This window comes from Mycobacterium sp. SP-6446, assembly GCF_001954045.1.
GTDB lineage: Bacteria > Actinomycetota > Actinomycetes > Mycobacteriales > Mycobacteriaceae > Mycobacterium.
In genome coordinates, this window is the sequence record NZ_MBEM01000232.1 from 1 (window position 1) to 57,003 (window position 57,003).

Annotated in this window: 55 protein-coding genes and 4 pseudogenes (1 of these 59 only partly in view); 32 read left to right on the top strand and 27 right to left on the bottom strand. The window is 65.3% G+C overall.

From position 1 onward, the window contains the following. From A5736_RS20485 to efeB, 4 genes are all read left to right on the top strand, one after another. A partial coding sequence (locus A5736_RS20485) for a DUF3097 family protein (protein WP_139333471.1) occupies window positions 1-375 on the top strand: 375 nt, incomplete at its 5' end. An 88-nt stretch (window positions 376-463) separates the two neighbouring features. Next, entirely contained in the window at window positions 464-2,074 is a 1,611-nt protein-coding gene (gene efeU / locus A5736_RS20490; RefSeq protein WP_076248262.1) for an iron uptake transporter permease EfeU, read from the top strand. A 43-nt stretch (window positions 2,075-2,117) separates the two neighbouring features. Further along, on the top strand, window positions 2,118-3,293 hold the full coding sequence (efeO, locus tag A5736_RS20495; RefSeq protein ID WP_175611350.1) for an iron uptake system protein EfeO: 1,176 nt from the start codon (window positions 2,118-2,120) through the stop codon (window positions 3,291-3,293). A 2-nt stretch (window positions 3,294-3,295) separates the two neighbouring features. Then, entirely contained in the window at window positions 3,296-4,615 is a 1,320-nt protein-coding gene (gene efeB, locus A5736_RS20500; RefSeq protein WP_076248264.1) for an iron uptake transporter deferrochelatase/peroxidase subunit, read from the top strand. A 7-nt stretch (window positions 4,616-4,622) separates the two neighbouring features. Here efeB and A5736_RS20505 read toward each other — a convergent pair whose 3' ends face one another. Continuing rightward, entirely contained in the window at window positions 4,623-5,732 is a 1,110-nt protein-coding gene (locus A5736_RS20505; protein ID WP_076128091.1) for a M42 family metallopeptidase, read from the bottom strand. Window positions 5,733-5,862: 130 nt separating this feature from the next. Here A5736_RS20505 and A5736_RS20510 point away from each other — a divergent pair, with 130 nt between their 5' ends. Beyond that, window positions 5,863-6,747 carry a universal stress protein gene (locus A5736_RS20510; protein WP_076128093.1) on the top strand — a complete coding sequence of 295 codons (885 nt, stop codon included), beginning with the start codon at window positions 5,863-5,865 and terminating at the stop codon, window positions 6,745-6,747. On the opposite strand, the gene A5736_RS20515 is transcribed toward A5736_RS20510, so the two are convergent. The 3 genes from A5736_RS20515 to A5736_RS20525 are packed head-to-tail and all read right to left on the bottom strand — an operon-like array spanning window position 6,689 to window position 10,310. After that, window positions 6,689-8,251 carry a bifunctional 3-(3-hydroxy-phenyl)propionate/3-hydroxycinnamic acid hydroxylase gene (locus A5736_RS20515; protein ID WP_076128095.1) on the bottom strand — a complete coding sequence of 521 codons (1,563 nt, stop codon included), beginning with the start codon at window positions 8,249-8,251 and terminating at the stop codon, window positions 6,689-6,691. The genes A5736_RS20510 and A5736_RS20515 overlap by 59 nt on opposite strands. Continuing rightward, complete coding sequence (locus A5736_RS20520) at window positions 8,248-9,186, bottom strand: fumarylacetoacetate hydrolase family protein (protein ID WP_076128096.1); 939 nt, start codon at window positions 9,184-9,186, stop codon at window positions 8,248-8,250. Before A5736_RS20520 ends, A5736_RS20515 begins: the two co-directional genes overlap by 4 nt. After that, window positions 9,183-10,310, bottom strand: coding sequence for a VOC family protein (locus tag A5736_RS20525; RefSeq protein WP_369805161.1), 1,128 nt, complete (start codon window positions 10,308-10,310; stop codon window positions 9,183-9,185). The genes A5736_RS20520 and A5736_RS20525 overlap by 4 nt, the downstream gene beginning before the upstream one ends. A 97-nt stretch (window positions 10,311-10,407) precedes the next feature. Here A5736_RS20525 and A5736_RS20530 point away from each other — a divergent pair, with 97 nt between their 5' ends. Further along, a complete protein-coding gene (locus tag A5736_RS20530) occupies window positions 10,408-11,061 on the top strand; it encodes a TetR/AcrR family transcriptional regulator (protein WP_076128101.1) in 654 nt (217 codons plus the stop codon). Here A5736_RS20530 and A5736_RS20535 read toward each other — a convergent pair. Further along, a complete protein-coding gene (locus A5736_RS20535) occupies window positions 11,058-12,377 on the bottom strand; it encodes an acyltransferase (RefSeq protein ID WP_076128103.1) in 1,320 nt (439 codons plus the stop codon). The genes A5736_RS20530 and A5736_RS20535 overlap by 4 nt on opposite strands. 65 nt (window positions 12,378-12,442) lie before the next feature. On the opposite strand from A5736_RS20535, the gene A5736_RS20540 reads away from it, so the two are divergent. The 8 genes and pseudogenes from A5736_RS20540 to fdxA all read left to right on the top strand — a co-directional run bounded on the left by A5736_RS20540 (window position 12,443) and on the right by fdxA (window position 18,866). Beyond that, entirely contained in the window at window positions 12,443-13,414 is a 972-nt protein-coding gene (locus tag A5736_RS20540) for an aldo/keto reductase (protein ID WP_076128105.1), read from the top strand. Continuing rightward, window positions 13,414-13,541, top strand: a pseudogene (locus tag A5736_RS26920) (NAD-dependent epimerase/dehydratase family protein); the annotation flags it as partial. The gene A5736_RS20540 and the pseudogene A5736_RS26920, both read left to right, overlap by 1 nt. Window positions 13,542-13,760: 219 nt before the next feature. Further along, window positions 13,761-14,126, top strand: coding sequence for a DUF1801 domain-containing protein (locus A5736_RS20545; RefSeq protein ID WP_076128107.1), 366 nt, complete (start codon window positions 13,761-13,763; stop codon window positions 14,124-14,126). A 71-nt stretch (window positions 14,127-14,197) separates the two neighbouring features. Further along, window positions 14,198-15,427 carry an acyl-CoA dehydrogenase family protein gene (locus tag A5736_RS20550; RefSeq protein WP_076128109.1) on the top strand — a complete coding sequence of 410 codons (1,230 nt, stop codon included), beginning with the start codon at window positions 14,198-14,200 and terminating at the stop codon, window positions 15,425-15,427. Between the two features lie 14 nt (window positions 15,428-15,441). Next, on the top strand, window positions 15,442-16,308 hold the full coding sequence (locus tag A5736_RS20555) for a hypothetical protein (RefSeq protein WP_076248266.1): 867 nt from the start codon (window positions 15,442-15,444) through the stop codon (window positions 16,306-16,308). A 27-nt stretch (window positions 16,309-16,335) separates the two neighbouring features. Continuing rightward, the gene (locus A5736_RS20560) at window positions 16,336-17,517 is read left to right on the top strand and encodes a cation:proton antiporter (RefSeq protein WP_076128112.1); all 1,182 of its coding nucleotides are present in this window, start codon (window positions 16,336-16,338) and stop codon (window positions 17,515-17,517) included. A 48-nt stretch (window positions 17,518-17,565) separates the two neighbouring features. Beyond that, the gene (locus A5736_RS20565) at window positions 17,566-18,474 is read left to right on the top strand and encodes a universal stress protein (RefSeq protein WP_076248268.1); all 909 of its coding nucleotides are present in this window, start codon (window positions 17,566-17,568) and stop codon (window positions 18,472-18,474) included. A 50-nt stretch (window positions 18,475-18,524) separates the two neighbouring features. Further along, complete coding sequence (gene fdxA / locus A5736_RS20570) at window positions 18,525-18,866, top strand: ferredoxin (RefSeq protein ID WP_076248347.1); 342 nt, start codon at window positions 18,525-18,527, stop codon at window positions 18,864-18,866. On the opposite strand, the gene A5736_RS20575 is transcribed toward fdxA, so the two are convergent. Further along, window positions 18,863-20,329: a multicopper oxidase family protein gene (locus A5736_RS20575; RefSeq protein WP_217695768.1), complete on the bottom strand. Its 1,467-nt coding sequence runs from the start codon at window positions 20,327-20,329 to the stop codon at window positions 18,863-18,865. The two genes, fdxA and A5736_RS20575, sit on opposite strands and share 4 nt — an antisense overlap. 108 nt (window positions 20,330-20,437) lie before the next feature. Between A5736_RS20575 and A5736_RS20580 the strand changes: the two genes are divergently transcribed. Further along, a complete protein-coding gene (locus A5736_RS20580) occupies window positions 20,438-21,220 on the top strand; it encodes an SDR family oxidoreductase (protein ID WP_076248269.1) in 783 nt (260 codons plus the stop codon). Between the two features lie 6 nt (window positions 21,221-21,226). Here A5736_RS20580 and A5736_RS20585 read toward each other — a convergent pair whose 3' ends face one another. The 6 genes from A5736_RS20585 to A5736_RS20610 form a co-directional block, all read right to left on the bottom strand. Beyond that, entirely contained in the window at window positions 21,227-24,136 is a 2,910-nt protein-coding gene (locus A5736_RS20585) for an RND family transporter (protein ID WP_076248271.1), read from the bottom strand. Beyond that, window positions 24,133-24,549: an MmpS family transport accessory protein gene (locus A5736_RS20590; RefSeq protein ID WP_076058738.1), complete on the bottom strand. Its 417-nt coding sequence runs from the start codon at window positions 24,547-24,549 to the stop codon at window positions 24,133-24,135. Before A5736_RS20590 ends, A5736_RS20585 begins: the two co-directional genes overlap by 4 nt. A gap of 265 nt (window positions 24,550-24,814) precedes the next feature. Continuing rightward, window positions 24,815-25,423, bottom strand: a complete 609-nt coding sequence (locus A5736_RS20595; RefSeq protein WP_076128120.1) for a TetR/AcrR family transcriptional regulator — start codon at window positions 25,421-25,423, stop codon at window positions 24,815-24,817. 146 nt (window positions 25,424-25,569) lie between these two features. Next, the gene (locus A5736_RS20600) at window positions 25,570-26,511 is read right to left on the bottom strand and encodes an alpha/beta hydrolase (protein ID WP_076248273.1); all 942 of its coding nucleotides are present in this window, start codon (window positions 26,509-26,511) and stop codon (window positions 25,570-25,572) included. A gap of 89 nt (window positions 26,512-26,600) precedes the next feature. Continuing rightward, the gene (locus A5736_RS20605) at window positions 26,601-27,200 is read right to left on the bottom strand and encodes a methylated-DNA--[protein]-cysteine S-methyltransferase (RefSeq protein WP_076248275.1); all 600 of its coding nucleotides are present in this window, start codon (window positions 27,198-27,200) and stop codon (window positions 26,601-26,603) included. Then, window positions 27,197-27,703, bottom strand: coding sequence for an RNA polymerase sigma factor (locus A5736_RS20610; RefSeq protein WP_076248277.1), 507 nt, complete (start codon window positions 27,701-27,703; stop codon window positions 27,197-27,199). The genes A5736_RS20605 and A5736_RS20610 overlap by 4 nt, the downstream gene beginning before the upstream one ends. A 135-nt stretch (window positions 27,704-27,838) precedes the next feature. Between A5736_RS20610 and A5736_RS20615 the strand changes: the two genes are divergently transcribed. The 7 genes from A5736_RS20615 (at window position 27,839) to A5736_RS20645 (ending at window position 35,905) form a co-directional block, all read left to right on the top strand. Continuing rightward, window positions 27,839-28,513: a S9 family peptidase gene (locus tag A5736_RS20615; protein ID WP_076248350.1), complete on the top strand. Its 675-nt coding sequence runs from the start codon at window positions 27,839-27,841 to the stop codon at window positions 28,511-28,513. 52 nt (window positions 28,514-28,565) lie between these two features. Continuing rightward, complete coding sequence (locus A5736_RS20620) at window positions 28,566-29,078, top strand: methylated-DNA--[protein]-cysteine S-methyltransferase (protein WP_076128129.1); 513 nt, start codon at window positions 28,566-28,568, stop codon at window positions 29,076-29,078. Then, window positions 29,078-29,791 (top strand): 2OG-Fe(II) oxygenase, encoded by a 714-nt coding sequence (locus tag A5736_RS20625; protein ID WP_076128131.1) that lies wholly within the window; start codon window positions 29,078-29,080, stop codon window positions 29,789-29,791. Before A5736_RS20620 ends, A5736_RS20625 begins: the two co-directional genes overlap by 1 nt. A 31-nt stretch (window positions 29,792-29,822) precedes the next feature. Beyond that, entirely contained in the window at window positions 29,823-30,488 is a 666-nt protein-coding gene (locus A5736_RS20630) for a nitroreductase family protein (RefSeq protein WP_076248351.1), read from the top strand. A gap of 48 nt (window positions 30,489-30,536) precedes the next feature. Beyond that, the gene (locus tag A5736_RS20635; protein ID WP_076248352.1) at window positions 30,537-32,342 is read left to right on the top strand and encodes an N-acetylglutaminylglutamine amidotransferase; all 1,806 of its coding nucleotides are present in this window, start codon (window positions 30,537-30,539) and stop codon (window positions 32,340-32,342) included. Further along, entirely contained in the window at window positions 32,339-34,132 is a 1,794-nt protein-coding gene (ngg, locus tag A5736_RS20640) for an N-acetylglutaminylglutamine synthetase (RefSeq protein ID WP_076248278.1), read from the top strand. The genes A5736_RS20635 and ngg overlap by 4 nt, the downstream gene beginning before the upstream one ends. A 132-nt stretch (window positions 34,133-34,264) precedes the next feature. Beyond that, window positions 34,265-35,905, top strand: a complete 1,641-nt coding sequence (locus tag A5736_RS20645; protein ID WP_076248280.1) for a PPE family protein — start codon at window positions 34,265-34,267, stop codon at window positions 35,903-35,905. A gap of 262 nt (window positions 35,906-36,167) precedes the next feature. Here A5736_RS20645 and A5736_RS20650 read toward each other — a convergent pair whose 3' ends face one another. Continuing rightward, window positions 36,168-38,060 (bottom strand): alpha/beta hydrolase, encoded by a 1,893-nt coding sequence (locus A5736_RS20650; protein ID WP_076248282.1) that lies wholly within the window; start codon window positions 38,058-38,060, stop codon window positions 36,168-36,170. A 4-nt stretch (window positions 38,061-38,064) separates the two neighbouring features. Beyond that, a complete protein-coding gene (locus tag A5736_RS20655) occupies window positions 38,065-38,385 on the bottom strand; it encodes a DUF2563 family protein (RefSeq protein ID WP_175611348.1) in 321 nt (106 codons plus the stop codon). A 651-nt stretch (window positions 38,386-39,036) separates the two neighbouring features. Between A5736_RS20655 and A5736_RS20660 the strand changes: the two are divergent. Continuing rightward, window positions 39,037-39,507, top strand: a pseudogene (locus A5736_RS20660) (lipase family protein); the annotation flags it as partial. Between the two features lie 50 nt (window positions 39,508-39,557). Here A5736_RS20660 and A5736_RS20665 read toward each other — a convergent pair. Beyond that, on the bottom strand, window positions 39,558-41,225 hold the full coding sequence (locus tag A5736_RS20665) for a PE-PPE domain-containing protein (protein ID WP_254848419.1): 1,668 nt from the start codon (window positions 41,223-41,225) through the stop codon (window positions 39,558-39,560). A gap of 747 nt (window positions 41,226-41,972) precedes the next feature. Between A5736_RS20665 and A5736_RS26925 the strand changes: the two genes are divergently transcribed. Then, the gene (locus A5736_RS26925; RefSeq protein WP_254848420.1) at window positions 41,973-42,170 is read left to right on the top strand and encodes a hypothetical protein; all 198 of its coding nucleotides are present in this window, start codon (window positions 41,973-41,975) and stop codon (window positions 42,168-42,170) included. Window positions 42,171-42,538: 368 nt separating this feature from the next. Here A5736_RS26925 and A5736_RS20675 read toward each other — a convergent pair whose 3' ends face one another. The 4 genes from A5736_RS20675 to A5736_RS26475 all read right to left on the bottom strand — a co-directional run bounded on the left by A5736_RS20675 (window position 42,539) and on the right by A5736_RS26475 (window position 44,314). Beyond that, the gene (locus A5736_RS20675) at window positions 42,539-42,961 is read right to left on the bottom strand and encodes an SRPBCC family protein (RefSeq protein WP_076248287.1); all 423 of its coding nucleotides are present in this window, start codon (window positions 42,959-42,961) and stop codon (window positions 42,539-42,541) included. 364 nt (window positions 42,962-43,325) lie between these two features. Next, window positions 43,326-43,490: a hypothetical protein gene (locus A5736_RS26930; RefSeq protein ID WP_254848421.1), complete on the bottom strand. Its 165-nt coding sequence runs from the start codon at window positions 43,488-43,490 to the stop codon at window positions 43,326-43,328. A 287-nt stretch (window positions 43,491-43,777) separates the two neighbouring features. Beyond that, complete coding sequence (locus tag A5736_RS20680; RefSeq protein WP_076248288.1) at window positions 43,778-44,023, bottom strand: hypothetical protein; 246 nt, start codon at window positions 44,021-44,023, stop codon at window positions 43,778-43,780. A gap of 117 nt (window positions 44,024-44,140) precedes the next feature. Further along, window positions 44,141-44,314 (bottom strand): hypothetical protein, encoded by a 174-nt coding sequence (locus tag A5736_RS26475; RefSeq protein WP_175611349.1) that lies wholly within the window; start codon window positions 44,312-44,314, stop codon window positions 44,141-44,143. Window positions 44,315-44,413: 99 nt separating this feature from the next. Between A5736_RS26475 and A5736_RS20685 the strand changes: the two genes are divergently transcribed. Then, window positions 44,414-45,241, top strand: a complete 828-nt coding sequence (locus A5736_RS20685) for a DUF1906 domain-containing protein (protein WP_076248289.1) — start codon at window positions 44,414-44,416, stop codon at window positions 45,239-45,241. A gap of 29 nt (window positions 45,242-45,270) precedes the next feature. Here A5736_RS20685 and A5736_RS20690 read toward each other — a convergent pair whose 3' ends face one another. After that, window positions 45,271-45,876 carry an LGFP repeat-containing protein gene (locus tag A5736_RS20690; protein WP_076248291.1) on the bottom strand — a complete coding sequence of 202 codons (606 nt, stop codon included), beginning with the start codon at window positions 45,874-45,876 and terminating at the stop codon, window positions 45,271-45,273. A gap of 247 nt (window positions 45,877-46,123) precedes the next feature. On the opposite strand from A5736_RS20690, the gene A5736_RS20695 reads away from it, so the two are divergent. From A5736_RS20695 to A5736_RS27290, 3 genes and pseudogenes are all read left to right on the top strand, one after another. Continuing rightward, entirely contained in the window at window positions 46,124-46,579 is a 456-nt protein-coding gene (locus A5736_RS20695) for a DUF1942 domain-containing protein (RefSeq protein ID WP_076128149.1), read from the top strand. Between the two features lie 119 nt (window positions 46,580-46,698). Further along, window positions 46,699-47,217 (top strand): annotated as a pseudogene (locus A5736_RS27285) (peroxiredoxin); the annotation flags it as partial. Between the two features lie 126 nt (window positions 47,218-47,343). Beyond that, window positions 47,344-47,685 (top strand): annotated as a pseudogene (locus A5736_RS27290) (DUF742 domain-containing protein); the annotation flags it as partial. 17 nt (window positions 47,686-47,702) lie between these two features. Here A5736_RS27290 and A5736_RS25700 read toward each other — a convergent pair. The 4 genes from A5736_RS25700 to A5736_RS27295 all read right to left on the bottom strand — a co-directional run bounded on the left by A5736_RS25700 (window position 47,703) and on the right by A5736_RS27295 (window position 51,795). Then, window positions 47,703-49,688, bottom strand: a complete 1,986-nt coding sequence (locus A5736_RS25700) for a serine/threonine-protein kinase (protein WP_139333474.1) — start codon at window positions 49,686-49,688, stop codon at window positions 47,703-47,705. Window positions 49,689-49,782: 94 nt separating this feature from the next. Next, window positions 49,783-50,454 carry a zeta toxin family protein gene (locus tag A5736_RS20725; protein ID WP_076248295.1) on the bottom strand — a complete coding sequence of 224 codons (672 nt, stop codon included), beginning with the start codon at window positions 50,452-50,454 and terminating at the stop codon, window positions 49,783-49,785. Between the two features lie 13 nt (window positions 50,455-50,467). Continuing rightward, the gene (locus tag A5736_RS20730; RefSeq protein ID WP_076128156.1) at window positions 50,468-50,851 is read right to left on the bottom strand and encodes a type II toxin-antitoxin system Phd/YefM family antitoxin; all 384 of its coding nucleotides are present in this window, start codon (window positions 50,849-50,851) and stop codon (window positions 50,468-50,470) included. 686 nt (window positions 50,852-51,537) lie between these two features. After that, entirely contained in the window at window positions 51,538-51,795 is a 258-nt protein-coding gene (locus A5736_RS27295) for a hypothetical protein (protein WP_369805162.1), read from the bottom strand. A 223-nt stretch (window positions 51,796-52,018) separates the two neighbouring features. Between A5736_RS27295 and A5736_RS20740 the strand changes: the two genes are divergently transcribed. Next, window positions 52,019-52,465, top strand: a complete 447-nt coding sequence (locus A5736_RS20740) for a nuclear transport factor 2 family protein (RefSeq protein ID WP_076248299.1) — start codon at window positions 52,019-52,021, stop codon at window positions 52,463-52,465. Window positions 52,466-52,592: 127 nt separating this feature from the next. After that, entirely contained in the window at window positions 52,593-53,447 is an 855-nt protein-coding gene (locus A5736_RS20745) for an alpha/beta fold hydrolase (protein ID WP_076248300.1), read from the top strand. Between the two features lie 13 nt (window positions 53,448-53,460). Here the strand turns inward: A5736_RS20745 and A5736_RS20750 are convergent, their stop codons facing one another. Next, window positions 53,461-53,946 carry a nuclear transport factor 2 family protein gene (locus A5736_RS20750; protein ID WP_371328399.1) on the bottom strand — a complete coding sequence of 162 codons (486 nt, stop codon included), beginning with the start codon at window positions 53,944-53,946 and terminating at the stop codon, window positions 53,461-53,463. 24 nt (window positions 53,947-53,970) lie between these two features. Next, the gene (locus A5736_RS20755; protein ID WP_076128162.1) at window positions 53,971-54,774 is read right to left on the bottom strand and encodes a PPOX class F420-dependent oxidoreductase; all 804 of its coding nucleotides are present in this window, start codon (window positions 54,772-54,774) and stop codon (window positions 53,971-53,973) included. Between the two features lie 152 nt (window positions 54,775-54,926). Here A5736_RS20755 and A5736_RS20760 point away from each other — a divergent pair, with 152 nt between their 5' ends. Both A5736_RS20760 and A5736_RS20765 read left to right on the top strand, forming a co-directional pair. Next, window positions 54,927-55,613 carry a DUF899 family protein gene (locus A5736_RS20760; protein ID WP_076248302.1) on the top strand — a complete coding sequence of 229 codons (687 nt, stop codon included), beginning with the start codon at window positions 54,927-54,929 and terminating at the stop codon, window positions 55,611-55,613. A 9-nt stretch (window positions 55,614-55,622) separates the two neighbouring features. After that, the gene (locus A5736_RS20765) at window positions 55,623-56,099 is read left to right on the top strand and encodes an SRPBCC family protein (protein WP_076248304.1); all 477 of its coding nucleotides are present in this window, start codon (window positions 55,623-55,625) and stop codon (window positions 56,097-56,099) included. A gap of 5 nt (window positions 56,100-56,104) precedes the next feature. Here A5736_RS20765 and A5736_RS20770 read toward each other — a convergent pair whose 3' ends face one another. Beyond that, window positions 56,105-57,003, bottom strand: the 3' portion of a protein-coding gene (locus A5736_RS20770) for an NAD(P)/FAD-dependent oxidoreductase (RefSeq protein ID WP_076248306.1). The gene runs 406 nt beyond the window's last position; the window shows 899 of its 1,305 coding nt (coding positions 407-1,305); the start codon falls outside the window, past its right edge; the stop codon is at window positions 56,105-56,107.

Sequence of the window (57,003 nt, forward strand, 5' to 3'; positions counted from 1 at the left end):
GGCCGGGCGGGGCGGCTGGGCGTGCTCGTCGACCACCTCGTGGCGGGCTCGAAGGAGGCCCGCATCGCCGACGCGGTGCGGCGCGGGCCGGGCGGCCCGCACACGCTGGTCGTCGGGCACCCCTACGTCGACATATGGCAGGCGGTAAAGCCGCAGCGGCTCGCCCTGCAGGCGTGGCCGACGGTGCCGCGGCACGTCGAGTGGAAACACGGCGCCTGTGCGGCGCTCGGCTTGCCCCATGCCAGCCAGGCGGACATAGCCAACGCCTGGCGACGCATCCGTTCGCGGGTGCGGGACTGGAACGACCTGGAGCCGGCGTTGATCAGCCGCGTCGAAGAACTCATCGACTTCGTGACGCAGCCTGTCGGCCCGTAAAAGCCAGGTAAACCCCCCGCTTAACGACCGGCCGTTAGTTAGGCTACGCTAACTTGGAGCTCCCGATGGCGGGACAGGAACCGGGTGAATGCAGGGGATATACGGGGTTTTCATAGGCACGTTCCTCATCGGCCTGCGCGAAGGTCTGGAGGCGACGCTCATCGTGAGCATCGTTGGCGCCTTCCTCAAGCGCAACGGTCAGTCGACGCGCCCGATGTTCATCGGTGTCGGCCTGGCCGTGGCGATCAGCGTCGCGGTTGGCGTCGGCTTGGATCTGGTTTCGGCGACCCTGCCGCAGGCGCAACAAGAAATGATGGAGACGGTCATCAACGCCATCGCGGTGGTGTTCGTGACCTCGATGATCATCTGGATGAACCGCAATGCCCCGCGGCTCAAGGGCGAACTCGAGCGGGAGGCCCGTCAGGCGCTCAACCGGGGCGGCGCGCTGGCGCTGGTGGTCATGGCCTTTCTCGCCGTGCTCAAGGAGGGCTTCGAGACGTCGGTGTTCCTGCTGGCGGCCGCCGAGACGTCGCACGGCAACCGGTGGTTCTCCGTGCTGGGCGGCGCAGCCGGGATCGCGGTATCGATCGCGCTCGGCGTCGGCCTGTACTTCGGTGGTTTGAAACTCAATCTCGGCCGGTTCTTCCGTGTCACCGGGGTGTTTTTGGTGCTGATCGCCGCCGGATTGGTGATGGGGGGCCTGCGCACCGCGCACGAGGCCGGCTGGGTGACCATCGGCCAGCAACAGGTGTTCGACTTCTCGGCCTGGATGCCCAGCCAATCCATGCTGGGTGCGCTGATCACCGGGGTGTTCGGGCTGCCGCCCGATCCCCGGCTGATCGAGGTGCTCGGCTGGCTGCTCTATGCGGTCCCGGTGCTCGTCGTGTTCCTGTGGCCGGCCCGGCTCGCCGCCGCGCCCCGAATCCGGCGTCGCCTGCTGGCCGCCGCCGCCGCGGCCCTGCTCATCGCCGCGGCGCTGCTGGCGATCGCGATGCCCGCGGGGGGCTCCGCCGCCGGATCGCGGACCCGCGCCGTCACCGACCGTCTCGGTCACACCGCGAGCGTGTCGCTGCTGTCCAAACCCGACGGCCGTTCGCTGGCAATCACGGGCCAGGAACATCCCCGCAGCGTCGAACTCGCCGCGGCAGGCGTCCAAACCGTGGGCGGGGTCACGGTGCAGGCGTGGCAGGCGACGGTTCCCGCCGACCCCGGCCCCAGCCCCCCGACGGTCACACTGGAAGAGTTGTCGAGCCTGACCGGCGGGCGGCTGCCCGTGGGTGTGACACTGGCCCGTACCCCAGGCCCCTTCCGTGCGCAGTGGGCCGCCAGCACCGTGTATACGGTTCTGGCCCAAGGTGATTCGGTCGTTAGCGCCCAAGCGGCCAGCAATCGCACCGCCGTGCTCACCGGCGGCGGGCTCGCCGGCCCGAAGACCGTCAGCGTCGGCGCGCTGCCCACCGATTGGTCCACCGCCGGCGCCGAAGACCAGGCGATGGCGGCGCGCATCTCGGCCGCCGCGCGTGAGCGCGACGAGCGGCAACTCTGGAAAGTCTGGCTTCCGCTGGTGCTGGGCGCATTCGCGGTGGCGTGCGCGCTGGGCGCAATAGTTTCGGGACGCAGTGACCGCGCCGGAACCGAAGGGGAGAGGAGATCCATCGATGGTGAATCACACCGTCCGGGCACGGTGCCGGTCTCGTGAATTCTTGCTGACCGCACCGGCTTTGCTCGCCCTCGCGGCCTCGCTGTTCTTCGCGACCGCGTGTGGCCACTCGAGCGGCAGCTCGAGCCCCGCGAAACCGGGGCAACCTGGCGGCAAGAACGCGGTCAAGGTGACGATGGCCAACAATGGCGGCAAGGACGGCTGTGCGCTGGACACCACCAGCGTGCCCGCCGGGCCGGTCACCTTCACGGTGGTCAACACCGGCGCGCCGGGGATCACCGAAATGGAGTTACTCAGGGACCAGCGCATCGTGGGCGAAAAGGAAAACCTCGCTCCCGGCCTGGATCCGGTGTCGTTCACCATCACGCTGGACGGCGGCTCCTATCAGCTGTATTGCCCCGGCGCCAGCGCCGAATATCAAACCCTGACGGTGACGGGCCAAGCGCCGGCGACACCGACGGGGACGGTGGCAACCATCCTCAGCCAGGGCACCAAGGACTACGCCGCCTACATCGTCAGCCAGATCGGTCAACTCGGCGACGGCGTGAAGGCACTCGACGCCGCAGTGCAATCGGGCAACGTCGATGCCGCGAAAGCGGCGTACGCCAAGGCGCGACTGTTCTGGGAGCGATCGGAAGCCAGCGTGGAGGGCTTCGTCCTGCCGGGCTTTGCCGTCGGCGACAACGCCGGCAACCTCGACTATCTGATCGACATGCGTGAGTCGACCCCGGTCGACGCCAAAGTCGGATGGAAGGGCTTCCACGCCATCGAACGCGACCTGTGGCAGGGCGGCGCGATCACCCCGGGCACAAAGGCGTTCAGCACCGAATTGGTCGGCAACGTAAGCAAATTGAACACGACGGTCGCCACGCTCCAATACAAGCCCGAGGATTTGGCCAACGGCGCCAGCGACCTCATCGAAGAGGTGCAGAACACCAAGATCACCGGCGAGGAGGAGGCCTTCAGCCACATCGACCTGGTCGATTTCTCGGGCAACGTCGAAGGCGCTCAACAGGCCTACGCGTCGCTGCGGCCGGGTCTGGAGAAGATCGACGCCAATCTGGTCAACCAGATCGATCAGCAGTTCCAGGCGGTGCGCAACGTCTTGGACGGCTATCGCGACCCGTCCGCGTTGGGCGGCTATAGCACGTACACACCGGCGCTGCGGGCTGGCGACGCAACCAAACTCACCGCGGTGACCCAGCCGCTGCACCAGAGCTTGTCCACCGTCGCCCAAAAAGTCGTCTCGGCGGGCTGACCATGGCGGACGACGAGCAAGCCGAATCCGCCTCCGCGGCGGGCAGTGACGTGGAGTCGCCGGTGGACAACAGCGGCGTATCGCGCCGGCGGATGCTGGGCGGCGCCATGTTGGCCGGGCTCACCGGCACCGCGGTCGGCGCTGTCGGCGGCGGGTTCGCCGGCTACGCGACCGCGGCCACGCAGCGCGACGACGACAACGACACCGTCGACCTACGCCGCAGCTATCCCTTCTACGGCCAGGCTCACCAAGGCGGAATCGCCACGCTCCCACAGCGTTACGCGGTGTTCATGTCCTTCTCATTGGCCGACAGCGCCAGCCGTCGAGATCTGCAAAGCCTGCTGGCGCGCTGGTCGGCCGCCGCGGCGGTCCTGCAGCAGGGCAATCCCGTCGGCACCGTGCAGCCCCAGGTCGAGGTGCAGCCGCCCACCGACACCGGGGAGGCGTTCGGGCTCAGCCCGGCCAGCCTCACCGTCACCGTCGGCTTGGGGCCGTCCCTGTTCGGGGAACGCTTCGGGCTGGCCACGCGGCGTCCCGCCGTGTTCACCGACCTGCCCCCGCTCAACGGCGACAACCTGGATCCCCGCCTGCATGGGGGCGACCTGTCAGTGCAAGCCTGCGCCGACGACCCGCAGGTCTGCTACCACGCCGTGCGCAACCTCGCCCGCCTCGGGCGCAACATCGTGTCGCCGTTCTGGGCGGTGCTGGGGTTCGGACGAGCCTCGGCCGGCCCCGGCCAGCACACGCCGCGAAACCTGTTGGGATTCAAGGACGGTACTCGCAACATTACCACCCAGGCGGAGTACGACCGGTTCGTCTGGGTGGACAACAGCGACCAGGCCTGGATGAACGGGGGAACGTATCAGGTCGTCCGCAAAATCCGGATGCTGATGGAGACCTGGGACGTCGACCGCGTCGGTAATCAGCAGAAGATCTTCGGCCGTACCAAGGAGGAGGGCGCGCCGCTCAGCGGCAAGACCGAGTTCGACACGCCGAATTTCAGCGCCAAGGGCGCCGACGGCGATCCGCTCATCGACCCGCGGTCGCACATCGGTCTGGCCGCCCGGGAAAACAACGACGGCATCATGATCCGCCGGCGGTCCTACAACTACACCGACGGCCTCGACGCCAACGGCCAACTCAACGCCGGTTTGTTGTTCGTCTCCTATCAGAACGATCCACAGCATTTCATCCGGCTACAGAACCGTCTCGGGGCCAACGACCTTCTCAACGAGTACATCCGCCACATCGGCTCGGCGATCTTCGCGGTGCCACCGGCGCCCGCCGAAGGGCACTACATCGCCCAAAGCCTGTTCAGCTGAACAACATTCACGGCTGCAGCAGGAAGTCGACGACGATCGCAGCCATGTCGCCGATGGCATCGCGCCGCACGACTTCGAAACCGTGAGTGCTCAGCGTGGGCAGGCACAGCAGCCCCGCTCGCGGTGTCAGCCCGTTGGCCTTCGCGTGGGAGGCGTCCGATTCGAATGCGCCCAGCGCGGCCGCCTGGGGCTCCAGTTCCCGGTCGGCGGCGATCCTCATCAGCCGGTCGGCAACGTCCTTGTCGTAAACACACAAGGCATCGCTGTATCCGACGATCGGACCGCCGGCGACGCTCGTCCCGTACTCCTGCTCGGTAGGCCCGACCTCGAGGGCGAGTGTGAGGGTGCCGGGCAGTGACGCGCTGGCGTAGGAGCCGCCCACGCCACCGATCTCCTCGTTGGTGGTGAACACGAGATAGGCGTCGTGGGCGGGTCGTTGGCTGCGATCGCGCAGCAGGCGGGCGGCGTGCAGCAGGGCGGTGACCGCGGCGCGGTCGTCGAGGAAGTAGCAACCGACGTAGTCCCCGATCTCGACCAGCGTCCTCTTGCTTCGCTCCACGCACACGCGGGTGCCGGCGTGCACCCCCGCGGCATCCAGCTCATCGGGACTGCGCCCGGTGAAGATGTACACGTGCTGCCAGTCGAGTGCCTTGTCGCCTTGATCGGGTTTGGTCTCCCAGATCCGCGGGCTCTCCTTCGTGGTGTGCTCGGACCCGAGCGTCAGCACCGCGGTGAACGTCTCGTGGTCGCCGAGCACGGCGACCGGGCCAAGCCCGAAGTTGCCGGGATACATCGTCCCCAATTGCGTCACGTGCAGCGTGCCGTCGGACTCGATGCGCTTGACGATCATGGACAACTCGTCCATGTGCGCCATGACCCGCGTCGCGGTGCCCGGCCCCGCCGTCGTGGCGGTCCGGTGTGCCGCGCCTTCGGGGAGGCCCTCGGTGGCGGCGAGGTAGCCGACCAGGTTGCCGGCGTCATCGGTCCACATGTCGTCGACGACGGGGCGGAGTTCGCGGGCGCACACCTCGCGCACCGCGTCTTCCTGCCCGCACGGCCCGTAGGTCCACAACAGCTCCTGCAACAGGCCGTCGGTGGACTGCTCGCGGTGTTCCATCCGGTTCCCCTCGTGTCACTGGCAACGGTATCGGCCACGGAAGCCCTTTGTCCCCGTCGTTGAGGACTAAAGCCTCACGCCCGGCACCTACTTCGGTCTATAGCGTCGCTCGTGACGAGAGGAGCACGAAATGTCCGCACCCGTGAAACCGCGCGGCATCGTCGTCGCGGTCGACGGTTCACCCGCATCGAACGCCGCCGCGTGCTGGGCGGCCCGTGACGCCGCGCTAAGGAATGTTTCCCTGACGTTGGTGCATGCGGTGGTGACGCCCACCGTGAGCTGGCCGCCGGTTCCATACCCCGAGTCGTTGGCCGTGGGGCTGGAGGACGAGGGCAAAAGGGCCGTCATGCACGCGGCCAAAATCGCCGAAGATTCGATGCCCGCGGACCGCAAGGTCACGATCAACCGGGAGTTGGTGTATTCGGCCCCGGTGCCCGCGCTGATCAAGATGTCGGATGAGGCGGAGATGGTCGTCGTGGGCAATTCCGGGCGCGGATTGCTGGCCCGCGGCGTGCTCGGATCGGTCAGTTCGGCCGTGGTTCGCCACGCGAATTGTCCCGTCGCGGTTATCCGCGACGAAGATCAGTTGATGCCTGACCCCCAGCACGCCCCCGTGCTGGTGGGCATCGACGGCTCGCCGGCCTCGGAACTCGCGACGGCGATCGCGTTCGACGAGGCGTCTCGCCGGGGCGTCGACCTGATGGCCCTGCAGGCATGGAGCGACGTTGCCGTGTTGGACGTCGCCGGAATGGATTGGGCGAGCGTGGAAGCCGAGGCGGAACGCAGCCTCGCCGAAAACCTGGCCGGTTGGCAGGAACGCTATCCCGACGTGGCGGTGCACCGGCTGGTGGTGCGTGACCGGCCGGCGCGACAACTCGTTGAGAAGTCGGAATCCGCTCAGCTTGTGGTCGTGGGTAGCCACGGCCGCGGCGGATTGGCCGGCATGCTGGGCTCGGTCAGCAACGCAGTCCTGCATTCGGTTCGGAGGCCCTTGATCGTCGCCCGACCGTCGTGAGCGTCCATGCGCACAGCGCGGCAACGTCACGCCCGGCGCGCATGACCGTTCGGTCGGGACGGACGATGGCCGCGGTGGCATGCCCACGCCGCAGCCACGTCGCGAGCACGCCGCCGGGTTGAGCGATCACCACCGCGACCCCGCGTTGCCGCAGCGACGCTGCTACCTGATCGCCCGGCGGAGCGGACGCGATCATGCCAAAACCGGCACCAACGGCGTCGTCGAGCCGATGACCATCGGGCAGAACGGGATTCGGGCACAGCGTGCCGGCCAGCTCGCCCGGCCGGCGAGCCTTGCGCACCAGGGCGGATGAGTGCAATGCCGGCGTGGTGGAGTCGACGACCTTCTCGCGCAGACCCGGGACTAGCCGCAGCCGGGGTAACACCATGCGACGCACCAGGTTGCCCAGCCGCCCGCCGCCGGTCATCGATCGACCGACGGTGAGCGCCAGCCGAATCATGGCCCGGGCGTGCGGTTTACGCTCCTGTTCGTAGCTGTCCAGGACGTCCGCCGCGAGCGTGCCGTTTACGACCCCGGCGATCTTCCAAGCGAGGTTCATGGCATCTCGCAACCCCGCGCCCATGCCCTGGCCGATGAATGGGGGAGTGAGGTGTGCCGCGTCGCCCAGGATGAAGATGTTGCCGCGGCGCCACCGATCGGCAATTTGGGCGCGGAAGGTGTACTCGGTGATGCGCAGCAGGGTCAGGTCGCCGTCGTCGACGTCGGCGGTCCAGGGCGCGATCAGTGGCCGCAACGTCTTCACGGTGTCGAAGTCCTCAGCGCTTTCGCCGGATAGCAACTGGAACTCCCAGCGGTACCGCGCCGTCCCGATGCGCATGTATGTTCCCGCGCGAACCGGGTCGCAGACTTGATGCACGCCCTCCCACTGGTGCAGGTCGGCCGCGGCGGCGACGTCGGCGACGAGCCAGCGCTGTTCGAACTTCAAATCGCGCACGACCGAGCCGATCTGGGCCCGCACCATGCTGTTGGCGCCGTCGCAGCCCAGCAGATACGCGGCGTCGACGTGGTGAACCTGGCCATCGGAGCGGTCGGCGAACGTGACCCGCACGTACTTTCCGTTGTCCGTCACTTCGGTCACTTCGGTGTCGCCGCGCAATTGCGCGTTCGGAAACCGCTCGAGGTTTGCCCGCAGCAGGGCCTCCAACTCGGGCTGGTCGAACATGTTGGCCTGCGGGAAGCCGTTGCGGCTACGCGACGTGTCGCGGTTGAACTCGGCGAGCACCCTGAATCGATTGTCCAGCAATCGCAGCCCCAGCGTGGGCCGTGAAATCGCCGCGAACTCGTCAGCAATCCCCAAACGGGCTATGACTCGGTAGATTTCGTCGTCCAGGTGCACGGCGCGGGGTTGCGGGTATACGCCAGGCCAGCGGTCCAGGACGAGGCATTCCACGCCGTATTGCGCCAGCAGCGTGGCGGCGGTGACGCCGGTCGGCCCGGCGCCGACGATGACAACCGGAACGTGCCGAACGGCCTTGTCGGTCACGCGAATCGAACAGCGCTGCGCTGCGTCCCGAGGTCGATCGCCCCGTCATCGGTGGACACGGACGCCTCCACGATGTCGCCGTGCCCCAGATATTTCGGGTTGCCGGCCTGACGTTTGAAAAATGCCTTCCACTTGATCGCGGGCGGCAACAAGTTTCCGATGATCTCCACCGGCTTGGGCGGGGCACTCAGCGCGGTGCCGACTGGCGTGCCGGTGAGGATGAGGTCGCCGGCGGCGAGCTCCTGAAATTGGGTGAGCGACTGCAGCGCCTGCAGTGGTCGATACAGCATGTCCCCGTCGACGAGGGCGTTCTGCCGCTCCTCGCCGCTGACGCTCAGGCGCAGCCGCAGCTCGCCGAACCGGTTGAGCTCGTCGGCGGTCAGTAGCACCAACTCCGGCCCGACCGGGGTGAACGTCGGATAGGACTTGGCTTCGTAGAACTGCGTCTGCGGAAGCTGAATGTCGCGGGCGGAAACGTCGTTGGTCACAACCAGTCCGGCGATGAATTCGGCGAGGTTGGCCTCGGAAATAGTTGTGCCGACCGGGATTGCGCGCCCGATCACCAGCCCGATCTCCACCTCGTAGTCGAGCAGCTTCACGTGTGCTGGTTTCACGATGTCGTCGAACGGCCCGTTGATCGACGCCGATGCCTTGCGAAAGAAGGTCAGCGGAACCGTCGCCGGGTCCATGCCCGCATCCTTGACATGCGACGCAAAGTTGGTCATCTGGGCCACAACTCGGCAGGGCCTGGTCACCGGCGAGATCAGCTTGAGGCTGTCGACGGCGACTGTGTCCGCGCTGGCGGCGGCCGCATCGATCGCGGCGCGGTCGGCCAGCAGCTGCGCGGTCGTGGTCGCGGCGGTGTCGATTTTCACCGCGCCGTTCGGCGTTTTGCGCCACCACGCGTCGGCGGTGTGCAGGACGGCGACGGTCATGAGGTGGGTACTTTCAGGAGGCCAAAGAGGCGATTGACGTCGAACTCGTTGCTGTCGCGAAGCGCGGAGAACATCGAAACCAGTTCGTGGCGAGCCGATTTGATCCCGGTCCCGAGGAAATCTCGGCTCACTGGCGGGCCCCACTGGGCCAATCCGGACGCGGTGAAGGGCGCCCACCCCGGTTCGAGGGTGTTGTCGAACATGTCGCCGTCGGCGAAGTGCTCGACCAGGAAGCCGTCGGGATCGCGCCAGTAGTCGAAGATCTGGCTCCCCTGGATGTGCCTGCCGATGCCCCAGGACCGGAAATAGCCGCGCTCCCTGAGGTATTCGCCGCCGGCCGCCAGGGCGTCGAGGTCGCTGACTTGGTAGGCCGAGTGCACGTAGCGGTTGGCCGGACCCAGCGCAAGCGCCAGCGTGTGGTGATCGGCCGGTATGGAACCCCGGTCGCAGCGGATGAAGCTCATGGCCGGCCCGCGTCCGCGTTGGCCGGGGAAGAACAGGAAGTCGCTAACGATCATGCCGAGGTTGTCCAGATACCAGTTCAACGTCTGGAGGTACTTGGTCGACTGCACCACCAGATGACCCAGGCGCTGCACCCGAGCGGGAACCCGCGGGGGGCGTTGACCGGCGTTGGTGCGCTGCACGTCGTGCCCGAAGTTGAACACGTGCGGCGGCTGGCCGACGAGCTCCGGTAGTTCGTGCATGCCTGCGACGACCCGCACGGGCATGCCGCTGGGATCGATGAGGTCGACGGACACCCCGCCGATGCTTTCCGGCAGCGGCCGCGCGGGGGCGCCGGATTTGTCGGCCAGCCGCAGCACGTCGGCCTCGTCGAGGGCCCGAAACGCCGCGCCGGTGAATCGCGTCCGCTGCCCACGGCGCACGACCACACACGGTGCGCCCGCATCGGTGCCGCGCAGCTGAACCTCGTCAGGACCGGCGTGTACGGAGTGAAAGCCGAAGGCCCGCGCGAACGCCTCGGCGCGCGTCAGGTCGGGCTTCTCGAATTCCAGCCACGCAATGTCGGCGATTTTGATCACCGGGTTGCGCGAGCGGCCGGGGTGTTCGCCGGGTAGTGCGCCCTGCTCACTGTGCAGGTCCCGGTGGGCGCCTTGCGTCTGCATCATTGACCATCCTTTAACTGACGAAATCGTCACATACGAGTCAATGTTCAGTCAAGACTTCTGACGAAATCCTCAAAAGTGATGCATACTTCTACCCATGAGCGCGATGCCCGACGATTCCGAGTCGCCCAATCGCCTGGAGCGGCGTAAGCAACGCACCAGGGCGGCGCTGGTCAAGGCCGCGCAGCGGTTCATCGCCGAAGGGCGGGTCAACGTGCCGGTCTTGGAGATCACCCAGGCCGCCGACGTCGGCATGGGTTCCTTCTACAACCACTTCGACAGCAAGGAGCAGCTGTTCGACGCCGCAGTCGCCGACGTACTCGACGCACATGGGGCGATGCTGGACCGGCTCACCGCGTCGATCGACGACCCCGCCGAAACATTCGCCGCCAGCTTCCGGCTGACCGGGCGGCTCTTCCGTCAGCGCCCTCAGGAGAGCGAGATCTTGTTGGCCAGCGTGCCGGCACTGTTGTCGTCTGATCGCGGCCTGGCGCCGCGGGCATTACGCGACATCAAAGCCGGCGTCGACGCGGGCAGGTTCCACATCGACGATCCCGAACTGGCCCTCGCCATGGCCGGCGGCGCACTGCTCGGACTTGGAAAACTGTTGCGTGACGACCCGGAACGTGACGACGCACGTGCCGCCGACACGGTTACCGAAAATGTGCTGCGCCTCTTCGGGTTGAGCGCCAAGGAGGCGCGCGCCGTGTGCCAACGCCCGCTGCCCGAGGACACGTTCGCCGAGGCCTAGCGAGCGGAATCCACCGACTGCAGTCCGACTTTCGCGGGTCGAAGCGCGACCAGGGTGACCCCGACGGCGAAGATCAGCGCGGTCACCCACGGCAGGTGCCCATCGGGGGCGAAACCCTGCGCCGCGACGAACGCCAGGCCATATGCGGCCATGGCGGCACCGGCCAGCATGATCGGTTCGCCGCCTCGATCCGGAAGCGGTATCCCGAATGTCGGGAGCGGGGCGGCGAAAAGCCGCCGTCCCCACCACAGCAGCACCAGCTCGACGGCGGTCACCAGGCCGAGGATGACCACCCATTCCAACCGGGCGAGCCACCAGTCGGCCGTTCCTTCGGGCGGCTGCGGCAACAGTCCGGTCGGATAGCCGACGACCGCGACGATCACGACGGGGATCATGTGCCACAGGTACAGCGCCATCACATTGTTGTTGGCTATCGACAGCACGCGGCGGACAGGGCCGGCGCGCAACGCCCGATTGAGCACGGGCGCAAGGGCCATTGCCACGCCCGTCTGCGCGCAGCCGAACGCGAGCAGCGCCACGGTGGGCGGCGTCGTATTGTCGATGGTCTGCCCGGGAACGCCGATCATGCTCACCGGATAAAGTTTCAGCAAAATCAGCAGGGCGAGCGCGACCGCCGACCCGGCTCCGAGCGCCGCGGCTCCGCGAGTGCTCAATTGCCGGGCGTGCCAACTGATTCCAAGTTGGTACAGCGCTCCCCAAGCCAACAGGTAGTTGAGCCAGCCGACGTACGGTATGTGACCGCCGATCGATATGGCGTCCACCGCCGCGATTCCCACCGCGAGTGCCGCCGGTACCCGAAGACCCCAACGGCGTTGTGCCGCAATGGCAATCGGCGTCAGCGAGACCACTATCACGTACACAGCGAGGAACCACAAATGCATGGCCACCGCCCAGCCCGCGTATTCCAGCACGGAGCCCGCGACGTGGTTGGCGTCCGCGACCACGACGATCGCCGACACCAGCGCGGCATAGATCGCCGTCGGCCCCAGAACCCGGGCCAGCCGGTGCCTAAGCCAGATCGGACGGGGCATACCGTCGGAGTCGTGGCGATGCGCCCAGGACACCGCGCCGGCGTAGCCGGCCGCCAGGAAGAACGTCGGGACCGCCTGGAACGGCCAGGTCAGCCACTGCGTCCAGGGCATGTCGACGAGTGGGTTCTGCCGGCCGAACTGCCCGTCGTGGTAGGTCACCGATCCGGCCAGCCAGTGCCCGAGCACAATCAGGACGACGCCGGAGACCCGGTAGAAATCCACCGCCAGGTTGCGGGTGGGTCGCGCGGTGTTTGCGTGGTCCATCAGATCGCGGGAAGCTCGACGCGGTGCACAGCGCCACGGTACCCGGCCGAATGACAGGAGAATGTGTGGAACAGGCTCAGCTCGGCGACTTGCGGGTCGGCCGTATCGGGTTGGGTGCGATGGGCATGTCCGCCGCCTATTCGATCGGGGGCTTTGACGACGCCGAGTCCATCCGGACGATTCACCGCGCCATCGATCTCGGCGTCACACTGATCGACACCGCCGAGGTCTACGGCCCTTACGTCAACGAGGAACTCGTCGCACGCGGGCTGTCGGGCAGGCGAGATCAAGTTGTGCTGGCCACCAAGTTCGGCCTGATCTCGCACACCGGCCGCGACGGCCTGGACAGCAGCCCCGCCAATATCCGCATCGCCGTGGATGGTTCCCTGCAACGGCTGGGGACCGACCACATCGACCTGTACTACCAACACCGCCTCGATCGCGGCACCCCGATCGAAGACACGATCGGTGCGTTGGCCGAGCTGGTGACCGCCGGAAAGATCCGGTACATCGGGCTTTCCGAAGTCGGCGTGAACACCATCCGCCGCGCGCACGCCGTGCATCCCCTGACCGCCGTGCAATCCGAATATTCGCTGTGGACCCGCGACCCCGAAGAGGGAGTGCTCGACGTCCTGCGCGAACTGGGCATCGGATTCGTCGCGTACTCGCCGCTGGGCCGCGGCTTCCTCACCGGCGCGATCCGCTCCACCGAGGAGCTGCCCGACAGCGACTACCGCAAGACCAACCCCCGATTCTTCGACGAGAATTTCCAGCACAACCTCAACAGCGCCGACGAGTTGCGCGATATCAGCGCCGACGTCGGCGCCACTCCGGCTCAGGTCGCATTGGCCTGGCTGCTCGCGAAAGGCCCCGACATCGTGCCGATTCCGGGGACCAAACGGGTGGCACGTCTCGAGGAGAACGCCGCCGCGGACACGGTCGAGCTCGCCCCCGACCAGCTGGCCAGGCTCGATCGACTAACACCGGCCGTCGGCGGTCACCACGCCGAGGCGCAGATGGGCTGGATCGACCGCTAGTGGGTGGCGACAAGAAGCTGGTGATCGGCGCCAGCGGTTTCTGGGGTCGCATGTCACTCGGCAGCTTGTCACCGCCGGCGCGGACGCGCGAGTCATGTTGCGCCGCACCAGCTCTACCAAAGGCATCGCCGGATGCGGCCGCCGCATTTTTCGCTTCGCGACTAACATGTCCCCACGGGTATCGATGCGCGGGGGACCGACAATGTGCCCGCCTTCACAGCGACAACTCCATCGGTGATGCAGGTTGTCGCTGTGAGGTGGGCACGACAAATGGTGGCGCCCCGGGGAAACCAGTGTGGTAGGCGTGGTAGAGGTTTGGTGACCGGCATCAGAAAGGCATGGCAATATGGCGGACTCTCCCTCCAAACTGATCGACGCCAGAATCGAGGAACTCGGTGACTGGCGGGGTGAAACCCTCGCCCACATCAGAAAATTGATCAAGCAGGCCGATCCCGACGTCGTCGAGGAGTGGAAGTGGCGCGGCGTCCCGGTTTGGTATCACGACGGGATGATCTGCACCGGTGAGACGTACAAGAACGTCGTGAAGATGACCTTCGCCAAGGGCGCCTCGCTGCCGGATCCCGCGGGCCTCTTCAACTCCAGCCTCGACGGCAACACCCGGCGCGCGATCGACTTCCATGAGGGCGACAAGGTCGACGACAAGGCGTTGACGGCACTGATCCGTGCCGCGGTAGACCTGAACACGGCGTAGCCGGCCTGTACAGCCCTGCACCCGTGCTGTACAGTCGCTCAGCACCAATGCTCGATTGAGAGGCCACGCCGCTGACTTCCGAGTCCGTCGAAGAATTTCGGAGCCGGGCCAGGACCTGGCTGGCCGAGAACATGCCGCGCCTCGACCCGGGCGAGGCGGCGCTTCTCGAGCGTGACGCAGAGAAATCCTGGCGGCGAGCCCGGGAGCTGCAAAAGACCTTGTACGACGGGGGATTCGCCGGAATCTGTTTCCCCCGGGAGTATGGCGGGCTCGGACTGAGCTACCAGTACAAGAAGGCATTCGACGCCGAGTCACTGGCGTACGAGATCCCGATCCTGCTTAACGTGCCGTCGTTCGCCATTTGCTGCGCGACGATCCTCGACATGGGAAGCGAGGAACAGAAGCTCGCCCACATCCCAGCGGCGCTGCGAGGCGACGAGGTTCTCGTGCAGTTGCTATCGGAACCTAGCGGCGGCTCGGACCTGGCGGGCGTGATCACCCGCGCCGAGCGGCGCGACGGTAGATGGATCATCAACGGCGCCAAGACCTGGAGCACCTGGGCATTCGCCGCCGACTACGGCCTGTGCCTGGCCCGTACCGATTGGGACGTACCCAAGCACGACGGGCTGACGATGTTCCTGGTGCCGCTTAAACATCCCGGGATAACCATCAACCGCATCCGCCAGGTCAACGGATCGGTGGAATTCTGCGAGGAGTTTCTCGACGACGTCGACGTCGGCGACGACGCCGTCGTCGGGGAGCCGGGCAAAGGATGGGAGGTGGCGTCGCGCCAGCTTTACCACGAGCGCAGAACCATGGGCGACGGTTCGGAGTACACCACCGGGCCGGGAATCGCTGAGGCCGAAGATGTTTCGATCGACCTGATGTCGTTGGTCGACAGGACCAATCAGGGCGACAGCGAACGCGTCAAGGAGATGGTCGGCCGGGCCCTTGTCCACCGGGCTGTGCACGGTCAGCTCAGTGAGCACGTTTTCCACGCCGTGGCCGATGGATCCCTGCCCGCGGCCGCCGGGTCGATCATCAGGCTCTACATGGCCGAGGTTCACAATGTCGAGACCGACACCGCCCACTCGGTCGCGGGTTCGTCGGGCGCGGTCGAGGACGAGGCTCAGCTGCTCGACGTCGGCACGCGCTACCTGGGCCGTCAGATCGCCAGCATCGGCGGCGGCACCACCGAGATGGCGCGCAACGTGATCGGCGAGCGGGTCTTGAACTTTCCGCGCGAGTACGCAGCCGATCGCGGTGTCCCGTTCAAACAGGTGCGGCGGAGCAAAGCTTAGGAAGGCAAGCGACTGTGAGCGACCAACTTCGCGACATCCGAGAGTTGACCAACGACACCGATGCATACCGCGACGAGCTGTACCGCCGCTGGACCGGCCTGCTCAGCTACCGCTACATCGGGCGCAACCACTCGTCGATGAACGTGGGTGAGACCGATGACACCGTGACCATCCGCCGCGACATGCGCAACGATGCCGGTGGAATCATGGTTGCGCCGCTTGCCATTTCGTCACCGGAGGGGTGCCAGACCGACATGGTCGCGGTGCCCAACCCGGTCATCGCGTCGGTACAGATCATCGATCCCGGTTACGACGTGACGAGAATCGAGATCGTCGGCTCCGGCATCGTGCATCAGGGCCGGACCATGGGCTACGGGCGCTGCAAGATCGTCGACGCCGACAACCCAGACCGGGTGATCGCGTTCAACGAGGGACAGGGAGCGATCATCGGCGTACCGCCCGAAGGCCTGGACAAGATGGATGTCTCGGGCACCGAGCTGGTCGTCGAGGACTCGCCCGACCTACCGCCGCTGTGGCAAGCCTTCGGCGCCAGCAAGCGCGACGACGGTCACTGGGTGCTGCCCGCGCTCAGTGCCGAGCTCGCCTCACCGGACGCCGCCCTGCACATCGGGCCCCAGCACGTCGTCCTCGAGACCGCGGCGACCGACCTCGCCGCGGACATCGCCGGAACACGCAAGGTTCAGGTAATCAGCTGGCACGTCATGTTCATGTCACGCGGCAAGGTCGGCCCGTTCCGGGTGCAGGGCACCGCGCACGTCGGGGGACCGGGACGCATCGGCGTGCGCATGCTTCTGCACGACGAAGGAAACGCCGACAAGGCCATTACCTCCGCCGCGGCAGTCTTCGACATCGTGAACTGACCCAGCGGGGCGCGGTAGTGTCCCAGCATGCACGGGTTCGGCTTCGCCACGCTGGCGTTGTTGACCGCCGTGGGCTTTGCCGGTCCACTGCTGGCGTCACTGTCGCACTTGCGAATTCCGGTCGTCATCGGTGAGCTGATCGCGGGCCTCGTCTTGGGCAAGACCGGTTTCGGCGTCCTTAATGCCGCCAACCCGACGTTTCAGTTGTTCGCGAATATCGGCTTCGCTCTGGTGATGTTCGTCGTGGGCACCCATGTTCCGATCCGCGACCCCGACATGCGCCCGGCGGTGCCGCGGGCGCTGGCGCGGGCGGCTCTCGTCGGTGCGGTTGCCGCAGCGCTCGGCGTGGGGATAGCGGCCGTGTTCGGCACCGGTCACGCGGCGCTCTATGCGGTTCTGATGGCTTCGTCGTCAGCGGCGCTCGCCTTGCCGGTGATCGACTCGCTGCGGTTGCGGGGGCCCCACGTGCTGTCCGTGACTGTGCAGATCGCGATCGCGGATGCCGCGTGTATCGTGTTGCTGCCCTTGGTGATCGACGTCCGTCGAGCGCCAACGGCGGCGCTGGGTGGACTCGCCATCGCGGGGTGTGCGGTGCTGCTCTTTGTGCTGCTGCGCGCGGTCGACCGCCGGGGCTGGCGCACGCGCATGCACGACTATTCCGAGAAATCTCGGTTCGCGCTGGAATTGCGGACCAACCTGATCCTGCTGTTCGCGTTGGCGGCGCTGGCCGCCGGCACCCATGTGTCGATCATGCTCGCAGGTTTCGCGTTGGGGTTGGTGATCGCCTCGGTCGGCGAGCCGCATCGACTGGCGCGTCAGCTTTTCGGCATCACCGAGGGTTTCTTCAGCCCGCTGTTCTTCGTTTGGCTGGGCGCCTCGTTGCAGGTGCGCGAGCTGGGCGCGCACCCGAAACTGATCTTGCTGGGCGTAGGTCTCGGGTTGGGGGCCGTGATCGCGCACTGCGCCGGAAGGCTGCTCGGCCAGCCGGTGACACTCGCGGTGATGTCGGCGGCGCAGCTCGGCGTACCGGTGGCCGCGGCAACCATCGGTACGGAGGAACACCTCCTCGTCGCCGGGGAAGCGTCGGCATTGATGTTCGGTGCGCTGCTGACGATCGCCTCCACCTCGATCGCGGGTGCGTTGGCGGCACGCCGCCAGAGCGAGCAGCGGGGCCTAAAGACCCTTCCGAAAAGCGCAGAGCAGGCATAACGTCATGTCCTGAATAGGCCGATCGGAATCGGCCTCGAGGAGTGCGAAATGTCGGAGGGCACAGCAAAGCACGGAATCTTGGTCTGCGTCGACGGATCTGCGGCCTCGCACGCCGCCACGGCTTGGGCCACCCGCGAGGCCATCCTCCGCCAGTTGCCGATCACGGTCATGCACGTTGTCCCTCCCGTGGTCGTCGGATGGCCCGTCGGACAAATGTATGCGGACATGACCGAGTGGCAGCAGGAAAACGGCCAGCATGTCATCGATGAGGCCCGCAAAACGTTGAGCGCGAACGCCCGAGGGGCTGCGGCGCCCCAGATCCACACGCAGATCGTGTATTCCAGTGTCCTACCCGCGCTGATCGATGCTTCGACGGATGCCTCGATGATCGTCGTCGGCAGCCAGGGCATGGGCGCGCTGGGCCGCCTGCTGCTGGGCTCGGTCACTGCCGGTCTGATTCATCATGCCCGTTGCCCGGTCGCGGTCATCCACACCGATGACGGTGCGGTTCCCGATTCGAATGCACCCGTGCTACTGGGTGTCGACGGGTCGCCCGCTTCGGAAGCGGCGACTGCGTTGGCCTTTGACGAGGCCTCCCGACGGGGTGTCGAGCTGGTCGCGCTGCATGCGTGGAGCGACGTCGGGGTGTTTCCGATGCTCGGGATGGACTGGCGCGACAGCGAAGCGAAGGGGCAGGAGGTGCTCGCCGAACGTCTCGCGGGCTGGCAAGAACGATATCCGGACGTGAGCGTGAAGCGATTGCTCTTCTGCGACAAGCCTTCCCGGTGGTTGCTTCAGGAGTCCGAGAACGCTCAGCTGGTGGTGGTGGGTAGCCACGGCCGCGGCGGGTTCCGGGGCATGCTGCTGGGCTCGGTAAGTTCCGCGGTCGCCCAATCGGCAAGAGTTCCGGTGATTGTCGTCCGCGACAATGCGAGGGCCTTTAGTCCCTTACATTGATGCTGTTCGGCAGGCGCAAGCCCCGCCGCTGTTGGCCTAGCATTCTGTTCATGACCTACGTGATCGGCAAAGCGTGCGTCGATGAGATGGACAAATCCTGTGTTCAGGAATGCCCCGTCGACTGCATCTACGAGGGCGCGCGAACGATGTACATCAACCCCGACGAGTGCGTCGACTGCGGCGCCTGCAAACCGGTATGTCGCGTGGGAGCGATCTACTGGGAGGGCGATCTGCCCGATGACGAGCGGCAGCACCTGGAGGACAATGCCGCGTTTTTCACCGAACCGCTCGCCGGCCGGGACGGCCCATTGGGTTCCCCGGACGGCGCAACCAAGGTGGGGCCGACGGGCGTTGACACGCCGTTGATCGCCGCCATGCCGAAGATGCGCTAAACCGCGTGCAGGAGCGCCATAAACCCAAAGTCCATGTGCAGCTGTTGGTGGCAGTGCAGCAAGGACAGGCCGGGCTGGTTGGCGGTGAAGTCGATATCGATGCCTTGATAGCCGCCAACCATGGCGACGTCTTTGTGCAGCCCTGCGGTGGTCGTCCCGGCGGTGTTGGTGATTTCGAAGGTGTGCCGGTGCAGGTGGATGGGGTGCACGTCGTCGGTGCCGTTGCGTAGCCGCAGCCGGTATCGTGCACCGAGCTTAAGCTCGAATTGCGGTGTGCCCGTGCGCATATCGAACGGTGCGCCATTGAGTGTCCACACGTTGAATCCGTCGCGGTCCGCGTTGCGTTTGCCGATCAGCAGCTCGATCGTGTGGTCGGGTGGGGCCGCCGTCGCATCGGGCTGGGTGAAGAGCCGATAGTCCCATGTGAACGGAGCCGGCGGCACCCATTGGGGGTCGCCGGTGCTGCCCGCGTATTCGACGACGGTGCCCATGCCGTTGCCGCGGTCGTCGTCGGACAGGTCACCAAGCACCCATTTTCCAGGGTTGCTCATGGTCACAATTGCCGAGACCCGTTCCGCTGCGCCGAGCCACAGTACCGGAACCGCAACCGATTTGGGGACGGGGTTGCCGTCGAGGGCCACGACGTTGAACGTATGCCCGGGCAGCGCGAGGCTGCGGTTTTCGGTGGCGCTGGCGTTGAGCACATGCAGCAGCACTCGTTGGCCCTGCGTGACTCTGATCGGTTCGCCGTGGCCGAGCATGCGGCCATTGATCGCGAACGCGCGATAGCCAACTTCGAATCCATGCGGTTTTCCGGACGCCAGGGACGCGGCCATCTGCGCCTCGCCCTTGTCGCGCAGCTCTGGGATCGGCTGGCCGGCCAGAAAATTGGTGGCCATGTCGCCGCCCCTGCTGAAGGCGGGCTCGAACTCCTTGAGGGTGAGAAATAGTTCTTGGTCGTAGGCGCCGGGATTGTGTTTCGGTTCGATGTAGACCGGCCCGACCAAGCCGTTGTACTGGCCCAGGCTTAGGTCCGCTCCGGGGACGAGGTGGGTGTGGTAGAAGCGGAACCCCGACGGTCCCGGAGTGAAGGACAGCCGGCGCATCCCGTGCGCCGGGATGTAGGGGGTGCCTTCCTCGGCGGAGCCGTCGACGTCGACGGGCAGTGTCTGGCCATGCCAGTGCAGTTGTTCGGGAGTGTCGCTGTCGTTGTGGACGTCGACCACGACGGCCCTACCTTCGGTCAGCCGGACCAGCGGTCCGGGAAACTGGCCGTTGTAGAGGGTGGTTGACACCACCCGATCGGGCGCCAGCTCCACCAGACCCTGTCCGATGCGAAGCGTGTAGTCGGCCGCTGCGGGTGGGCCCTGCCGGCCGCACCCTGCCGCCGCGGTCGCCGAACCGGTGGCCGCAAGCACCGCCGCGGCCGCGCCGCGCTTCAGGAAGCCGCGCCGGTCCAGCACAGCTCAAACGGTAGCGCATCGCGGCCGCCCGGCGCCCACGACGGGACCCTGGTCATACACCAATACGCATATGTATGGTGCGAGTACCGACACGACAGGAGAATCGAAGTGGCAGAACGGTTGGCGGGCAAGGTCGCACTCGTCAGCGGCGGTGCGCGGGGGATGGGCGCCTCGCACGTGCGGGCGATGACGGCCGAGGGCGCCAGGGTGGTGTTCGGCGACATCCTGGACGACGAGGGCAAGGCCGTCGCGGCGGAACTCGGTGACGCTGTCCGCTATGTGCACCTCGACGTCACCAAGCCCGAGCAATGGGAGGCGGCGGTGGACACCGCCATCAGCGAATTCGGCGGTATCGACGTGCTGGTGAACAACGCGGGCATCCTCAACGTCGGCACCTTCGAGGACTACGAGCTGTCCGAGTGGCAAAAGATCCTCGACGTGAACCTGACCGGGGTGTTTCTCGGCATCCGCGCGGTGGTGAAACCGATGAAGGAAGCGGGCCGAGGATCGATCATCAACATCTCTTCGATCGAAGGAATGGCCGGCACCATGGCCTGCCACGGTTACACGGCGAGCAAGTTCGGTGTCCGTGGACTCACGAAGTCCGCGGCAATGGAATTGGGGCTCAACGGCATCCGGGTCAACTCGATTCACCCCGGGCTGATCAAGACACCGATGACGCAATGGGTTCCCGACGACATCTTCCAAACCGCGTTGGGCCGCGCGGCGGACCCCGCGGAGGTCTCCAACCTCGTCGTCTATCTGGCCAGTGACGAATCCAGCTATTCGACCGGATCGGAGTTCGTCGTCGACGGAGGCACCATGGCCGGCCTGGGCCACAAGGACTTCTCCGCGGTCGACGTGGCCGAACAACCCGAGTGGGTCACCTAGCCCCGGTCACGCGTGGGTCAGGGATTCTTCGGCTTTCTTGGCCGGGGCGGGCCAGGGCGACGGGACCGGGCGCTGGCGAACTCGTTGCGGCCACCAGAACCACTTGCCCAGCAGTGCGGCAATGGACGGCGTCATCAATGACCGGACGATCAGTGTGTCGAAGAGCAGGCCAAGGCCGATGGTGGTGCCGACCTGTCCGATAACCGTGAGCTCGCTGACCGCCATGGTCATCATCGTGAAGGCGAACACCAACCCCGCGGAGGTGACGACCGAGCCGGTGCCGCCCATTGATCGGATGATGCCGGTGTTCAGCCCGGCGTGGATCTCCTCCTTGAACCGCGCCACCAATAGCAGGTTGTAGTCGGCGCCCACGGCGAGCAGGATGATGACCGACATCGCGAGCACCATCCAGTGCAGCTCAATGCCAATGAGGTGTTGCCAGATCAGCACCGACAGCCCGAACGACGCGCCCAGCGAGAGCAGGACGGTGCCCACGATGACCGCCGACGCCACCACGCCTCGCGTGATGATAAGCATGATGATGAAAATCAGGCACAGCGAGGCGATTCCAGCGATCAACAGGTCGTAGGTGTTGCCGTCACTGAGGTCCTGGTACATCGACGCGGTGCCGGCGAGGTAGATCTTCGAGCCCTCCAACGGGGTGCCCTTGAGCGCCTCGTAGGCGGCCTTCTTGATGGCACCGATGTGCGAAATGCCTTCCTGCGACATCGGATCGCCGTCATGGCTGATGATGAACCGAACGGCATGGCCGTCGGGGGAGAGGAAGTTCTTCATGCCCTTCTTGAACTCGGCATTGTTGAACGTCTCCGGCGGCAGATAGAACGAATCGTCGTTCTTTGACGCATCGAAAGCCTTGCCCATGGCGTTGGAGTTCTTCTGGGCCTCGTTCTGCTGATCTTGCAGACCCTTCTGGGTCGAATACATGGTCAGCATCGTGGTTTTCATGGCCTTCATGTTGTCGATCATCGAGGGCATCAGCGCCACCATCTGCGGCATCAGCGTGTCGAGGTGATCCATCACGGGCAGCAGGCTCTGGATGTCGTCGGTCATCGTGTCGATACCGTCGAGGGCGTCGAAAACCGAACGCAGCGACCAGCATACCGGGATGTCGTAGCAATGCTTTTCCCAGTAGAAGTAGCTACGGATGGGCCGGAAGAAGTCCTCGAAATCGGCCATCTTGTTCCGTAAGTCTTCGATGTCGATGGTCATGTCGTGCATCTTTTGCACCATTACATGCATATCGTTGGACATCTGCACGGTGATGCTCTGCATCTTGACCATGCTGTCGATGGTCGACTGCATCATGTCGGCCTGGCGGAGCATGTCGGCCATCTGGTCTGCCTGATACTTCTGGTTCATCTGCTGGGTGACGCCCTGCATGCTGATCTGGAACGGGATCGACGTGTGCTCGATCGGCGTGCCCTGCGGCCGTGTAATGGCTTGCACGCGGCCGATTCCCGGCACCCGGAAGACCGACTTGGCAATCTTGTCGATGACCAGAAAGTCCGCCGAGTTGCGCAGATCGTGATCGCTTTCGATCATCAGCACCTCGGGATTCATCCGCGCCTGCGAGAAGTGCCGATCCGCCGCCGCATATCCCTCGTTGGCGGGTAGATCGGTGGGCAGATAGGTGCGGTCGTTGTAGTTGGTCCGGTACCCGGGCAGGGTCAACAGGCCGACGAGCGCCACTCCGATCGTCGTCACCAGGATTGGTCCGGGCCAGCGGACGACGAGCGCGCCGACCTTGCGCCAGCCGCGAATCCGTTGCGTTCTGCGGGGTTCCAACGTCTTGCCGAACCGGGTTGCCACCGAGATGACCGCCGGGCCCAGCGTCAACGCCGCCGCCACCACGACGACCATGCCGATGGCCAACGGGACGCCCAGCGTCTGGAAATAGGGCAGGTTCGTGAAGTGCAGGCAGAACGTCGCTCCGGCGATGGTCAACCCCGAGCCCAGCACGACATGTGCCGTACCGCCGAACATGTTGTAGTAGGCGTCTTCTCGCGATTCGCCGAGTGAGCGAGCCTCCTGATATCGGCCTATCAGAAAGATCGCGTAGTCGGTGGCCGCAGCGATCGCCAAGGTGACCAACAGGTTGGTGGCGAACGTCGAGAGTCCGATGATCTTGAAGTAACCGAGGAAAGCGACCATTCCGCGCGCGGCTGAGAGCTCGAGCACCACCATCACCAGCGTGAGCAGCACCGTGACGATCGACCGATAGACCAACAGCAGCATCGCGATGATCACCGTGAACGTGGCAGCGGTGATGACTTGCAGGCTGCGGTCGCCGGCCACGTGCTGATCCGCCGACAGCGCCGCAGGCCCGGTGACGTAGGCCTTGACCCCGTGGGGCGGGGGGACGCTCTTGACGATGTCTTGCACGGCCTCGACCGATTCGTTGGCCAAGGCTTCGCCCTGGTTACCGGCGAGGTAGACCTGAACGTAGGCGGCCTTGCCGTCGTTGCTCTGGGCACCGGCGCCGGTCAGCGGATCGCTCCACATATCTTGAACGTGCTCAACGTGTTTCGTGTCGGCGTCGAGCTTTTTGACGATCTGGTCGTAATAAGTGTGGGCGTCGGCGCCCAGTGGCTGTTGGCCCTCCAGGACGATCATCACCGAGCTGTTGGACTTGTACTCGTTGAACACCGCGCCCATACGCTTGGTCGCGACGACGGACTGGGCGTCGTCGGGAGCCATCGACACCGAGCGCATTTTGCCGACCTCGTCGAGTTGCGGCACGGCCACGTTGAGCACACCGATGAGAGCGATCCAGCCCAGGATGATGGGTATGCCGAACTTTCGGATGATCCGCGGGATCGACGGCCGCGCTTTGTGTTTCGCGACGGGGATGACATCGGTGCGGGCGTCGGCCGTGTCTTCAGTGGTTGTGCTCATGCGGATTTCACCAAGCAGAAGGTCAGGGCGTGAACGCCGTTAACTGTTTTCTCGTCCTTGACTTCGTCGTCGATGGTGATGCGGCACCCGAGGTAGTCGCCATCGCTTTGGGCTGAGAGGTTCGGGAAGACCGAAGGGGCGGTAGTGCTCAGGACCAGCGTCCAGGGGAGCGGCGCGGCGTCGACCCGCGTCGGGTCGGCGTTGAGATCCAGGTAGTTCACGTTTGCGTGGCTCGCCGAACCGAACACCTCGTACTTGACGACCTTGGGCTTGAACGGCTTGGAATCATCGAGCCGCGGGCTTGTCATCACGCCGGTGTCGTGGGCGCCGAAGAACGACTTGACGCGGACCACCGCAAAGCCGCCGACAACCACGACCGCGACGATCAACAGCGGCAACCACGCATTTCGCAGAGCCTTTGACGTCTGCACTTAGGTGATTCCCTTCCTTACCGGGCAACGGTGATGTGGTCGGCGAGAACGTTCCCCGCGGGCGGAATCGTCGCCGGGTGGGCGCGCGATTTACACCGCTCAGCAAGGAAATTCGGCGATTGGTGTGATTCCTGCACCTCGACCCCCACCTCGCATTGCGGAGGCCTTCTCGAGTACCGCAACCAGAGCATAGTACATGATGTGCATATGTTGCACATCATGCAACAATCAGGGGCGGTGTTTCAGATCACTTCGTGAAGATGCTGTTGACCAGCGCGGCGGCGCGCTCCACATAGGGCATCGGCGTGTCGTCGGGGTCTCTCGGCTTTCCGCTTGCCCACCGCTCGATGCCCGAACGCACGGCCGTCAGCGCCAGCGCGGAGATCAAGGCGGCCATCTCGTCGTCGGGACGCATCGCCTGGCGGCGGACGATGATGTCGGTCAATTGGTTCTGAAACCGCTCCAGCTCGGCCAGGAATGCCGCCAGCACCGCGGGGGAGGTCTTGGCGAGTTCGAGCATGCCGGTGGCCTGCTCGCGCCGCGGCGGCGTGTCACGGAGATGGTGCGCGGCCAGGGCGATCAGCTCTGCCAGCACCACCGAGTAGGGGGCGGGCCCGGCGGCGACGAAGTCCGCGGCCAGCTCGGGCGGGAGGTCCGAGGGCCCGTAGGCGATCGCGGACTCCTTGTTCGGGAAGTAGTTGAAGAACGTGCGCGTCGACAGTCCGGCTTCGACGCAGATTTCCTCGATCGTCACCTTGTCGAAGCCGCGTTCTTGTGCCAGGCGCACCGCGGCGTCGCGGATGTCCGCGCTGGTCTGGCGGCGACGGCGCTCGCGCAGACCCACCTGATTGGTCATAACCCTATAGTTGCACGTTCTGCACACTTTGCAGTCAACTGGTGCAAAGTGGATTCGGATGGCCCGCTGATGGCCCTGCCGGCGCCGCATGGGCTCCCGCCCCCGGGCATCACCGAAAACCGTTCAACGGCAAGGCGATTTGATCGTCAGGGGGACAGGTTTCCGGTCGGCGCGGCTAGGGCGGACCATAGGTGATCGCGTTGGCTGGCGAAGAAGGCCACCGATATCGGAGCCTTTTCCGCGATCTGGTCGAACGCATGAAATGCGCCCGGGACGATCTCCTCGTGGACGCTCACCCCCGCCTCGCGCAGGCGTCGCGCGTACTCCAGACACTCCTGATAGAACAGGTCCAGCGTCCCGACACCGATCCAGGCCGGCGGCAGGCCCGTCAAATCTTCCCGGCGCGCCGGCACCGCCTCCTTCGGGTCCGCGCCGTCGAGGTACCAGCGCCAGGCCAACTGGTTGTCGGATTCCGTCCACATGAGGCGCTTCAGGCCATCGCGAGTGGCGCCCGTGCGATCGTCGAGCATCGGGTAGACCAGCATCTGGTAGGCGAGTTTGACGTCGCCGCGATCGTGCGCACGCTGTGCCACCGCGGCCGCGAAATGTCCACCGGCACTTGCTCCGCCGACGGCGACGCGATCGGCGTCCACCCATGGCTGGCGCGCCAACCACCGCAGCGCCGCATAGCAATCTTCCACCGGTGTGGGATACGGGTGTTCGGGAGCGAGTCGATATTCGACCGCCGCCACCGCGACACCGGTGAGGCGGGACAGCTTGCGGCAGTACTTGTCGTCCTGCACCGCGGTCCCCATGATCGTGCCGCCGCCGTGGATCCACAGCAGCGCCGGCGCCCGATCGGGAAGGCCCGTCGGGCGATGGAGGCGGACCTTGACGTGTTCGTTGACCGCGACCACCGGTACGTTGCGGAGCCGGCCCGCGTTGCCCATCAGCAGCATCAGCGCCCGCTGGACTTTGTAGCCGCGGTGCAGGGCATATCCCCGGGGCAAGAAGGGGGCCACCTTGCGCAAGCCGGGATCCAGCGCCCGTCGTGACGTGAAAGGCTTGTCGGACGATCTGCTTGCCATGGATGCCCTCTGCTCCGGTGCCAGGCCACGTTGACCATACACAGCGGAAACAGTGTCGATATAGGAATTCGCCGCGGCCGGCGAACCCGTCAGGGCCGCTCGAGGTCGAGCAGAACGCGCTTCGCGTCGGGCCCCCCGCGGTATGCACCGACGGCTCCGTCGGACCGGATCACCCGGTGGCACGGCACGACGATAGGGATCGGGTTGGTCGCGCACGCGGTGCCGACGGCGCGCACCGCCTTGGGGGAGCCGGACAGCCGGGCCAGCGTGGCATAGCTGGTGGTGCTGCCGTAGCCGATATCGGCATTGAGGCGTTCCAGCACCGTGCGCCGAAACCCTTGCGACAGCGACCAGTCCAGCGCAACCTCGAAGCTCCGCCGCCGGCCGGCGAAGAACTCCTCGAGTTGCCGCGCGACCGGATCCAGCCGCGCGGGCGCCTCCAGCACTCGCGGGCTGACGCGGGCAGCGAGGTTCTGCAGCACCGCGTCGCGGCTTTCGTTGGCGAACGCGACCCGCAGCAAGCCGAGGGGGGTCGCCGCCAACAGCAGTGGGCCGAGAGCGGAATCCACTGTGCGATAGGCGATGTCGAGTAGATCGCTGTTCTGGGCGTCCCGTTCCAGGCGCGCGTGCAGCCGCTTGAGATGGGCCGGGTCAACCGGGAAGTGCCGGGACAGGCTTGGTGTGGTCATCGATTTTCCCTTGTGTTGTCGAGAACCGGATAGGTGCGTCGGAGTGTGGCGATCCCGTCGGCGGCGGCGCGCCGGGCGGCGGCCTCGCTGCTGTCGAGGATCAGCGCGATCTCCGCATAAGGAAGGCCGGCCAGGTAGTGATAAGCCACGGCGTGGCGCTGTTTGGGTGGTAATGCGCCCACCGCGGTGTCCAAGTCGAGGTCGTGGCTGTCTGCCCGGTCGGGGGCGGGGACATCGGGCGGGTCGGCGACCGGGACGGCCCGGCGTGATGCTGTGCGGGTGATGTCGATGGCCTTGCGATGCGCGATCGTCACCAGCCATGCCTCGATGTTGGCGTCGGGCGGCAGCCGCGGGTAGGCCTTCAAGGCGGCCAAGAAGGTGTCCGACCATGCGTCATCGGCGTCGCTGTGGCCGACCACCGCGCGGACCACGCGCAGCACCGTGGCGCCGTGCCGTGCCACGACGGCCTCGAACGGCGGCTTCGGATGCTGCTGGGCCGTCACCCCGGCATCACCGGCGGGCTCGGGTATGCATTCGCACTCCTCCGTACGGATTAAACAACTCAACTATGAAGACGTCGGCGCGCCATGGAATGTGAGAAACGATTGGATTCGCGGCGCCTGGGCACCCTGGTGTCCGTGCAGACGGTCGAGTACGCCCCGGGACGGTTGGCCGATGTTTATGGCGACGCGACGCAACCTGCGGTCTTGCTGTGGCACGGCATGCAGTCCGATGCGCGCACCGTCGTACGGCCCCTTGCCGGTTTGCTCGCTGGCCACGGCGTCGGCGTGGTCGTCCCGGATTGGAACTCGCATGCTCACGACGGCGGCCGCGCGGACCTTTTGGGATCGGTGGACCTCGTCCGGCAGCGAGCCAGCGACACGGGCGGCATCGTGCTCGTCGGGTGGTCTCTGGGAGGCGCGGCCGCGGCGGGCCTGGCAGTCGAGGCCGGACGGTTCGAAATCGTTGTCGCCCATACGGTTTGCCTTGCGGGCGCTTTCATGGTCCCCGATCCCATTTCGGGTCGGACCCTCACCGAGGAAGTTCCTTCTGCGCGTGTCGGGGCGCCATTCACTTTGTTGCACGGTCTCGCGGACGACGCGGTGCCGGTGGCAGCGAGCAGGGCCTTCGCCAACGGCCTTCAACGCATCGGCTGGCCGGTGGATTTGGTGGAGTTGGAAGCCGATCATGGGTCGATCGCCGGCGCGGTGTACGACCCGCTCGCCGACCGCTACGAGCCGGCGGAGGGCGGAGCGGCCCAGCACGTGGCAGCCGAGGTCGCCGCTCGGATCGCAGCGACACTCGGTCGTTGATCGGTCTCACGCTTCCGGCTCGGTCGTCGTTTACCCAGAAGGAGGGAAAACGATGACAACACGACACACGGTGATCGATAGCCCACTGGGCGAGCTGACACTCGTCGCCAACGGCGACGCCCTGACCGGCGTGTACTTCCGGCATCACTGGCACCCGCCCACGACGGACACGCTGGGCAACTACGTCGAGGCAACCGCCGACGAGTTGTTCGATCGCACCAAGAACCAGCTCGACGAATACCTCGCCGGGAAGCGGACCGAATTCGAGCTTCCCGTCGTAGCGACCGGCGACCCGAACGATCGGCGAATCTGGGATCTGCTCCCCGATATCGCCTACGGCCAGACCGCCACCTACGGCGAGTTGGCTGCCAAATTGGCCGACGGCACCACCGCATATGATGTCGGCCAAGCCGTCGGGCGCAACCCGCTCAGCATCGTGGTGCCTTGCCATCGCGTCGTCGGAAAGAACGGTGCCCTAACCGGTTACGCTGGCGGCCTGAAGCGCAAGCGATTCCTGCTGGACCTCGAGGAGCCGGCGCCCGCGGCGGCCGGTAGGTTGTTTTGATGCCGTCGACGTGGCGCCGGCGCGTCGACGCCGCCGACTGGGACGCGGTCGCCGCGGAAATGGACGATGTCGGCGGCGCACTGCTCCCACGGCTGCTCACCGCACGCGAGTGTGGCAAGGTCCGTGATCTCTATCGCGACGACGGGCTTTTTCGCGCGACGATCGACATGGGTCGGCACCGCTACGGGCAAGGCGAATACCGCTACTTCAAACAGCCCTACCCACACCCGATCGAAGCGCTGAAGCAAGCTCTCTACCCCCGGCTGCTGCCGATCGCCCGCGACTGGTGGACCAAACTGCGCCGCGAGGCCCCGTGGCCCGACACCCTCGACGAATGGCTGGAAATGTGCCATCGCGCCGGTCAAACCAAGCCCACCGCTCTGATGCTCAAGTACGGGCCGGGGGACTGGAACGCCCTGCACCGAGACCTCTACGGAGACCTGGTCTTTCCGCTTCAGGTCGTCATCAACCTCAACGAGCCGGGCGCAACGCATACGGGTGGCGAATTCCTGCTCGTCGAGCAGCGGCCTCGGGCACAGTCACGCGGCACCGCCACGACGCTGCCCCACGGCCACGGCTACATCTTCACCACCAGAGAGCGACCGGTCCGCTCGACCCGGGGATGGTCGGCCGCCCCGGTCCGCCACGGAGTGTCGGCGGTCCGCTCCGGCGAGCGCTACACCCTCGGGTTGATCTTTCACGACGCCGCCTGAAAGCCGCTTCGCTTCGGGCACCATGTTGCTCATGGAGCTTTACGACGTCATGCGCACCACGCCCGCTGTGCGCGAATTCACCGACGATCCACTTCCCGACGAGATTCTCGAACGGATCCTCGATAGCGCCCGCTTCGCGCCGACAGGCGGTAATCGGCAGGGCGTGCGCGTCGTCGTGCTTCGTGATCAGCACACCCGGTCAGCGTTGGCGGACCTGGGGATTACCGCCGCCCGCCGTTACACCGCCCAGCTCGCCAACGGCGAGTCACCGTGGAATCCGTTGCAGCCCAGTGCCGTAGACCGGCCAACGATCGAGGCGACCGAGCCACCGCCGCAGATGTCGGCCCCGCTGCGCGAAGCGCCCGTGACGCTGGTGGTCTGCCTCGATCTCGCCGTCGTCGCCGCAACCGACCAAGATCTCGATCGGATCGCCGTGGTACCCGGGGCATCGGTGTACCCGTTCGTGTGGAACGTGTTGCTGGCCGCGCGCAACGAGGGCTACGGCGGTGTGCTCACAACAATGGCCGTGGCCGAGGAGCCGCGCGTCAAAGAGCTGCTCGGGGTGCCCGACACGTTCGCCGTCGCCGCGATCCTGCCGTTGGGCAAACCGGTTCGCGAGGTGACGAAGCTGCGGCGACGGCCCGTCGCCGAGTTCGCTACGCGTGAGCGCTTCGACGGTCCGCCCTTCGCTGGCTGAACAAGGCGGCGTGCGCGCGCCGGAATGGCTCTCGGTACGCTGGAACGGATGTGTGGAGCCACCGGTGAGGTGCGACTCGACGGCCGCGTCCCAGATGTAGCGGCGGTAGCAGCGATGGCTGAGGTCATGGCGCCGCGAGGGCCGGACGGGGCGGGCGCCTGGTCACAAGGGCGTGTTGCCCTGGGTCATCGTCGCCTCAGAATCATCGATCTGACCGAGCACGGCGCCCAACCAATGGTCGATTCCGACTTGGGCCTGGCGCTGGCCTGGAACGGCTGCATCTACAACTACAAGGAGCTCCGCCGCGAGCTCGAGGGTTACGGCTACCGCTTCTTTTCCCACAGCGACACCGAGGTGCTGATCAAGGCCTACCACCGGTGGGGCGACGATTTCGTCAGCCACCTGATGGGGATGTTCGCGTTCGCCATTGTCGAACGCGACAGCGGCCGGGTGTTGTTGGGTCGCGACCGGCTCGGGATCAAGCCCCTGTACTTGACCGAAGACGATCACCGGATCCGCTTCGCGTCGACTTTGCCGGCGTTGCTTGCCGGGGGTGGCGTGGACACCAGGATCGACCCCGTCGCGCTGCACCACTACATGACGTTTCACTCCGTCGTGCCGGCACCGCTGACCATCCTGCGTGGAGTTCGCAAGGTCCCGCCCGCGTCGCTCGTTGCCATCGAGCCCGACGGCAAACGCACCACCACCACGTACTGGACACCGAACTTCACGAGGCGAGACGATCGCGCGGACTGGTCCGAACGCGACTGGGAGGACGCCGTGCTGTCCTCACTGCGCGTCGCGGTCAAGCGCCGCCTCGTCGCTGATGTGCCGGTCGGCTGCCTGCTGTCCGGTGGTGTCGACTCCAGCCTGATCGTCGGGCTGCTCGCCGAAGCCGGGCAGCACGGCCTGTCCACCTTTTCCATCGGCTTCGAATCAGCCGGCGGCGTCGCGGGAGACGAGTTCCGCTGGTCGGACATCATCGCCGAACGTTTCGGCACCGACCATCATCAGATCCGCATCGGGACGGACCGCATGCTGCCCGCGCTCGACGGGGCGATCGCCGCGATGAGCGAGCCGATGGTCAGCCACGACTGCGTCGCCTTCTACCTGCTCAGCCAGGAAGTGTCGCGTCATGTCAAGGTCGTGCAGTCGGGTCAGGGCGCCGACGAGGTGTTCGCCGGCTATCACTGGTATCCGCCGATGCAATTACCCGCGGCGGCCACTCTAGAGGGCGCGGTCGCGCAATATCGCGGCGCCTTCTTCGATCGCGATGCGGAAGGCGTTGCGGCGCTTCTCGGGCCAGGCAACGCGGCTTCCGGTGATCCCAGCGTGCGCTTTGTCACCGAGCATTTTGCGCAGGCCAACGCCGACACCGGTGTCGACCGTGCGCTCCGGCTCGACACGACGGTGATGCTGGTGGACGACCCGGTCAAACGGGTGGACAACATGACGATGGCCTGGGGGTTGGAGGGCCGGGTTCCCTTCCTCGACCATGAGTTGGTCGAGCTCGCGGCGACCTGCCCGCCGGAGTTGAAGATCGCTCAAGGCGGCAAGGGAGTTCTCAAAGAGGCCGCGCGGCGGGTAATCCCGTCGGAAGTCATCGATCGGCCCAAGGGGTATTTCCCGGTGCCCGCCCTGACTCACCTGGAAGGCCCGTACCTCGATTTGGTTCGCAATGCACTGTATTCGCCGGAGGCCAAGGAGCGGGGGCTGTTCGACACAGACGCGGTCGATGCGCTCCTGGCGGACCCCAACGGCAAGCTGACCCCACTGCGCGGCAACGAACTCTGGCAGATCGCATTGCTCGAACTCTGGTTGCAGCGCCACGGCGTGACGGGATCTGCGGCGTGACCGCCATCGAACCGTCCGAGGAGAATCCCGAGGCGATCACACTCAGCCTGCACGATGCGTCGCCGGACCACCTGGCGAAGGCCATGGCCGAGGACGTCGAGCTCGAATTGGGCTGGGGGCGACTGATTTTCGGTCAGACTTTCGTCGACGCGGGCAAGCTGACCGAGACGTTGCGACGGGAAGCGCCCGGGCGGCGGGACATCTGCATCTACGCCCACGAATCCCACGTCGTGGTGGCCGGATCCCCGAGCGAGCTGTTCATCGATCCCAGCCACACCTATCGGCTGCGCTTCGGCGAACCCGATCAGGAAGACTTGACACCCTCACCGCTCGGCGTGACCGTGCGCACGCTGAACCACCCGGACGATGCCGACGCGATGAACCGCGTATTCGTGCGCTGCGGAATGGTTCCTGCGCCGGTCGAAACGATTTGGGACAACCACCAACACGTGGAGGCGGTGACATATCTACTCGCGGTGCGCGACAACGACGGCGCGGTGGTGGGCACCGTCACCGGTGTCGACCATGAGTTGCTCTTCAAAGATCCGGAGCGAGGATCCAGCCTGTGGACGCTGGCCGTCGACCCCGCCGCGGCACTTCCCGGCATAGGCGAAGCCCTGACCCGGGCTTTGGCCGAGCACTTCCGCAGGAAGGGGCGCGCCTATCTGGATCTGTCGGTGGCGCACGACAATGCCGGCGCCATAGCGCTTTACGAGAAGCTGGGCTTTCGACGAGTTCCGGTGCTGGCCATCAAGCGGAAGAACGCGATCAACGAACCGCTGTTCACGCCGCCACCCGAGACGGTCGAGGACCTCAATCCCTACGCCCGGATCATCGCCGACGAGGCGTTGCGCCGCGGCATCTGGGTGGAGGTCCTCGATGCCGAAACCGGTGAGATGCGACTCGCGCACGGTGGCCGCACCGTGATCACGCGTGAATCACTGTCGGAGTTCACGTCGGCGATTGCGATGTCGCGTTGCGATGACAAGCGTTTGACGCGCCGCCTTGTCTCCGAAGTGGGCATCACGGTGCCTCGTGCCCGGCTGGCCACGTTCGACAAGAGCGACTTCGACTTTGTGACCGAGGTTGGGGAGGTCGTCGTCAAGCCGACGCGCGGCGAGCAGGGCAACGGCATCACCGTGGGCATCACCGCCGACGATGGTCCCGACGAGCTCACCGCCGCATTGAGAAGGGCGCAAGCGGAATACCACGAGGTGCTGATCGAGGAGCGGGTGCGCGGCGACGATCTCCGGTTGGTGGTGATCGACGGCCGGGTGATCGCCGCCGCGCTGCGGATGCCGCCCGAAATCATCGGCACGGGTGACCACACCGTGCGGGACTTGATCGCGGCCGAGAGTCGGCGGCGATCCGCGGCCACCGGCGGTGAGTCCCGGATCCCGCTCGACGAGGTCACCGAGGCGACGGTCGCCGAAGCGGGTTGGACGCTCGACGATGTGCTGCCGAAAGGGACTCGACTTCGCGTTCGCCACACCGCCAACCTCCATCAGGGCGGCACGATCCACGATGTCACCGCCCAGGTGAACCCGGAACTGTGCCATGTCGGGGTGGCGGCCGCGGCGGCGATCGGTATCCCGGTGACGGGTATCGACCTCATCGTGCCGGATATCGCCGGTACGGAATACGCCTTCATCGAGGCCAACGAGCGGCCGGGGCTGGCCAACCACGAACCACAGCCCACCGCCGCGGCCTTTCTCGACTATCTCTTTCCCAGTCAGCCCGGCAATCCGCTGGCCTGGACTCCCGAAGAGGCCCAGCACCCGCGCGACTGATGTGAATCGTATTGCCGTGCGCACCAAGGGAATTCATCACTGTGACGATTCAGTGGGGTAGTGGGGCCCGGACGTCAAGTTAGCTTATGCTAACTTGACCGCCTACGCGTTTGGGGGTAGGGGGCTGGGCGTATGACCGCGCCTATGTGGATGGCCGCACCGCCGGAGATGCACTCGGCACTGCTGAGCGCCGGGCCCGGTCCGGCATCGTTGCTTGCGGCATCGGACGCGTGGAACGCGTTGAGCACCGAATATGCCTCGGTGGCCGAGGAGGTCACCGCGGTGTTGGCCAGTGTGCTGGCGGGGGCATGGGAGGGGCCGACCGCGGAGTCGTATGCGGCCGCGCATGTGCCATATCTGGGGTGGCTGATGCAGGCCAGCGCCAACAGCGCCGCAGCGGCCGCGCAGCTTGAGACCGCGGCGACGGCCTACACCGCCGCGTTGGCGGCCATGCCGACGCTGGCCGAGCTGGCCACCAACCACATCGTCCACGGCGTGTTGGTGGCGACCAATTTCTTCGGGATCAACACCATCCCGATTGCGCTCAACGAGGCCGACTATGTGCGGATGTGGATCCAGGCCGCGACCACGATGAGCACCTATGAGGCGACGTCCAGCTCCGCGGTGGCGTCGACCCCACCGACCACCCAGGCGCCCGTGGTGGTAAACCCTGTGTCGACGTGGGTCAGTTCCGTGACCAGTGCCGTCCAAACCGCAGAGCAACTCGCCCAAGACGCATCCACCCTGAACCTGTCCGAGTTGGGGTCGGCGGTCCTGAACTTGATCCAAAACTTCAGCGTCGCGGCCTTCATGGAGGATCCGATCGGGTACAGCCAGCAGGTCGTCGAGTCCTTCGTGGGGCAGTTCCCTCTGCTGTCGGACCTTTATTTCGGGTTCGGCGGCGACCACCTCTTCGAATTCGCGGCCAATCCGGTGGGGTTCGTGGAGAACATCATCAACAAGTTCCTGGCGGACCCGGTGACCGCGCTGAGTAATCCGTTTTTGCTGGTCCTGAGTCCGGACGATTTCGCATCGATCGGCTACAGCGTTTTTTCTCCGTTCATCCCCGCGGCGGTTGCCCCCGTCGGCGCGGTGGGCGGCATCGCGGGATTCGCGGAGCTGGCTCAGGCGCCCGGGCCGACAGGCGCCCCGCCCGCCATCGCGCCGGCGCTCCCACCCGCGGTGGCCGCGCCCGCGGCGCTGCCGCTCGCCGGGATGGCTCCCACCGGGACCGCACCGGCCGTCACCCCTGGCACGGCTCCGGCCCCCCCGGCACCCGCGGCGAGTGCGGTCGCTACGCCGGCGGCTCCAGCGCCGGTAGGCGCCGGCGGGGTGGGTTTCATCCCCCCTTACGCCGTCGGGCCTCCCGGCATCGGGTTCGGTTCCGGGCAGGGCGCCAGGGCTGGCTCCAGCGCGAAAACGCAAGCATCGCAGCCCGATAGCGTTGCGGCGCTCTCAGCGGCGGCCGCGCGCGAGCAGGCGCGGGCCCGGCGGCGGCAGGCCGCGAAGCAGCGCGGGCACAACGACGAGTTCATGGATATGGATGTCGAGGTTGATCCGGACTGGGCTGCGCCGCCGGACGAGCAGCCTGTCGTGTCGACTCTGGCCTCGGATCGTGATGCGGGGCCGCTGGGATTTGCGGGGACTCTGTCGAAGGGCTGTGGCGAGCCGACGGGCTTGACCACGCTGTCGAGCGACGAGTTCGGCGGGGGACCGACCGCGCCCATGCTGCCGAATACGTGGGACCACGACCATCCCGGGGAAAAGGACTGAACCACAAGACAATTCGTCACACTGACGAATTGAGGTCGATGTCTCAGGCACAAACGGCCGCGGATTGGCCATTCGTCATTGATCCTGCCGATGTAGCGGTCGGTGTGGTGGCGGGGTTGATCTTGTTCGTGTGCACCGTCAGTGCGATGTGACGAGAGACGCTGCTTCAAACAAACTTTACGGCTACCGACTGGCCCTCGCGGTCACAAACCGACAAGCTTCGCCGAGTGCTCACGCCTGCCTATCCGCGGATTCTTTTCGGTCAGTGGTAGTGGTCGTCTTGGACACCGGTGTTCGTCTCGGGATCCTTCACCGTTTGCAGGCCTTCCCATCCGGCTCGGCCTGGCGCCGGGACTAGCTTTTCAGGATTGGCCAGCATGTGGTCGGCGGCGAGTTGGTTGGCGTTCCCGGATGTGATGTCGGTGGTGGCATACAGTGATTCGCTGCCGGGGTCGAAGTAGTGCAGATGGGCCTCGGGGGTGTAGTAGAACGGCGAGTTGTAGCTCGGTGGGGTTTCCGCCTTGATGCGGGTGGCACCGTAATCCGGTGCGATGGGGTCGGCCTCGCCGCCCAGGCCGGCCATGGTGCTCAACCCGTTCAACCACTCATGGCCGAAGTGAGCGTTGGCGTCGTTGGATGCTTGGCCGACGTAGACGTGTCCGCCGTCAAGGTGGAAGTCGGCTGCGTTGTGCGCCTGGTCGGTGATGACGGGTCCGAGCAGCACCATGTCGTTGGTGTGCATGTGGCTTGCGGCCGCGGCGTCGGAGGTGACGATGGCCCCGGAGGAGTATCCGACCACGGTCATGTGCGACGGGCCCTGATGCGTTGCCCACAGCCCGTTGACGTCTTGGGCCAGGAGGTTTCCGCCAGCTCTTTCGGCGCTGGCGTTAGGGTCGGGGAAGGCCACGGCGGTGAGCCCGTTGGCCGGGTCGTCGTATCCCATCCAGGCCACGACCGCGGTCGGATGCCCCGGGTTGGCTCTGTTCGATTCGACATACAAGTTCTGCGCCTGTGAGGTCTGGACGGCGAAATAACCCTTGTCGGATGCATCGCTGGCATGCACACTTTGGCTCGCTCCCGGTACCAGGACCGCGGTATTTGGTGCGGTGTCCGGATTGCCGATAGCGATGGCCGCCCGGCCCTTTCCCTCGAACGCGAGGGGCTGATACGCATACAGGTAGGTGGGCGGGCGCTGCCCGGAGTGTTCGGCGTTGTCCGGACTGCTGTAGGCGTTCAGTCCGGCTCGGACGTTGATCGCATTGTCGTAGCGGGTTTTGGCGTCGCCAATCAGACCGTACTCTGTCGGGTTGTTTGTGACCGCGCCGATCGATACGTGGTGGCTTGCTGCCGCGTCTTCGACCAGGTGGATGTCGGCGTTCATGACATGCTCGTTGGCGGCGCTACGATCGACGACCGGTACTCCGTTGAGATTACCGATCTGGTCTGGATGTGCTGCCAGGACCTCTTGCTGTTCAGCAGGCTTGAGCGAGGTCCACCATTGGTTGATCGCCACCGGGTCAGTGCTCGACGGGAGCTGGATGCTCGGCACACCATCGTTGAGTTTCACGGCCGGGATATAGCCGGTTGATTCCAGATCTTTCATCCGGTCGTCGAGCAGGTTGTCGTAGTCGTCGACAATCTTCTTCAATTGGCCGTAGGTCGCGCTGACCGCGGCGATAGCAGCGTGGTACAGCGGCTCACTTGGGGCCTCGTATGCCCGAGTTACGATGCCCTGCAGCTGGGCTAATGCCGAGTCGATCTTGATCAGGGCTTGGTCGAGCTCCTCAATCGGAGCGCGCGTGTTGTTTTGCGCGTCGGTCAGTGCTGCCGCGATCTCCTCGAGGTCGGTGCCGATCTTGCGGAGAGCATCCGACGAAAGATGCAATCCATCCTTGGTGTCGTTGACCTCACGCGAATCGTTGATTGGATGGGAGTGGTTGCCGGATGCCCATCCCTGCTGGAAATGTGTGAGGGCCTGGTCGAAAGCGGCATCGGCTTGGTCCGTGTGCGATCCGGCCCGATGGAAGGCACTGCCCAATTCGCTGATCTGAAATGGGTTGCCGGCCAACAACTGGTCCTGCAACTGCCACGGATCGCCGCCGGCCACGCTCGTCAGCGCCGCAGGATTGAGATTGCGCAACGACGGAGGCGGCATGCGCTCAGGCCTGCTCGTTGAGAGCCCGAATGCCGGAGGTAGCGTCCCCGCCCGCGTTGTCCGCCTCGTCGAACGCGATTGCGGTGTCGGCCGAGCGGCTGCCAACCCACCGCAGACCTCGATGATGCTCACCGAGGTTCCGCAGATGCTGCTCATGCGCTTGAGACAGCAAGGTATCGGCATTTGCGGCCGCCTCGGTTCGCCCGAACATACCGGCCGTCGACTCAACCGACCGCAACAGGTCCGACGCTGCGCGCACATGCTCGGCGGCCTCCTCGGTCCGCGTGCTCCCGCGTACCAGGTGCCCTAGATCCACAAACAACATGGGCATCGCCTTCCTATCGGTGCGGAAGTCGAACATATCGGGGCAGTGCCAGGCTCATCGGATTCGTTCGTCCCAAATCACCGGCATCCGCGAAGTATCCTCGTGATACACCAGGTATCATGATACATCGTGTACCGGGCATGGGGCTGCCCCAAGCGTGCATTCTTGACGAGAATGCGGACGCGTCCTGGCGGCATCCTGGCCGCTCTTGCTGTCCTTATCGCCCCACTATCGCGTCTGCCGCGATTGCAGATTCGAACACGCCCCCCATCGCCGAGGCCGGTGTGCGCCCGCCTGATCAGGATCCGTTCTATCGTGCACCCGCTGACATCGCGTCCTTTGCTCCCGGACGGATTGTCGCATCACGCGAGGCCACCACCAAGCTCGGTCGGCTGCCTGTGCCGGTCAAGTCCTGGCAGATCTCCTATCGCAGCAATAGCCAGGCCGAGCAGCCGATCCTTGCTGTGACGACGCTGATTAGTCCCACCAGCAAGTGGAAGAAGCCGGGCAAGCGACCGATCGTGTCATACCAAGTCGCTGAGGACAGCGTCGGCAGCCCATGCGCACCGTCTTACAACATCGTCGCCAGCAAGGCGAGCGATCGCGGAACCAACGGCATGATCGAAGTGGCGCACATCGCGCCACGACGGCGGCATGTTCGCCGGCTACGAGTTCGCTGTTGTCCAGTCGTTTCTGCGGGCTTACCCGTCGGCGGGGATCTCAGCACTACTCAATCAACATGGCATCAACGATTTTGGTGCGATGACTGGCAAGTGTCGGCCCGACATCCTGTCGGCCTTCAGGTTCGGCCACCTGAGCCGAGACACCACCGTGGCAGATCCACTATCGATGCCAGCTCTCGCGCAGGTCTTAACGCTCAACCGGTTGGGTATCACCGGCGCCCCGCAGGCCCCGATCTATGACTACCACGCCATCCCCGATGAGATCGTGCCGGTGGGCCAGAACAACGAGACGGTAAAGTCGTGGTGGGCCAAGGGTGCCAAGATCCATCAGGTCCGCGACTTCGTCGGTGGGCATGTTAATGAGGCCGCCCTACGCCTGACCTCGGTGGTGAACTTTCTACGAGACCGGTTCGAGGGCAAACCTTTCGACGCCTGTTAGTTGTATGAAGCCACGGTTCGCAATCGCCGCTTTATCTGGCTGCCCTATCTCTATCCGATACGCCGTAATGCGTCGTGGACTCCTTGCGTGGTTGCCTGATCCAGATCGCCGACGACAGTGAACGGATTTACGTTCGGGAACAGCCCGGCCGGAGTGGGCACATTCGCGTACCCCGCACGGTCGTAGCCCAAGTCGACGATCTCGCGAAGATCGGGTTGGATCAAGTCGATGATCGGCGAAGGCACGCCGATCTGACGCAATGGATCCAGCAGCGGCAGATTCTGGGTGGGAATCAGGTCGTAGGAGGTCGAGCCGGCGTATCCCGGAGACACCGGCTCTGGGATGGCGGTGGCAAGCTGTGCGGCGGTGAGGTTCGGATACGCGCCGTGCAGATAAAAGTAGCCTGCAATGGCATTGGCGTCCGCCGGAAGATCGATCGGGTACTGCGGGAAGTCGCCGATCGGGTCGTATTGGATGGTGTGAATCGCAGTCGGGTAGGGGGTGTTTGGCGGAGTCGCGCCGTTGAATGGCACATCCAGACCCGGGATGTAGAGACCGTTGAAGCGCTCGAGGATTCCGCCGTTGGGATTGTTCGGATCACCGAGCAACACAAACGACAGCTGGTCTGGGCTCGGCCGTGCGTCCGCGGGCAGGTTGTCGAGATGGCGCATTTCAAGGGTGGCTATCGTGGCGCTCTGGGAATAGCCCAAAACGGCGACATGGCTTCCCGCGGCGGTGTGCGTCATGATCGCGTTGTTCAGCAGCGGGACGCCCTGGGCAACAGACTGACCGAAGGTTTCGCTGGTGAGGCCGGTGACGGGCCAGAACTGCTCGGGCGTATACACCCCGACCGGGGTGTAGCCAGGGTATTTGGGGGCGATGTATCGCCCGTCAACGGCCGTCACGTAGCCAGCGTTGGGTTGCGGATTTCCAGTGCCGCCCATGATCAACGCTGTGCCGGTCCGCGACGCCGGCGCCATCGTCGAGGCGAAGGCCGCATTGGTAACGTTGCCGGTGTTTGCCGTGCCCGAGCTTCCGGCGTGCGAGTTGGAGCTTTGTACGCGACTCGCGAGCGCGGCCTGATCGGCAGACTGGATTCGGGTTCCGTTGCCGGCGGCGCCAGAGTGTAGTTTTAGACCCCCTGCGGCTGAGGGATATCCGAAGCCTAGATGTCCGAGCGGCATGTTGTCGGCGGTCGGGGCTTGTGTGACCCCGACCGGGGTCCCGATCGCCGAGACCTGGCTGGCTTGGCTGGCCAGCTTGGCCCGCAGCTCTTGTACGACTGCGGTTGCCTCTGTGTTGGCTTGGTTCGCGGCTGCCACAACATGCGCCCTACCCGAAGGTGTAGATAAGTCGGAGGCGGCCAGCGTCGCCTGATACTCGTCGATGATGTCGATCATCTGCTGCCTGGCCTGCGCGACATTGGAAGCCGCGGTTAACAGATTGTCGCCGAGCCCGTTCGCTTGGTTTGCCACCTCGGTGCCGTTGGCGATGGCGGCCCGTGTTGCGGCGATCGCGGCCGCGCCAGACTCGCCTTGCCAGTCGTTCGCAACAGAACCCATCGCCTGCTGCAGCGGCATTGAGGTCGCGTCGACGGCTTTCGAAATCCCGCTGAGCACCTGCGTGGGATCGATACCAGAGAAGTGGCCAGTTCCGAACGTGCCGAGACCATTGATGACGGGTCTAATCAGGTTGAGGGGATCGATCTGGTTGGCCACACCCGCGAGGTTCGTCGCTGACCCTCCCGGAGTCCCGGCAAATTGCTGCAAAGGCAACTCGCCGAGGGTCTGCTGGATCGGCCTACCGAGGCTACCAAGAAGACCGTGTTCCAAACTGGCGATGGCTGACGCCGGATCAAACCCGGGAAGGCTCTGCGCTTGCTGGGCCCCCAAATCGTTGGTTTCCTGGCGGGGCCAGATTGACATCATGCACCCGTCTCACAAGTTGTCTGCGGCGACATGCGTCGCTTCGATGACAGAATTCCCACCCACCTCGACGTCCACTTTCACCGCTATGATACACAGCGTATCGCCAGCCCTGGCGCAGCACAGAACTCGGCTTGACTCACGGAAACTGCCCGCGAAACACCCTCGGTGCCTGATGTAAGAATGCTCGCGAAATGGTGACTGTCGTGGAGGCATGGGAAGTGGGTTGTCGATGACCTCTGAAGAGCCGAACTTCGTACGCACCATCACGGCCTTAATCAACGGTGCATTGACCTCTGCACCTGCTTGTCGATTGCCCGGCGTGCAGGAGCGAAGTGTCGCTGTTGGTGTAACCACTGCTCGATCGGTGTGGCGTCGGTGTGGCTCCGGTGGGTTTGGCAGTTGATGAATTGAGGGTGGGCCGAGGGGCTGGGCCCCGACGGCATCTGCATCGACGCCGAGTCGGCGATCTGGTCCCAGACCGCCGACGTTTTTTCGCATACGGGCGATCCGGACGCTCCCGCCGGCGCGTGCGTCCGGGTGCGCGACGGCGGCGAGATCACCCACCGCGTCGAGACCGAGCTGCCCTGCTTCGCGTGCACCCTTGGCGGTCCCGACGGCCGGCACCTTTTCTTGCTCTGCAACGAATTCGAGGGCGTCGACCAGCTGCAGGCGGTGCAGGCCCGCCGGTCCGCCAAGATATTCGTCACCGAGGCGCCTGTCCCGAGGGCGGGCTGAGGTTTACGGTATCGCCAATAGCCCTGCGCGGGCCAAGACATTTCGTCACCGTGACGTATTACTGGTGCTGTGCGGCAGGAAGCGGGGGCCGGTGTCGACCCGCCGGCTTCCCGGATTGCCGGCACCTACTAGGCGTCACCTAAACGTCCGAAACCATCGACGCACTGGGACCTTCTTCGGCAACCGTGCGCGCCGCGGCGGGTCCGCGGGGCAGCGCTGCACCGACGCCGGCGGTATCCGATCACCGGGGATGCGAGTTCTTTAACCGAATGCGACCTGCGCATGCTTCTACCGATAAGCGACATTATGTCAAGTCAGCCGAGACTGTTGCCGCCGCCCAGATCCCCCAACTACGTCGTTCGAACCCGCTATCCCTCGACGGTCTTCTTTAGGCCCGACAGCATCGAATTCCAGTTCGCCTCGGCTCGGTTGGATTCGTCCGGGCTTGCGTTGTTGTCCTGGGACAGCTTCACCCGAGTGCCTGAATTCGTGGACGTCAGTTCGTAGGTCAATGTGTGGTAGTTCTCCGGTTTGTCCGGCAGCCCGGTCATGGGGCTGAAATGCGTGACCCGCAACAAATGCGGCTCCTGCACGTCGATAACCGACCCCTTGTCCTCGTATGCAGTTCCGTCATATTCGCCCGACCATGTGATAGGGCTGCCTGGTTTCCAGTCGGTATCGACGCGTGTTCCGAAGAAGTACTTTTTCACGATCTCCGGATCGGTCAGTGCCTGCCACACTCGCTGAATGGGTGCGTTGACAGCGACTTCAGCGGTGGCTGTGAACGTCATCGATGACCCTCCTCCACTAGATATATGACTGAGTCATATTTCGACTACCCTGTAATGCGACCAAAGAAACCAAGCGGCGGGTGCGATGGACAACGACGACGGCGAGCAGCTGATTAACTGGGTGGCGGTAGCCGCGCTCGCCATCAGCGACGCCATTTACGACTCGCTCGAAGCGTCGACCCGACAGGATCGCAGCGCCGCCGTAGCGCTGGTCGCGTTGGCGGATTTGGCGCACGCGGGGTCCGTTCAGTCGTTGAGCTCGATGATGGGTGTCACTCACTCGGGTTGCGTCCGGATCGTGGATCGACTGGCTCGCGACGGGCTCGTTGACCGGAGGCCCGGTGCGGACGGCCGCACCCGCTCCCTAGCGCTGACAGCCGAAGGACGACGACTTGCGCACCGGCTGCGACGCGCTCGCCACGATGCGGTCGTCGCCGCGCTCAGGCGGCTGAGTGGCGAGCAACGGAATCAGCTTCGCGGGATAAGTCGTGCGGTCGTTGAGACGTTGGCGCACGACCGCCTCGAACATCGCCGAACTGGGCAGTCACCGGGCGGCGGCTGGCTGTGCCGGCTATGTGATGCGGCAGCCTGTGGGCGCGATGTCGGTCAGTGCCCAGCCGCGAACGTGGCCCACCGGCGTGATGCATGAACACAGCCGCAACCGATCAGTACTTGCGCTCCCCTGCCACACGCCGACCACCCACCGATTTCGCTTGCCGTCCAAGGAGTTCCGCGTACTCCGGGTCGAGCAGGCGGTCTTCGTGTGTTGCGGTCTTCGAGGCCCCACGGGGCGAGCCTTCCGTGCCGTATCCGCTGCTAACCCATTGTCAAGATCGCGGCCGCGGCGACGCCCATCACCGTTGCGAGAGCCACCAAAATCACCGCGATCGCAGCGCGCACGATCTCTTCTTCCGTGAGTCGCCAGCACGGCTTCGATTCGACGAGAACGGTGGCCCCTCGACGGGCGATTGCGTTCACTTTTGCGACCGCCAAAAAGACATCGTCATGCCCGTCGGTTGCGTCTTTGTCGACTGGGTTGTGCGCGGCGATTGCGGTGGTCATATCAGCCCCCGGGCGTAGGAACGCCGATCGGCGTTATTAGGTAGGGAGGTCGAAAGGTTCGGCCTTCTCGTATATCCCGAAGATACGAGTGCGAGATCACGATTGCGGCAATGCTCCTTAACGGTCACAGCACACAACGCGGTGCAGTCCCCGCATGATCACCTCGACAAGACCATCGAATTGTTTCGACGTCGTCGCGTCGGCCTCGAGGTGGGCCAGCATGCGGTAGACCAGGGCGCGATTCAGTCCAATTGATACGCCGAGCCGTTCGCGCGCCGCGTCCGAGGTCATAGCCGAACGGTCACCGTTTGGTATCCGTTTGGGAGCGCAACCGCGTTTCGGCTGGCGCAGCCCTATCGGTAACAACAGTCACATCGTTAACATCGCGCGATGCACAGTTTGCCCCCGCTGGCCAGCGACGTGCGACCGCGAGCGGCTTCTCGGCGCGACGCGCTGCGCTATGCAATAGCGTTGGCCGGTTTGGGTGTCGGATCATTAGGCTGCGGGATGCCGGCGGCGGCCGTCGCCGCTCCTCCCCAACTGATCGACTTCGCCGCGCGCCAAATTCCTGCGCAGCAGATTCGAGCTGCCGGCTATAGCGGTGTGGTCACCTACGTTTCGGAGTCGCGTCCTGGCTCATCGTTTGGCGCCAAGCCGATCACTCGGCCCTACGCCGACTCATTGAAAGCCGCAGGCCTGGTGATCGTCAGTAACTACCAATACGGCAAACCTGGTGGGTCGGCACCGTCGGACTTCACGCGCGGCTACGTCGGCGGCATCGCGGACGCGCGCACCGCCTGGCAGCTGCACACCGCCGCGGGTGGCAGCCAAGGTGCACCGATTTTCTTCACGATCGACGAGGACATCAATCGCGACACCTGGAATCGCAGCGCGCTTCAGTGGTTTCGCGGAATCAACTCGGTTCTTGGGGTTCAACGCACGGGGGTCTATGGAGGCGTGAGGGTGTGTGAGTGGGCCGCGGCCGATGGCGTTGTCGGGTCTTCGAGCACACCTGGTCGCCGCTGGGTTTGGCAAACTCGAGCCTGGTCCGGCAATCAGGTCCACCCCGCCGCTGTTCTCTACCAGCGAGTCGTGAGCACCTCGTCCAATCCCGGGCCGAAGGTCGGCGGACTCGAAGTCGACGTCAACGACGTCCTGGCTTCCGATTGCGGCCAGTGGAACCTCCATGCGAGCCATCCCAGTGGCGATGTGCGGTAGTGGCGAGATCGCTGAACGCCTGATTCGGGCTACAGCCCGGACGGTACGGCCTTGCCGTTCACCGTCACCTCGACCTGGCCGGTCTTCGGGTTGTACTCGATCTTGCCGTGCTCGAAGTTCGACACGAGCAGATCGCCGACGGCGTTCGCGTCGCTGGTGGGCAAGCCCAGCGGACCTGCCGAACCGTTGGTGCCGGTGACCGCGGGCGTGCCGTCCGGGTCGCGTGGGACATTCCAGGCCTCCCGGATCTTGCCCACGGTGATGTATGCGGGCGTGCCGTCCGCGCCGTTCTTGGCGGTGATCGCGCCGCCCTGGAACTGCTGGAACACCACGCCGCTGTCCCGTGTTCCGGCGTTGCGGTCACCCGTTAGCGGCTTGCCGAGAGCCTTCTTCTGATCCTCGGTTGCCGACGAGTACTTCGCAGCGATCGGGCCGGTTAGCGTCACCTCGATGTCGCTCTCCCCGACCAGCTTCACCTCGGTGGGCGGCGCTGGGGATTTAGACGTGGAACTGGCGTTCGCCCCGACCTGGGACGGTGGCGACGCGACCCTCTGGCCAGTGCTGCAGCCGGCAGTGATCAGCGCGACGGCGGCCAGGCCGACGACTGCCGGGTGGCGGTATGCGATCGTTCTCATGGGCTTCCTCCCCGTCTTCCCGTGGTGTTGGTCAACTTGCGGCTGGCATTCCCGCCCGGCCCCGGACCACAACCGAACCACTTGAGTTGCGCAGGCGTCGCGGTCGTCGTAGCTCCGAACGACCTTACGACGCGGTCATAGCCGGCCAGGCAGAGCATCGCATCGATGGTTTGAAATTCCGAGCTGTGGATAGACCTCCATCCAACTGCCGCTCCTGGATAGCGGCACATCACGAAGGGAGTCAGACGTGGCGTTCTCACACATTGCATCGAAAACAACGGCAGCCACGGCTGCACTGGCGGCGGCGGGAATCCTCGCGGCGACGCCGGCATGGGCCGATCCGCAAGTGCTGCAATTCGGCCAGATGGCAGAGCTTTCCAGTAATGGCGGCACCATCGACTACACCGTGAGCAACCTGCAGCCCAGCGGCCACAACGACGGCATCTGGTACTCCGACGTCACCGCCACCGGCGTCAGCGGTAACGCAACTCCGAACATTGCCGACTTCAACGCGCGGGCCGTCAACAGTTCCACGTTCGCGGTGATGAAGGGCAACCAGACCGACGGCCTTCCGGAGGGGCCACTCCCCTTAGGCACCCCTGTTAAGGGCCGCATTTACTTCGACGTTCGCAACGGCACGAACCCCGACAGTGTCGTCTACCGGGACGCCGGAGGCACGGACAAGGTCGTCTGGAAGGGCTAGCAACTCGGCACGCGTCCCCGCCCAACCGGGTGTGTCGGCCACGACCTGCTAGCTGTTCGGCGACGACCGAATTATCGGAGCCGTTCCGCTTCGGCGCCTCCCCGCGTTAGTCTTTGCCGATGATCGCGGGCGAGAAGGCGCCTGACTTCACTCTGCACGATCACACCGGTCAGCCTCGGACACTGGCGGCGCTCCTTTCCGACGGCCCGGTGGTGCTGTTCTTCTTTCCATTAGCGTCTTCACCAATCTGTACAGCCCAGGCCTGTCATTTTCGGGACCTGAGCAACGAATTCGCCCGGGTGGGCGCCCAGCGGGTCGGCATTAGCACGGACACCGTCGACAAGCAGGCCCACTTCGCCCAACAGCGCTCATTCGACTATCCACTGCTCTCCGACGCTGACGGTGTGGTGTCCGAGCTATTCGGGGTGCGCCGGGGCAGGTTCGCCAAGCTGCGCCGATCCGTCGTGGCGCGTGAGGCGGCCCGGGGTGGCCGGCACAGTCGGCGCCGCGGCCTGCTGGCCCGGCTGCTGCCGGTCAGGCGGACCACGTTCGTCATCGACACCGACCGCACCGTGCTCAAGGTCGTCTCGAACGAGCTGCGCGCATCGGTGCACGCCGACCAGGCCTTGTGGTTCCTGGAACACCACAACACGTCGCCACCGGTCCGCGAGAAGCACACCGACGCGCATCAGCTGTCGGAGGGCGAGAGCGAACCGGTCGGCGACTGGTTCACCGAACCTCAAACCGCCGACGAGCCGAGCCCGGTGCGGCCATACGCGCTGACGGCTGGCCATACCGACTCTGGCGTCGAACTGCCGCTCGAGGCGCGGATCGAAGCGCTCAACACCACAGCGAAGCCGGCGCGCTGGCCGAGAAATGATGTGCGGGGCCAGATCCTCGCGTGGTGCGTGGACAGCCCCTCGGTCGCGGAGATCGCGGCTCGTCTGGCCTTGCCGCTCGGCGCGACGCGGTTCCTGGTCGGCGACCTGGTGACAAAAGGTTATTTGCGGGTGCACGCCCCCCTCGGCGACTCGATGACAATCGACGAGCGACGTGAACTGATAAGAAGGACGCTGCGCGGCCTGCGAGCACGCCACTCGGCTTGACGAAGTGTCCTCGCCTCTCACCCGCGTTCGATCACTGACACCGAACCATGGTTCAGGTCGCTAGTGACATAAGCGAAATGCGTTCTTGGGTCGACAGCGATGGCGAGCGGATTGTTCCCGACGGGAAGGATTCCGGTGACGGTGCGTTTCGCGGTGTCGATCACCGACACGGACGCACCGCTGTAGTTGGCGACGTACGCGGTCTTCGTTGCCGGGTCCACCGCCACACCGGCGGGGCGTTGTCCGACGGGCACACTCGCCGTGACGGTGAGGCTATTGGTGTCGACGAAGGACACCGACGCGTCGTCGCCGCTGGCGATATAGGCGGTGTGCGAATCGGTATCGATTGCGATGCCGGCCGGTCGGCCACGAAGCGCGACGGAACCGATAACGGTTCGGTTCGCCGTATCGATAACCGTCACTGTCGGATCGGCAGTCGTGACGAACAGGCGGTGGGCGGTCCGGTCGATGGCTACTCGGCTTGGACCTTTGCCGGTGGGCACCGTCGCCGTCACGGTATGCGTGGTCGTGTCGATGACCGACACCGATGCGCTATCACCAGTGGTGGCATAGGCGATACGCGCATCCGGGTCGACCACTACTCCGCCGGGGTGGGTACCGACACCTACCGAGGCGATGACCTTGTTGCTGGCGATGTCGATGACCGACACGGAGGAGTCGTCGTAGTTGGTGACGTAAATGGTCTTGGTCGACGGATCCACCGCCAGGCCCACGGGGTGGCGTCCCACCGCGGTGGTGGCGGTGACTGTGCGGCTGGCGGTATCGACCGCCGAGACGGAGTTGGAGCCGGTGTTCGCGACGTAGGCCGTGTGTCCGGCGGAGTCGACCGCGATGCCAAAGGCGCCGTTGCCCACCCGGATTGAGCCCGCGATCGTAGGTGTGCCACTCGGCGGCGCCGTGACCGTCGCGCTAGGTGCCGGAGGTGGTACGACGGCCGCCGGGGATTCCGTCGTCCGCGTAGCTGCGGTCGTGGATGTGTGTGTGCGCAGAAGGTATACGCTCGCGCCCGCCAGGGCCACGATCGCAGCGATCACCGCGGCGACCACCCATGGCCGTTTGGCGCGTTTGAGGTTTCCCTCCACGAACTGGAATGTGTTGCGGGGCAATGGTTTCTGCACGTGCTCCGTTTGCTCTCCGACCGTCTGTGACTGGACGGTCGGATCCGGTAGGCGCATCGGCATAGTGATCGCGTCACGAGCGGCCCGTGCCATTTCCACCGGGGTGGCGTAGCGCCGGTCAGGGTCCTTGGCCATACCCGTGGCGATGACGGCATCGAAGGCTGGCGGCGCGCCGGAGTCGGAAGGCCGCGGCGGCGGGGCGGACAGATGCCCTGCCACTTGTTGCTCGATGCTGTCACCCGGAAATGGGGCGCCTCCCGTCAAGCACTCATAGAGCACGCAGGCCAGCGCATAGATGTCCGAGCGCGCATCGGCCTGACCGACACCGAAACGCTCCGGTGCCATGTAGCGCAGCGTGCCCATCACCACGTCCGTGCCCGTCAGGCCGGTCTCACCCACAGCGCGCGCGATCCCGAAATCGATCAGATACGCAAAATCGTTGTCGTCGAGCAAGATGTTGGAGGGCTTGATGTCCCGATGGACCAATCCGATCTTGTGCGCGGCATACACGGCGTGCGCCAGCTGCTCGACGATGTGCACCGCGCGTGCGGGTGGCATCGAACCGGAGGCCAGCACGGTTGCCAGGTCGCGGCCTTCGATCAGCCGCATGTCGACGAATAGCCGCCCGTCGATCTCGCCGTAGGTGTGAATCGGCACCACGTGAGGGTCGTTTAACTGCGCAGCCGCGTGGGCCTCGCGACGGAATCGCTGTTGAAACGTCCTGTCCGCAGCAAAATGCGCCGGGAGAACTTTGAGCGCGACGATCCGATCGGTGACGGTGTCATAGGCCCGCCAGACCTCGCCCATGCCGCCTCGGCCAAGCAAGTTGATTAGTCGGTACTGGCCGAACGGGGTCCCTTCCACCGAAACCTCCCGACAGCAGCAAGCCAGCAACACCATAATCCACCGCTGACGCAGTTTGGGGAAACCCTCGCAAACGCGGTTCGGAGGCTGCGGCTCAGCTATCCCGGCGGGCGTCCGTCCCGTTAACGAGCTCCAGCGCCGCCGCGACGACGGGCTTGGCCCACTCCGGCGTCGAGGTCAAGTCAGGCGGCCCGACGATCCGGCCGCGCTGCATGTGCAGCACCAAGACCGGCCGGGGTGTCTGCCCCTTCGCCGGGTCGGCGGTCGCGGAGTTGTCGTACACCCGTAGCTCGGTCAGCACAGGCAGCAATGTCACGAGATTGATCAGGCTGTGCCGGCAGCGGCGTCGGATGTCGGCTTCGGGAATGTCATGCCCACCGCCGCGGACCCGTTGCCGGACTCGCGCGATGTGGGCGTCGTCGGTGTCGAGCCCGACGTAGAACACGTGGATTTCAATGCCACGCTTGGCGGCATCGGCCAGCAGCCGCGGCATGGTGTTGCCGCCGAGTGTCGTCTCGAACGTGAAATCGAGGCCCTTGTCAATCGCCGGCTCCAGCAGCTTTCGGCCTTGGTCCCAGGCCGCCGCGTTCGCCTCGGTCTGGCCTAATCCGGGGTTGGCCGCCATGATCTCGCGTGCGGCCTCGTCGGGGTTGTAGTACTCACCGCCCTTGTCGCGGATCGTCGCGCCGATGATGCTGCTCTTGCCGGCGCCGTTGACGCCGGCCAACACGTGTATCTGCGGCGGCGTCGTTGGTTTGCGAACCATGGCCCGCTTTGGATCACCGTCGCTGGGCCGCGCGCGCCGCCTTCACCGCGGCGGCGCCCAATTCCTCCGGCGTGGCGTCGAAGGCCGCGGCGACCCCGGCTTTGGCTTTCGGGGTCTGCATGGTGGCCAGCATCGTGTCGAAGCGCTCGCTGAGGTCGTCGAGGGCAGGTGTGACCGGCGCGGTGAGTGCCTCGAATTCGGGATACGACAGCAGCACCGCCCGAGGAGTGTCGTGCTTGGTGATCACCACTGCACCGTTGAGTGCGGCCTCCTCAAAGACCGTGCCAAACTCGTTCTTGAGGCGGCTGGCGGTCACCCTGGGCACGTCGACCAGCTTGCCGTCGCGATTGCGGAACGAGACGGTGGACGCGGCGCCCGCCTTGGTGGTTGTCGGCATACGAGCTATTTTAGCCTTTTTGTCTATTTTGTGCATAGGCCAAAACTGTGGCGGACGGCGTGCTAGTCAGCCGAGATGGATTGCGGTGAAAGCAAGAAGTTGGTCGGTCTGGAACGGTCACATAAAGCGCTGCCGGTAGGTCTCGTCGTTGATCCCATTGCGCGCGAAAGGGTTTGCCGAGACGGCGGGTGATTCGCCCTCTCCTGCCGGCCGGCGGTATTCCCCTTCATGAGGTGCCAGATGTCGCGCGGTAAGGGCAATGAGCATGATGACGACGGTCGCCCAGCAGTACCAAGGCATAGACGCGGCCTCCCCGATCGGATCCCGCCAGAGTAGGCAGGTGTTGTTGCGGCAACGCTGCCCGTGGTGATCTGCTTGCTAAAACCTGCTCACCGGCAACTCTTGAGGGCGGTGAGGTCGTCAGCGGTTCGAGGTTGCGCGGATGGGCGCGCGCCAGGGCTTGCGCCGCTCGATGACGTACGTTTCACGATGCTGCCGCGCCCACCACAAGCGCAGGGTTTGCGTATCGATAGGTGCAGTTGGCTCGTCAAAAGGCGATGGTGCGCTGTACATGCGGCCGTGCCTGCTCAATTGTAGACGTATCCGTTCACTATGCGAAAGGAGCATACTCGCGCCGCCGAAGGAACGCTAGCGGCTACTAAAGGATTGTTGGAAGGCACGCGGCCCTAGCCGGCGGGAGGTACCACTGGTGGACGGCAGATGTTGGCGGTCGGATCCCACCACCAGCCGTTGTCACACGCCAACGGTTGCGGTCCCACCCCGAGCGGCCGGCACACGTTCGCCGTGGGGTCCCACCATTGGCCCGGGTCGCATGCCAAGGGCTGTGGCCCGACACCCAGTGGCCGGCATACGTCGCCCGTCGGGTCCCACCACTGGCCTGGGTCACATTGCTGAGGTATCGGCCCTCCTGCGGGCCGGCACACCTCGGCCTTCGGGTCCCACACATCGCCGTTACCGCAGTCGGCCCAGCTCACCGCCGGAGTTGCGATCGTTACGGTGGCCATCGTTGCCCACGCAACCATGGCGACGGAAACCAGATGGCGAATGGATGTCCTCATTGCGGGCCTCCCCCTAGCCGTATGCATTATCGAACCCGGCCCAGCCGGACAGGTCAAGCACCGGTTTGCCCCGGCTACCGTGAATTCTGTGACCACGCCTACCGAACATTCGGCTGACGAAGCCGACATTCGACACCGGATCGACGCGCTCGCCGGCGCGATCCGCGCCCGGGATCTCGAGGCTGTGATGTCGGCTTACACGACAGATGTTGTGTCGTTCGACATCGAGCCGCCCCTGCAACACGTGGGGACGGAAGCGAAACGGAAGAACTGGGAGCGCGTATTCGCGGCCTACGAGCAGCCGGAGTACGAGATTCGCGACCTGACGATCACCGTGCGCGGCGACGTCGCATTCGCGCACAGCCTCAATCGGCTCAGCGGCACCCTGAAGGGTGGAAACACGACCGCCGGCTTCTGGGTTCGAGCCACGATGTGCTTCCGGAAGATCAACAACCGCTGGCTCGTCGCACACGACCACGCGTCGGCACCCCTGGATCCGGCAACCGGCGCGGCGTTGCTGAATTTGGAGCCCTAATCGGGCGCTTCGCTCCCTGCCTCCGGGAGATTGGCAGTATTTGGCAGTTCGCGGGGTGGCCCCGGCAGCCGCTCTCGGGCTTCGATTGTGGTGGGTCGGCACCGAGGCGCGAGGAGGAACAACCGACATGGCAGAGCTGGCACTCCGGCAGGGCACGATCGAATATCAGGAATTCGGACCGCAGGATTCTGCGCACGCGCCCGTGTTGTTCGTGCACGGCATCCTGGTCGACGGTCGACTGTGGCGCGAGGTCGCTGAAGGCCTGGCGCGCCGTGGTTTCCGTTGCATCGTGCCGACGTTGCCGCTCGGCTCGCACACCATCCCGGTCAGTGATGCCTCGGCGCTCTCGCTGCGCGGTGTTGCGGAGATGATCAACGACGCGATCGTGGCCCTCGACCTCTCCGATGTGACCCTCGTCGGCAGCGACACCGGTGGCGGGATATGCCAACTGCTTGTCGACGCTCATCCGGACCGGATCGGACGGCTGGTGCTAACCAACTGCGACGCCTTCGACAAGTGCCCGCCCTTCCCGTTCGACCTCGTGTTCGCGTTGCTTCGCGGCCCCATCTCGATCAAGGCGCTCTTCGGACAGATGCGGGTGCGGGCACTGCGCAACTCGCCACTCGGCTTCGGCCTGCTGATCAACCATCCCGATCCGGACGTCACCGCCGCGTGGCTGCAGCCCTGCCTCAAGGACGCACGCATCTGCCGCGACCTGGCGGCGCTCCTGCGTCAGGTCGCGGTCACCGATCTCACCGACGTGGCCACCCGGCTCCCCCGGTTCACCAAGCCCGTCACGCTCGTGTGGGGACAGCGGGATCGCTGCTTCACCCCGGGCTTGGGCCGGCGCCTGGCCAAGCAGTTCAGCGACGCGAAGCTGATCGAGGTCGCAGACGCGAAAACCTTTGTCTCACTTGACCAGCCAGACGCGGTCATCGACGCGATATCGGATATCGCCGCCCGGGCTGGGCGTCAGGTATGAACGAGTAGCGCAGCTACGACACGCCTATCGGTGTTGTCCTCGCGGCTCTGCAGCGCCACCATCGCCACCATATGGAGGGATGCCGAAGAAGCGCGGGCAGGATCGCGAGAGGGTCGAAGTAGGTGACGCGCTCGATCGCCCTGCCATCGCGCAGCAGCAGTCGGTTCACGTTGGACCACTCGATGACGGAGCTCGCGATGCGGGCGTGCAGCCGGAACTCGATGAACAAGAGGTCGCCCTCTCCGCACCAGCGGTCAACGTGCGCGCGCAGGTCAGGAAGGCAGCACCAGATGCGTTGGAAGTCCGCTTGCGCAGCGTGGATCCCGACCATGGGAGCCGCGAGAGGCTGCAGCAACACAACATCCGCGTGAAGGAGTTCCGGCAGGCGTTGTGGTGAGGGGTTGCTCCAGAAGTCGGCAAATCTGGCGACGAACTCTTCCGGATCCGAGTTTTTGTTCACTCCGTCAACATGCGTGTCAGTGCCCTGCCACTTCGACACACGGCGCTGCCAACGACTGCCAAATTACTGCGCCGACGGGGTGAGCTCGACGTGAACCGTGCGACCGAACTTGGACCGCATGAGACGGTGCGTCAGCGGCACCACCACGCCATGCAGGACGGGGTATTTCTGCCGCAGCAGGTGTCCCACGTTGCGGTACTCAGCACCTTCTAGGATGCGGACAGTGCCGGGTTGCACGGATCCCGTCGGCTTGCCCGATGCTGTCGCCGGGCCGAACTCGACGCTCGGGTTGCGCCGAATCCGGCGAACTTTGATCGCCCTCTCGAAGCTGCGGAAGTAGGCGCGGTCGCCGTCGACCACGATGCTGACCGGGCTCGAGCCGGGCGTGCCGTCCTTGCGAAACGTGATGAGCCGGATCGTCTTCTGCCGCACGAATCGCGCCAACGCCGGAGTGGTGGCGGTGCCAACGGCACCCAGAACGTAGCCGAGCTGACCCAACCGCAGCGCGAATGCCGCCACCAGCAACACCGATACCACGCCGAGCCCCCACGCCTGCGCCGCTGAACCGCCCAGCTCGAGGTCCATCACGTGGTTCACGGTGTGCAGGGTGTTGGCCACAAGAAATCCCGCCAGCGTGGTGGCCAGGGCGTCCGCCCAGATCAGCGCAAGCAGGAGCCCTACCCCCAGGCCTATCTGGAACGCGCCGAGGTCGTGCAGGAAGTGCCGGTGCACATCGAAGCCGACGGCATTTGCGAATGACGTCGGACCGACGAGGCACCAGATCCCGATCCCGACGGTGATCGCCCCGACCAGAGCCGTCACCGCGACCAGGTATATGCGCGCCAGGCTGCTCAACCGATTCATCACGCCCCCTCGTCCACGTTGCTTGTTCTCTTTCATTCGCTAGACGTAGTAGCGCACCCACATGTGACAACACGACCGACGATCCACCGATGAATTCCTGGGCCGCCGCCGGTCATACCTTTGAGACCGACAGATCGACAGCAAAGGTTGAAGCCATGCCTAACGCCCTACCGCCAATCGTTGATCACCAGACGTGGCGCGCCGCCCTCGACGAACTGCGCAAGCGCGAGAAGGCCGCCACCCGCGAGCTGGACGCGATCGCCGCCCAGCGGCGCCGTCTGCCGATGGTCGAGTTGCCCGACTACACGCTGATCGGCGCCGACGGCCCGATCCGGCTGGTCGATGTATTCGCTGGCCGCTCGCAGCTCATCACCTACCACCACATGTGGACGGACGGCGCGGAGTGGCAGTGCGGCGGGTGCACGGGCTTCACGTCGCAGTTCACCCGCCTGGAGTTCCTCGACAGCTACGACGCCCGTTTCGTCATCGTCACCAACGGGCCGATCGACGAGGCGCTCGCCTACAAGCGGAAAGTCGGCAACCGGATGGAGTGGTACTCGTCGTCGGAGAGTTCGTTCGGTGCCGACATGGACGCGCCGCCTGGCGGCGGCTTCGCGGTCAACGTGTTCCTGCGCGACGGTGACACCGTGTATCGCACGTGGCATACCAACGGGCGGGGCACTGAGCAACTCAGCCATAGCTTCGCGCTGATCGACATACTTCCGTGGGGCCGTCAGGAGGAATGGCTCGATTCGCCCGAAGGGTGGCCGTCGCGTCCCACATACTCGGGTTGGCTCGACTCCCCCGATATCGCCCGCGCCTACGGACCCAGTGACAAGTAGGGACAACGCATGACCATCACCACCGAACGCTACGTCGTCACCCGCACGATTGGCGCGAGCCCGGCAGCGATTTTCGCCGTCCTCGCCGATCCGTCCCGGCACGCCGCCACCGAGCCCACCGATTGGGTCCGCGACGCCTTGGACACCACCCCGATCACCGGTGCGGGCCAGATGTTCGCGATGAACATGTACTTGATCCGAGCCGGCGGCGACTACGTCACCTACAACCTGGTCAATGTCTTCGACCAGGATCGCGCCATCGGGTGGATGCCGGGCGTGCTCGACGACGCCGGCAACCACAATCCCGGCGGCTGGTTCTGGCGCTACGACCTCGCGCCGAACGGGGACGGCACCGACGTCACGCTGACCTACGACTGGAGCGGCACGCCCCAGGAGTTCCGCGAGCGGGTCGGCGAGATGCCCATCTTCGGTGAGGACTACCTTGCCGATTCGCTGGCGTCTCTCGAGCAATCCGTCGCGGGCTAGCCAGGCTATCTTTGCCCCGGTGCAGCGGTCCGCCTCTGCCGGGTGCGGCGGGCGTTGTCCCTTCCCGCCCTGGCGATCTCCTTGGCCGTTGCGATAAGCCGATCCGGCCTATCCCGCAGCGAACGCGCCGCAGCCCGCGCAATCATGCTCGGCGTGAACAGCTGCGACGGGCGGACGTCATGGTTCAGCACACCGAAAAGCCTTTGGGTGGCAATGGGATCGGCTCCGAGATCCTTCATCAAGCGCGTGTTGAACGGCGTCGAAGCGCCGGGCCGGCCGAAATCTCGTGCAAACCAATGCATCTCGTAAGCATCCGCGTCGCGCCAGCGCCACCAACGCTGTATGGCATCGTCGGGACTCGAGTTGCCCATGCCGTCCTCGATGGAATCGGCTAGCCGCTCGGCCTGGCGGAATGCGTCGCTGATGCCTTGCCCTGGCGCCGGATCCTTGAAGTGCCCCGCGTCACCCACGAGGACCCATCCGGGTCCGGCGGCCTCCCTGAAATAGCCGTGCCAGTTCGTTAGCACCCGGATCGGACCCACACGTCGCCCGTCTCCGATCACATCGGCGAGCTCAGGCCAGGCTCGCAGACCGGCAGCGAAGTTGGCGTCTCGATTGGCATGGAACTCGGCTTGTTTTGCCATATCGATCGCGATCGCGGCCATGTAGAGATCGCCGTCGGTAGGGCCGGCCAAGAACGCCAGGTCTCCCTGGCGGCCGAGCCGCGCGTGCCCTTCCCGGTCGTGCACATGCTCGAAGTAGGCCCAGGCGAACATCTTTCCCGCCGATGCGATGTGATATTCGCGGGATCCGACCAGCGAGGCGATCGTCGAGTGACGGCCGTCGGCGCCGACCACCAGCCGGCCTTCGATGGGGCCGGCGGCGGTGTCTACCCCGGTAACGC

Excerpts from the sequence above, each read along its gene's own strand:
- A5736_RS20530 (WP_076128101.1), top strand. The coding sequence starts at position 10,408 with ATGAGCGCGATGCCCGACGATTCCGAGTCGCCCAATCGCCTGGAGCGG.
- A5736_RS20560 (WP_076128112.1), top strand. The coding sequence starts at position 16,336 with ATGCACGGGTTCGGCTTCGCCACGCTGGCGTTGTTGACCGCCGTGGGC.
- A5736_RS20730 (WP_076128156.1), bottom strand. The coding sequence starts at position 50,851 with ATGCCGACAACCACCAAGGCGGGCGCCGCGTCCACCGTCTCGTTCCGC.
- A5736_RS20595 (WP_076128120.1), bottom strand. The coding sequence starts at position 25,423 with ATGACCAATCAGGTGGGTCTGCGCGAGCGCCGTCGCCGCCAGACCAGC.
- A5736_RS26475 (WP_175611349.1), bottom strand. The coding sequence starts at position 44,314 with ATGACCTCGGACGCGGCGCGCGAACGGCTCGGCGTATCAATTGGACTG.
- A5736_RS20685 (WP_076248289.1), top strand. The coding sequence starts at position 44,414 with ATGCACAGTTTGCCCCCGCTGGCCAGCGACGTGCGACCGCGAGCGGCT.
- A5736_RS20565 (WP_076248268.1), top strand. The coding sequence starts at position 17,566 with ATGTCGGAGGGCACAGCAAAGCACGGAATCTTGGTCTGCGTCGACGGA.
- A5736_RS26930 (WP_254848421.1), bottom strand. The coding sequence starts at position 43,490 with ATGTTCGAGGCGGTCGTGCGCCAACGTCTCAACGACCGCACGACTTAT.
- A5736_RS20655 (WP_175611348.1), bottom strand. The coding sequence starts at position 38,385 with ATGTTGTTTGTGGATCTAGGGCACCTGGTACGCGGGAGCACGCGGACC.
- A5736_RS20630 (WP_076248351.1), top strand. The coding sequence starts at position 29,823 with ATGGAGCTTTACGACGTCATGCGCACCACGCCCGCTGTGCGCGAATTC.
- A5736_RS20690 (WP_076248291.1), bottom strand. The coding sequence starts at position 45,876 with ATGAGAACGATCGCATACCGCCACCCGGCAGTCGTCGGCCTGGCCGCC.
- fdxA (WP_076248347.1), top strand. The coding sequence starts at position 18,525 with ATGACCTACGTGATCGGCAAAGCGTGCGTCGATGAGATGGACAAATCC.
- A5736_RS20760 (WP_076248302.1), top strand. The coding sequence starts at position 54,927 with ATGCCTAACGCCCTACCGCCAATCGTTGATCACCAGACGTGGCGCGCC.
- A5736_RS20765 (WP_076248304.1), top strand. The coding sequence starts at position 55,623 with ATGACCATCACCACCGAACGCTACGTCGTCACCCGCACGATTGGCGCG.
- A5736_RS20625 (WP_076128131.1), top strand. The coding sequence starts at position 29,078 with ATGCCGTCGACGTGGCGCCGGCGCGTCGACGCCGCCGACTGGGACGCG.
- efeB (WP_076248264.1), top strand. The coding sequence starts at position 3,296 with ATGGCGGACGACGAGCAAGCCGAATCCGCCTCCGCGGCGGGCAGTGAC.
- A5736_RS20745 (WP_076248300.1), top strand. The coding sequence starts at position 52,593 with ATGGCAGAGCTGGCACTCCGGCAGGGCACGATCGAATATCAGGAATTC.
- efeU (WP_076248262.1), top strand. The coding sequence starts at position 464 with ATGCAGGGGATATACGGGGTTTTCATAGGCACGTTCCTCATCGGCCTG.
- A5736_RS20520 (WP_076128096.1), bottom strand. The coding sequence starts at position 9,186 with ATGACCGTCGCCGTCCTGCACACCGCCGACGCGTGGTGGCGCAAAACG.
- A5736_RS20505 (WP_076128091.1), bottom strand. The coding sequence starts at position 5,732 with ATGGAACACCGCGAGCAGTCCACCGACGGCCTGTTGCAGGAGCTGTTG.
- A5736_RS20525 (WP_369805161.1), bottom strand. The coding sequence starts at position 10,310 with ATGCAGACGCAAGGCGCCCACCGGGACCTGCACAGTGAGCAGGGCGCA.
- A5736_RS20620 (WP_076128129.1), top strand. The coding sequence starts at position 28,566 with ATGACAACACGACACACGGTGATCGATAGCCCACTGGGCGAGCTGACA.
- A5736_RS20585 (WP_076248271.1), bottom strand. The coding sequence starts at position 24,136 with ATGAGCACAACCACTGAAGACACGGCCGACGCCCGCACCGATGTCATC.
- A5736_RS20600 (WP_076248273.1), bottom strand. The coding sequence starts at position 26,511 with ATGGCAAGCAGATCGTCCGACAAGCCTTTCACGTCACGACGGGCGCTG.
- A5736_RS20650 (WP_076248282.1), bottom strand. The coding sequence starts at position 38,060 with ATGCCGCCTCCGTCGTTGCGCAATCTCAATCCTGCGGCGCTGACGAGC.
- A5736_RS20635 (WP_076248352.1), top strand. The coding sequence starts at position 30,537 with ATGTGTGGAGCCACCGGTGAGGTGCGACTCGACGGCCGCGTCCCAGAT.
- A5736_RS20535 (WP_076128103.1), bottom strand. The coding sequence starts at position 12,377 with ATGGACCACGCAAACACCGCGCGACCCACCCGCAACCTGGCGGTGGAT.
- A5736_RS20645 (WP_076248280.1), top strand. The coding sequence starts at position 34,265 with ATGACCGCGCCTATGTGGATGGCCGCACCGCCGGAGATGCACTCGGCA.
- A5736_RS20510 (WP_076128093.1), top strand. The coding sequence starts at position 5,863 with ATGTCCGCACCCGTGAAACCGCGCGGCATCGTCGTCGCGGTCGACGGT.
- A5736_RS20675 (WP_076248287.1), bottom strand. The coding sequence starts at position 42,961 with ATGACGTTCACAGCCACCGCTGAAGTCGCTGTCAACGCACCCATTCAG.
- A5736_RS20680 (WP_076248288.1), bottom strand. The coding sequence starts at position 44,023 with ATGACCACCGCAATCGCCGCGCACAACCCAGTCGACAAAGACGCAACC.
- A5736_RS20545 (WP_076128107.1), top strand. The coding sequence starts at position 13,761 with ATGGCGGACTCTCCCTCCAAACTGATCGACGCCAGAATCGAGGAACTC.
- A5736_RS20725 (WP_076248295.1), bottom strand. The coding sequence starts at position 50,454 with ATGGTTCGCAAACCAACGACGCCGCCGCAGATACACGTGTTGGCCGGC.
- A5736_RS20605 (WP_076248275.1), bottom strand. The coding sequence starts at position 27,200 with ATGACCACACCAAGCCTGTCCCGGCACTTCCCGGTTGACCCGGCCCAT.